Genomic DNA, 57,671 nt, shown 5'->3' with positions numbered 1-57,671 from the left:
CAATTGGTGTTCAGATTGGTTACTGTCAGGGTAAAGGCTTTAGGCCCGGTCGTCTGTAAGGTGGCCGTAGTAGGGTTGGTACTGGTGCTGCTCAGGCTGGCTCCGGCGGGTGCCGACCATTTATAACTCACATTATTGCTACCGGTTACTGTGCCCGACAAACTTACCGGCTGGTTGTTACAGACGAGGGTTGTGGAAGCAGTAACTGAAACAGCCACATTGCCCGGTGTACCCTGGAATTCATAAGCACCCATATCAACCCGGCCGCTGAAGATGCGGGGCTGACCGGCCAAGTCAGTCTGGGGCAGCGCCGTGACACTGTACGGTCCACTTACGGCCGTAGCACTGGAGGGATCAGCGGCATTTATGGCTACCGAGCAGTTGGGGACCAGTTGCAGATTGGATGAACTGACAAAAGGAGAAATGATGCTGGTGAGGTTATTAGAGCCGGTGTATTCTGTTACATCCGGATCAAACAGAGAATATTTTGCTGTGGTAGAGCCGCTACCCCACGTATGAATACTCCTATTGCCGTTATTCCCCCAGACAATACAATTTATCATGCTTGAACTGGCTCCATCATACGTATACAGTGCCCCACCATGATTTGGAGTTGTATTGGCGCTAAAGCTACAGTTAATAAGCGAAGCAGTACTGAAATTAAATAGTGCCCCGCCATCTCTGTTAACCGAATTGCCGCTAAAGCTACAATTAGTCAAAACAATGCTACCATAGTTTAATATAGCACCACCATACCCATTTAGCTTCACCACATTATTCTCCAGACCAGCGGTATTACCGGTAAAGTTGCAGTTGGTTAAAGCCATATTGGAGACATTAAACACCGCCCCACCTTGTTGAGAAGAATTGGCCGTAAACCTACAGTTGGTTATTTTCGGATTGCAATTGGGATCAAAATACATCGCTCCCCCAGCACCGTAATCATCAAGAGTAGGATTAGCATACAGATAAAAAGCCGAATTGGAGGTAAAGGTGCAGTTGGTTATTACCGGATTGCTTGACCCTCCAAAATACATTGCCCCGCCTAAACGATATGTACTATTTTTCGTAAAGCTACAGTTGGTGATCACCGGGCTGGAATTGTAGTTATACATGCCTCCACCATAACTCCCGTAATCATGCCCCTCAGTAATGACAAACCCATCCAGAATAGCTGTATTATTGAGAGCTATATTTTCAATAACATGAAGACTATTGTCGCTAGGATCACCTGCGGTACCAATATCCCCACTGAGCGTGGAAGACGAAGGGGTCGTCAGATTGATCAACGGCCGTTGGTTGCGGGCTGTTTCGTTACCTACAAAGCCCCCATAAATGGCTACGTTGTTTTTCATCTTGAAGCTGATGCCACGGTCGGTTGTGGTCGTTGGCTTGTAGGCACCAGCCGCCACCCACACCTCACCACCAGTCACATGGTCGGTAACAAAATTGATCATGGCCTGAATGTCAGCCGCAGCATTCGCCCAACTTGTGCCGTCACCTGTACCACTGGCTACTGGTTTTACATAACGAGTAAGGGGCGGTGGGCAACTACCCGGCGCTCCCTGGTATTCAAACGCTCCTATATCGACCCGGCCGCCGAAGATGCGGGGATTGCCTGCCAAATCGGTCTGGGGGAGCGTCGAGGCACTGTAAGGTCCGCTCAGAGCCGTAGTGCTGGAAGGATTCCCTGCATTGATCGCCATGGAGCAGGCCACGAGCTGCTGATTAGTAGAACTGACAAAAGGTGTACTGCTGCTGGTTAGATTGTTGGAACCAGTATAGCCGATTACTGAAGAGTCAAACAGAGAATATTGAGCATTAAAAGTATCTGTAGCGAAACCCCGATTAAATGAGTCGTCCCCGTTATTACCCCATACAATGGTGTTGATCAAACTTACAGTCGAATAATTAATAAATATAGCTCCACCAAAGATTGCCGTATTGCGCCTGAACGTACAGTTGATACTTACCAGATCCGCCCCACCATTACGTATGGCTCCTCCATATTCTTGAGCCGAGTTGTCGATGAAAAGCGAATTTACTAGTGTTGACGCCGAAGACGCCATGTACATTGCCCCTCCGCTTTTAGCAGAATTATTTGTAAAGATACAGTTGGTCAGACTCGGACTTGATATGCCGGAAGAAGCTATACTATATACCCCTCCACCCTCAACAGCAAAATTATTAGTGAAACTACAATTGGTCAGATTCGGGCTGGAGTTGTAGTTGTAAAGGCCTCCACCCTTATTAAAAGGGTCTGCCCCATTGGCATTTCCCGATTTAACAACAAAGCCATCCAGAATGGCGGTATTGTTGAGGCCGCTGTTGGCAATGATATGATAGCTATTGTCGGTATTGTTTCCCAAGGCACCAATGTCCCCGCTGAGGGTAGAAGATGAAGGGGTGGTCAGATTGATGGCAGGCCGCTGAGTGCGACTGGTTTCCGTTCCGGCAAAGCCGCCGTAGATGCGCACATTATTACGCATACTGAAGCTTATGGTACGATCGGTGGAAGTCGTAGGCTTGTAAGTACCGGCCGCTACCCACACCTCTCCACCTGTAGCAGTCAACGAGTTAATAGCTCCTTGAAGGTTAGCCGTGGCATTGGCCCAACTCGTGCCGTCACCTGTACCACTGGACGTGGGCTTTACATACCGGACCTGAGCCGATGCGGCTACTGCTAAACTGAGTAGCAAGCACAGCGGCAAGATCCTCTTCAGCAGGGATTGGATCTTGGAGCCGCTTATCGTGGAGTTTGGGTAAAAAGTTGAGTTTTGGTAAAAAGAGGTAAAGAGTCCATGCATGATATACGCCCTATTGGTTTTCGAGGAAATAATAGGGAAAGGTACGGGTAAACTTTCGGTAATGAGGTGGAGAATTGGCGAAAAAAGGTGGAGAAATAGCGCGAAAAGGTGGAGAATTGTTGCCAGTCTATATATCAATCAGCGACAACACCGCTGCCGGGCCCTTCCACCACAGCCCGGATGGCTTCCTGGGCCTGCTGCACAACCGTTTCCGGGGTCAGGCCGGCGGGTTCAATACCCGGCAGCGCCGTCCACGATAGCAGCGAGAACGACGTCAGCGGAAACAGCCCCTTTGGCGTGAACCGGCCCGTGCCGTCAATGGCAACCGGCACCACCAGAGCATTGGGCGCGCGTTTGAGCAGCGTTGCAACACCGCCCACGGCAAAAGGCTTCATGGGACCATGGGCCGTGCGGGTACCTTCGGGGAAAATCACGGCAGAATGGTTACGCTCCTTAATGAGCTTACCTAGTCGGGCGATCTCAACAATTGCCTGTTTTGCATCTTTGCGGTCGATGAGCGCAGCCCCGCTTTTTCGTAAGTTATACGAAATGCCGGGTATACCCCTGGCCAGTTCAACCTTTGAGATAAAGATGGGAGTGTACCGGCGCAGAAACCAGATAATGCCCGGAATGTCGAACATACTCTGGTGATTGGCTACGAAGATAATGGGCCGGTCGGTAGGCAGATCGGTCGCCTGCCGGAACCTTACCCGCGTGCCGGTGATCAGCCAGCCGTAGGTGATGAAAAAGTTGAATACATCCACGGATTTTTTGTGAGCCTGCTTGCCAAAACCATGGAAGCAGATCACCTGTATTACATGGAATACCACCAGTAATAACCCGAAATACAAGATATATATAACACTCAGAACGTAATCCAGCAGCTTCTTCATCCGGCAATTTTTCGGCAAAAATAAGGAAATGCATCGCTTGTTCGGTCAACTGCGAATAATCTGCTGATTTGCCGGTGGCCTGCCCCAATCAAAACCGGAACTAGCCAGGCAGGTAACCAATGAAAGAAATTTGTTTAGTCGTTAAACCAGATTACGCCCCAGCCGTTTATGAGGTAGGGCGTATTGTCATTTTAATTTGCGTATTTTGCGCCTTACTGATTGTAATACTATACCCAGTCTGAAAGACTCCATGATACTATCTGACGTACGTCTGGAAGTGATGCGCTATATAGAGGGAAAGCTGGATGACCTCCTGGCGGAATTCCTTAAACCCGTGGAAGCCCATTGGCAGCCGGCCGATCTGCTGCCCGATGCTACCCAGGAGAACTTCCTTGACGAAGTAAAACAACTCCGGGAATGCGCCCGCGACCTTCCCTACGATTACATGGCCGTGCTCGTTGGCGATACCATCACGGAAGAGGCCCTGCCCACTTACGAATCCTGGCTGATGGACGTCACCGGCGTCGATCAGCACGAGTCCAATGGCTGGTCGAAGTGGGTTCGGGGCTGGACCGCCGAAGAAAACCGGCACGGCGACCTGCTGAACAAATACCTGTACCTCTCGGGGCGGGTCAATATGCGGGCCATGGAGGTGTCGACGCAATACCTCATTGCCGATGGCTTCGACATCCAGACCGGCCGCGACCCATACCGGAATTTTGTGTATACCTCTTTCCAGGAACTGGCTACGAACATTTCGCACCGCCGGACAGCTACGCTGGCCAAGCAGGCCGGTAACGCGCAGCTTTCCAAAATCTGCGGGGTAATTGCCGCCGACGAAATGCGCCACGCCAGGGCCTATAAAGCCTTCGTCAGCCAGATTTTCCTAGCCGACCCATCTGGCATGATGCTGGCCTTTGAGGACATGATGCGGAAGAAAATTGTAATGCCGGCCCACTTCCTGCGCGAAACAGGGCTTAAGATCGGACAGACGTTCTCGCACTTCTCCGACGCAGCCCAGCGGCTGGGGGTATATACCACCTACGACTACATCAGCATCATGGAGTCGCTGCTGGACGAGTGGCAGATAGCGAAGGTGACAGACCTGAGCGATGCCGGCGAACGCGCCCGCGATTACGTTATGGCCCTGCCCGACCGTCTGCGCCGGATTGCTGACCGATCCAAAACTCCTACGCTGGAGTACCGCTTCAGCTGGATTGCGTAACGGAGCGGGCACACAACCTATGTAAACACCGCCTTTGCTATGACCGCGCTCATGAATGCCGTTAATAAAAACAACCCTGCTCTTGTTCAGCAGCTCATTCAGGACGGGGCCGATGTGAATGAGCTGGACGCCAGCCAGGATGCTCCGCTGGTCATGGCTGCGTATAAAGGCTATACGGCTATTGTAAAATTACTCCTGGAAGCGGGTGCCGATGTACGGGCCGTTGATCCGGGCATGAAGGCTACCGCGCTGCACGCAGCGGCCTACGCCGGCCGGGCAGAAGCGGCTAAGCTCCTGATTGACTACCATATCGACATCAATAAGCAGGGTCCATACAACGGCTATACCGCCCTGCATGACGCGATCTGGCAGAACAACATCGAGGTAGTCAACGTACTGTTAGCCGCTAATGCCGATTTACATCTTCGTTCAAACGAGGGCAAAACTCCGCTGGAATTTGCCAGAGCTAAAAATCGTAAGGAAATTATAGCCCTGCTGGAAGCCAAAGCAGGGAAGTAGCTGCCCTACCGTCAGCGTCTTTCTTACTCATGGTATACTGGTTTTTGATACGATCTTCCCTGCTTTTCGGGATGATAGCCCTGGCAACGGCTTTGGCCTTCTCCCAGGCCAGCGCTCCATCTGTTTTTTCCTGGAAACAGGCACCGGTTGTTAAACGGCCAAATTATGAGGAGCGAACCCTGATGCAGGGAACAACCAGCCATTTTTCTGACATCCGGATTCAGGCCATCACCCATTATACTAAAACCTCTCCGGAAGAGACCCAGCAACTCGATGAGGAGGCTTTGGTGATCATCAGGGAAGGGGAACTGACCCTGACTCTCGGCGGAAAACAGAAAACGCTGGGGCCGGGCAGCGTGGTGGTCCTCATGCCGGGGGATGCTTTCCGGTTAGACAATCAAACAGATCAGCCGCTTACGTATTATTTCATCCGGTATACCTCCAACGAAATGCCGGATCTGGATCTGTATCGCCTAACCGGAGATTCGTTCTGGGTCGACAGCCGGGACGTACCCTATACTCCTGACGACAAAGGGGGTATCCGACGACTGTTTGCCGCTGCCACCGTAATGAACCGTCGCTGCGAAATGAACATTATGACCCTCAATCCGGGCATATGGCGTAATCCGCCCCATACGCATCAGGCGGCCGAACTGCTGATCATACTGGAGAACACGGCTTTGGTCCACAGTGACGGTGAGCAGAAAAGGGCAGAGGCAGGTGATGTGATTTTTTGGGACGCCGGGGTCGCGCACGCTATTCAGAACACCATGCCGGAGAAATGTTCCTACATTGCCCTGCATTTTCAACCGTGAGGTTACCGGCGGCTAATGCTTACTTTTGTGTTCACTTATGTCTAAAGTTATTTTGATCACCGGTGCGTCTACCGGTCTGGGAGAATCCATGGCTATTTACTTAGCCCAGCGGGGATACAAGGTGTATGGTACATCGCGGCAGGCCGACGAAGCCGGCAAAACCTTTTCGATGTTATCCATGGATGTGACCAGCGCGGAGAGTATCGGGCAGGCTGTTGAGTACATTTGCGAACGTGAAGGGCGGCTGGATGTGCTGATTAACAACGCCGGTCTGGGAATTGCCGCCCCTGTTGAGCTGCTGCCCCTGGACGATGTGCAACGCGTGTTTGACACCAATGTGACCGGGGTGATCCGGATGGTCCAGGCTGTGCTGCCGATGATGCGTCAGCAGCGGTCGGGTTTGATCATCAACATCAGCTCCATTGCCGCCGAGGCCGGACTACCCTACCGGGGGGCCTACAGTGCCACCAAAGCGGCCGTGGAGCGGCTAACCGAGGCCCTTCGCTTAGAACTGGCTCCGTTTGGGGTTCAGGCCTGCTCCATTCAGCCGGGAGGGACCCGCACCGACATCAACAAAAACCGGCTGCGGGCCTCCATTCCCGCCGACAGCGTGTATAAAAAAACCTTTGACCGGACCTATGAACTGATCGACCAGAGTGTCAGTGGGGGTATTGATCCGGCGGTGTTTGGGCCTTTGGTCGACTCCATCATCAACTCGGCTCAGGTGAAGCGGCTTTATCGGGTTGGCAAGCCCCTGGAAAAAGTATCTGTGCTGCTGAAACGGGTGTTGCCTACCCGGATTTACGAACGAATGATCCGGAAGCATTACGATATGTAATGCTGCTTTTCTCTGCCGGCTGGCAGATAGAAGGCGCTGGATGCCAGATGGTTTGCTTATAGCCTGCCCACCTGATGGCGGCAGATGAAGCAGATTTTACCGGCAGCGTTTAACAGAGGGGGCGTTCGCTTAGTTAGTGTACTAAGTCAGGTAAGCTTGTCTGCCCGTAATGCAGACGGTATTCTCAACAGTCTGGCTCTACACCCTTTATGCTTCAGAAAAAACGCCCATTTTATATCATTGCACACCGCTCCAATACCATTGATGACGCCCGGAACGCGCTGGACCTGGGCGCTAATGCATTAGAGTTCGATATCTGCCATCACGAAGGAACATTTTATGTTTGCCATTCCGATCCGCTTATCTACGAGGATATCCCTACCGTGGCTGAATACCTGGACGGATTAAACACCCTCCTGACCCAGAACGACTACAACCTGGCCCTCGCCATTTTTGACCTGAAAGATAATGATTTCGACATCAACGAGTTGGTGTCGCTCATTAAACAATATATCTCCGGCAGTAAATGCGATGGGATGGCGATTCTGCTGACGCATGCCGATGATGTGTCGTTCATCACTACCTATACCGGCCAGTATCCCGATGTGGGAGTGGGGGTCGATGAATCCAATATACCTCCTGCTGAATTAGAAGGCATATTTAAAAAAGCGGGTCAGCAGCACTTCTCGTATGCCGATGGGATTACCACGTTTCTGTCTAAACCCGGCGTTTTTACCAACATCACAACGGCCCAGACGTGTGCATTCCAAAACGCCCCCGAAAGCTATAAACTCATTTACACCTGGGTGCTGACGCTGGAAGGTTCCATGTGTAAATACCTCGATACCTATATCGATGGCATTTTTGTGGATCCGCCGTATATCGAAAAACTGAAGGATCTGGTCACGTCGCATCCGTATAACGGAGTATATGAACTGGCCCGGCATGGGCATAATCCGTATACCGTACCCCGCATTCCGGCGTACAGGCTACGGATCAAGACCAGAGATACGTTTCTGGCCGGGTCCGCTGCGTTTTATGTATTCACGCTGAAAGGGTCGGCCGGTACGTTGCAGAGTCTTCCGTTCAACAGCCATATGGATGGCCGGTTGGACAGCGGTACACTCACGTATGTAGCCCTGGAAGGCTTGGATATCGGTGAGGTACAGAGCCTGACGGTGCAGGCCCTTACCAGCAATGTGACGTCTGACTGGCTGCCAGAGATCATAACCGTAGAAAGCAACTGCCTTGCCGAATCGGTTGACTTCATCTTTAACGATGATGTCTCGCCTAATGAATGGGTATCTGAGAAGACCGGGGCCGTAACCCGATCGCCGTTATCCTGATCAACTGCCGGGATTTTAGGGGGCCGATGAAAGGCGCATTAGGATAATGCCCCCTACAATCAGGCTGGCGGCCAGCAACCGGATGGTATTGACCGGCTCGCTCAGCACGACAATACCGACCACAAAGGCTCCAACGGCACCAATGCCGGTCCAGATGGTATAGGCCGACCCCAGCGGAAGTGTGCGCATGGCCAGCGACAGCAGGCCTACACTGGCGAGCATGGCCACTACCGTAACGAGCGTGGGACCTAAGCGGGTAAACCCCGCCGATTGCTTCATGGCGTAGGCCCAAACGACCTCCAGCAGACCCGCCAAAATCAGAAATATCCAGGCCATTGTATTGTTGCTTTTCCAGAATAAGCCGGCCCGGCCCGGATATGTTTCCCGCTACGGAAAAAGTTGCCTGTCATTTGCCACTGGCTCAGATGATCGCTATATTACTGTTGAAACCAACGTAGGGAGAGCGGTACGAAGCCCAGACCTTTTATCCAGAGCAGCTATGCGATTCGAAGAAGAAGTAGTACTCTACCAGTTCGGGCAGGGCGTGCGCCCGGTGGAGGATCTGGTTTTGATTTTCAGCCGGTTGAGTGAGGAGGAAAAACAAAATCAGTTTTATGACTTGTTTTCTCTGGTCTGGGGGACTAAACAGAAACTCTCCGATGTGGAGCAGGCCATTGACGATCAATTTGGAAACGAGCTAGATTCGACTGGTGCTGAGCTGAAAAATCATAGGTTTTGTGCTGCGCTTATTAACTATTGGTCGCATCCCGATCGACATCGCCAGATGATATGGCTTGGGGTACCCGACAGCCTGCCAGAGGGTAAGTATGAGAAGACGTACCGGTTATTACTCCGCTTGTTCAAAGCCTATTACCAACGGCGTAAAGCAATGAATATGGAAACTCCTGACAACTGGAGGTATTGGGATTTGTCGCAGCCTGAAACCGTCGAGGAACTGATAAAAGCCCATCAGAATCTGGTGGAAGATGTATACCGTAATCCGGAGTTTCGGAGCGACTTTCTCAGGTTGGCTAGGCTTGAGTATGATCACAAGCAGTCGGAACAGGCCAGGCGTCAGCAGCCTGTTCCGGCGCAGAAGACCCGGCACAGGTTTGCGACGTACGATGAAGTATTAACAGAATTCGTTAGAGCGTCTAACTATCAGGCAATTACCCGTTATCTGTTATACGATTCATTGCAGAAGGCGCTGCGGGAACGATACGGATTAACCGCCGACAAATCCATGAAAATACTCAAGGAGGTCGTTAACCGGCATATGCAGGAGACGGACACTACCTGATTTTAGGTGGACATTGTACTGCTCCTGCATATGCCGGTCCCGGGAAAAAAGCTTTTCCCGCGTATGGCTATTCCGCTATTGGCGGACCTACTATGGCAGAGTCATGCGCCTGATAGAGTTTTCCCATAGCTTTCAGGTCGGGCGCTCCTTTTTCGGGTAGGAGCTTGCCAAGCTGCCGGAAAAAGCTTTCCATGTCGCCGGCCGGCTGAACCGTAACCAGCAACTTGCCGGGCTGACTACTCACGCAGTCGAAGCCATGCGGCACGGTGCGGGCGACAAACATCGTGTCACCTGCTTTCAGCCGTGTTTTTTCGTTGCCGACCTGGAACAGAAATTCACCTTCGAGCACACAGAAAAATTCATCCATGTTCTGATGCACATGCAGTGGGGGACCGCTGCCCCTCCGGTTGTTTGAACTGACAAATACCGCCATATCACCGCCGGTATCTTCACTGAGTACCTTGAAGTCGAGGGGCGTTCCGGCCAGGACGATTTTTTCACTATTACGGGATTCTCCGTCTTTCAGGCTGATCCCTTTGGTAGGGCGGAGGGTTAGAGCTTCGGCTGGCAGGTCAATGGCAGACGTTGCCAGCAGTGAATGCTGAAGAAAGTGACGCCGTTTCATAAGGCTGATTTTTTTGGTTAACAGGTTAAAATTGCACCGGGTCATCCATTGGTTGGTGGTAAAAAATCAGCGAGTATCAGTTAACCAGTCTCAGCCACTTTTCGGGTGAATTGTCATTCTGATTAAGGAATAAGGGAGGGGTGGTGCCACCAAACTGTTTAAAGTCTTTAACCAGATGCTGGTAGTCGTAATAACCCGTTTGCAGCGCCACACTTAGCCAGTCGAGTTGAGGGTTAGTTTCTTTCAACCAGAATGCCCGGTCGAACCGGACGATACGGGCAAATAACTTAGGCGATACGCCCATCTGCTCCCGAAACTTCCGTTCAAACTGACTTATACTAAGGCAACAGTGGCCGGCCCACTGGTCGAGTGACCAGAGGTTGGTTTTCGCAAGCATATGCCGGCTGGCTTTCTCCAGCGGCAGGAGGTCGACCTGCAATCGCTGGATTCGTTTCCACAGGTAATTTTCCACAATAGCAACCATTTGTTCGTAGTGGCTGGCATGAGCCAGTTGATCGTTTACGAGCCGGATTTCGGCTCCGATTACCGATTCGGCATCAATATTCTGATCGACAAATTCGCTCAAGGGATTGCGCAGAAACCTGGCCAGCACGCCGGGCTGAAAACTTACGTCGAACATCAGGTATTCTTCCTGCGCCAATTGCAGCGTGATTCGATTGATATGCTGGCCAAAAACAACCGTCTGGGGCCGGCGTATCCCTGTGCCTGTTTCGGGATTGGGGTGGTGAGCTGTGAGATAGCCACGGGGATAAAACGTAATCCCCTGATTGGGTGAGGCCGGAAATGGTTTCAGAGGGATCGGGTCGTTGGGCGAAAACCGGAAGTGCAGCAGCATGTACCTCTTGATGTATTCCCGAAGGTGAGCGGATGGCTGTATGACGGAGAAAACCATAATAGAAGTTGGACTGAGCCAGGATTTACCCGTTTAAGTTAGCGGTTTCACGCTACTAAGTACTGGTAAAAAATCAGCATTTCAGGGTAGGACGACCAAAAAGACTTTCCTTAGTTTCAACCTGAGAAGAAAGAAACGCTACTTTTATCTGGTTAAACTTGTACGGTCAGAGCCTTTACCCTCATAGAGGTGCTTTACCTGAACTATCCTTTTTATATACCTGCTTATGCTTCGTTATGTACTTTTTGGCTGGCTGCTGCTCCCGACGTTGAGCTGGGCGCAGGTAAAACAACAGGCTCCTAAACCCTTGCCGAAACTTGCTGGTGCGGCCAGGCCCCGCAACGTGGTCTTTATCCTGTCCGATGATCACCGGTATGATTTCATGAGTTTCATGAAGCCGGCCATTGCACCCTGGCTGGAGACGCCGAACCTGGACCGCATCCGGCGCGAAGGAGCGCACTGCCCCAAAGCATTCGTAACAACGGCGCTCTGCTCGCCCAGCCGTGCCAGCATCCTGACCGGCCTTTTTTCGCACCAGCACACGGTGGTCGATAACGTAGCTCCTGAGCCACCTACGCTGACCTATTTTCCGCAGTATCTGCAGCAGGCCGGGTACCAGACCGCCTTCATTGGAAAGTGGCATATGGGTAACGATGACGACAAACCGCGTAAGGGTTTTAACCACTGGGTGAGCTTTGAGGGGCAGGGCGTATATTACAACCCGGTTCTGAACGTCGACGGTAAAAAGGTGGCGCACCGCGACAGCGCCTATACCACCGATGTGCTCACCGACTACGCCCTGAACTTCCTGAACGGGCGCAACAAAGACAAACCGTTTTTTGTGTACCTCTCCCACAAAGCGGTGCATCATGAGTTTAAACCTTCGCCCGCTGATCGGGGCCGGTTTGCGAACTCACCGATTCAGTACCCGGCCTCCTTCTACCAGACCGATCCGCGTAACCAGAATCCGGAGACCAAAGAAAGCCCTACGCCACTCTGGGTGAAGCGGCAGCGCTATAGCTGGCATGGTGTGGATTACCTCTACCACGGCTCCACCAGTTTTGACTCGTTTGTGCGCGACTATTGCGAGACGCTGCGCAGCATGGATACCAGCATCGGCCGGGTACTGAAATACCTCGACGACAATGGTCTGGCCGAGAATACGCTGGTCATTTACATGGGCGACAACGGCTTTATGTTCGGCGAACACGGTCTGATCGATAAGCGGACTGCCTATGAGGAGTCCATGCGGGTACCCTTTCTGGTGCGTTGTCCGGCCCTGATCAAAGCCGGAATTACTGTGCCCCAGATGGTGCAGAACGTTGATGTAGCGCCAACCATTCTGGAACTGGCCGGCTTACAGAAAGCTTCGCAGATGGTTGGCCGCTCCATCATGCCGCTGCTGCAGGGGAAACCGGTATCCGACTGGCGTGATAAGATCTTCTACGAATATTACTGGGAATACGACTTTCCGCATACACCCACGGTGCACGCCATCCGCACCGACCGTTACAAATATGTGCGCTACCATGGCATCTGGGACACCAACGAGTTCTTTGATCTGGAAAATGACCCTCAGGAAATGAAAAATCTCATCCGGGAGCCGCAGCACCAGGCCGCTATTAAGCAGATGGCCGGTCAGCTCTACGACTGGCTGGAAGATACCGGCGGCCTGCAAATACCGCTGAAGCGCATCAATCGCCCGCGCTTTGCCGACCACGAAAACAAAAACACGTTCTGACCTGTATGAAGCAATTGTCAACCATAGCGATGAACTGTGGTGTCGGCTTTGCCGTCCTGCTATCTTTTGTCAGCTTTAAAAGAGAAGGCCGTCATGCCCCTGATCCGAAGCGCCCCAACGTTGTAATAATCCTGACCGATGACCAGCGGTGGGATGCCTTGGGCGTTGCCGGAAATCCTTACCTGAAAACCCCCAACATTGATAAACTAGCTGCAGAGGGCGTATTTTTTAGAAACTATTTCTGCACAACCTCGCTTTGCTCGCCCAGTCGGGCATCTATTCTGAGCGGGAAATATGCGCACGCGCACGGGGTGGTTAATAATTTTACCGAGTACCCCGTCAACCTGCCCAGTATGCCAGGTGTATTGCAGTCGGCAGGTTACGAAACAGCTTACATCGGCAAGTGGCATATGGGTGAGGAGAACGATAAACCCCGGCCGGGTTTCGACTATTTTGTTACCCATAAGGGGCAGGGAAAGTATTGGGATACCGAGTTTAATATAAATGGACAGGGCAGCCGGGAGGTAAAAGGCTATTATACAACGGTAGTGACCCGAATGGCCGCTGACTGGCTGAAGAAGGACCGCTCCAAACCTTTCTTCCTGATGCTCGGGCATAAAGCTCCCCATAGTTTTTACATGCCGGAACCGAAATACGCCAAAGCCTTCGATGGGGTTCGGATCCGGTATCCCAAAAGCGCTTTTGAGTTAGGCGATAAACCGAAGTGGATTGCGCAGCGGCTGAATACCTGGCACGGCATTTATGGACCCTTGTTCGAGTGGCGGAAGAAGTTTCCGGACTCTTCGCCCGAAGCCGTTAAGGATTTTGAAAATATGGTTCATGCCTATTGGGGCACCATTCTGTCTGTCGATGACAGTGTCGGTGAGATCTACCGCATCCTGAAGGAAATGGGCGAACTGGAGAACACCATTTTTGTCTTCACGTCGGACAATGGTCTACTGAATGGGGAACACGGGATGGTCGATAAGCGGACCATGCACGAGCCCAGTATTCATATTCCGCTGGTTATCCGGTTTCCTGGTCTGACTCCCGTGACCAAACCCGTGGTGGTGACAAAGCAGGTCCTGACGCTGGATATTGCTCCTTCTATTCTGGATCTGTGCGGAGCACCCGCGTTGAAAAATATTCATGGCCAATCGTTCAGGCGGCTGGTGAAGGGCGATGCGGCTGCCTGGCGAAAGGCTTGGATGTATGAATACAACTACGAGAAGCAGTTCCCCTACACACCGAATGTGCGTGGCATCCGGACGGATGAGTGGAAGTACATCCATTATCCTACCGGCGACGGCACCCCCGATAAGCATATGGCAGAACTGTACCATTTAGCGGTTGACCCTGGTGAAGACCATAATCTGATAAATGACCGCAACTATGCCGGCAAGGTAAACGAGCTGAAACGGGAGTTAGCCGCGTTGCTCAAAAAAACAGGGGCAAATCCCGATAAAATGCCGTTGGATGAAGGCATAAAGTCTGAATTGCCCGAACAATCGATTCGGTAGTTCAGCATTGAAGTGTCTGAACCCAAACCGCCAGTTCAGACTACCTATGATTTTGTCGGTTTTACAGTCAGCCGGTCGCGGCTGCCAGCCATTCCGCACGTATGAAGCACCTAAACACCCGAATTTTACTAAGCTGCCTGCTTATTCTGATACCGGCTGTTGCCGGATTTGCCCAAAAGAAAACCGCAAAAAAATCAACCCTGGCCGCAGCGCCGGTTAGTGACCGCCAGTTCTGGCTGGCCGAAATGGACCGCATGGTGCGGCCGGTGCTCGCCAGCCTGGCCAACGATAGCCTGCTCATTGTTATGCCGAAGGTAGCCTCAATCCGGAGTGATAACCGGGAGAGTCGCATTCAGGTGCAGTACCTGGAGGTAGTCGGCCGGGTCTTATGCGGCATCGCGCCCTGGCTGCAGGGCGAAGGCGGTACCCCCGACGAAGTAGCCCTGCGGAACCAGTACCGGCAGTGGACGCTGAAGGGGCTGTCGAACGCGCTGGACTCCACGGCAAAAGATTATATGCGCTTTAATCTGGGCGGGCAGCAGCTTGTCGATGCCTCGTTCCTGGCTATTGCGATGGTGCGGGCACCCTGGCTGTGGGAGAACCTGAGTAAAACGGATCAGACGCGGTTCGTCAACGCGCTGAAACAGACCCGCCGGGTGAAGCCGAGCTTTTCCAACTGGCTGTTGTTCCCGGCTATGATCGAAGCTTTCTTTTGTAAATACGGCTACGAATGGGACCCCATGCGGGTTGATTATGCGTTGCAGCAACTGGAGCAGTGGTACGTGGGCGACGGTATGTATACCGACGGGGTCCATTACGCCTTCGATTACTACAACAGCTACGTCATTCATCCGTATCTGGCCGCCATTGTCGATGTAATCGGCAGGAAAACGAACGCCTACAATGCCATGATAACCAACATCCGGAAGCGCAATGAACGCTATGCCATCATTCAGGAGCGGCTGATCAACGCCGATGGGAGTTTTCCGGCCACAGGGCGTTCGCTGGTGTACCGGGGGGCTGCGTTTCACCACCTGGCCGATATGGCGTGGCGAAAGGCCCTTCCTGAACCACTGAAGCCGGCGCAGGTGCGTGGGGCACTGACGGCGGTTATCCGGAAAACGCTCGAAAGCTCGTCGACGTACCAGAATGGCTGGCTGACCATCGGCCTCTACGGTTCGCAACCCGACATTGCCGATGTGTATAACAATCAGGGTAGTGTGTATCTGGCGACGGCTATTTTTTTGCCGCTGGGCCTGCCGGCCTCAGACCCGTTCTGGGCCGATGCCCCGGTGAAATGGAGTGCTCAGCGGGTATGGAGTGGAGAGGATTTTCCGCACGACATCAAAATCAATTAATGACACCGATGGTCAGCCAGTTTCCTGCTGCCGGCCATCGATGCCATTACCTATTCGTGCTCTTCGCCACGGATTCGGAAAATAGCGCCTTCCAGTGACTCATCGACCCGGATCTGGCAGGCCAGCCGGCTGTCAAACCCGGCATCGGGCAGTGTGTCCAGCATATCGAGTTCGGCATCGGTCTGCGGGGGTAAGGCATCCAGGCCTTCTAGCACCTGCACGTGGCAGGTTGCGCAGAGGGCCATGCCGCCACAGGTCGCCAGGATATTGTACTCCGACGCTTTCAGCACTTCCATCAGGCTCAGGTTGATACCTTCGGGAATTTCTAGCGTCTGCCGGTCGCCGGTACGGTCTTCAACGGTGAATTGAATCATGTTGGATTAAAACGCGTGGACACCGTTGACGGTGGTATATTTAAAACTCAGCTTCTGGTTCGGGTATACGTACCTGAACGCACTCTGGCACATCAGCGCAGCCTCGTGGAAACCGCACAGAATCAGTTTCAACTTACCCGGATAGGTATTGATGTCGCCAATGGCGTAAATACGCTCCACATTGGTGCTGTAATCGACGGTATTCACGCTGATGGCTGATTTGTCAATGTTCAGCCCCCAGTCGGCGATGGGCCCTAATTTGGGGGTCAGGCCAAACAGCGGAATCAGGTGGTCGGCGGCCAGAATGCGCTGAGCCTTATCTTTGCCGGTGATGGTTACCTCTTTCAGATGGCCATTGCCGTTCACGCTGGTAATGTTGGATTGCAGTACCAGGTTGATTTTACCCTGCTTGGCCAGTTCATACACCTTCTCGGCGGAGTCAGGGGCTCCCCGGAAACTGTCGCTGCGGTGGATCAGCGTTACCTCTTTGGCTACTTCGGCCAGGAAGATGGTCCAGTCGAGCGCGGAGTCACCACCACCGGCCAGAATGACCCGGCGGTCGCGCAACTGTTCGGGGTTCTTCACCATGTACGAAACGCCTTTGCCTTCAAACTTCTCCAGCCCTTCGATCTCCGGCTTGCGGGGCTCAAAGCAACCCAAACCACCGGCGATCACCACCACCTGGCAGTGTACCTGCGTACCGTCGTTGGTGCCAATGATAAACGATCCATCTTCCTGCCGGTCGAGGGTATCGACCCGCTCGCCTAACGAGAAGGTTGGGTGGAACGGCTCAATCTGATCCATCAGGTTGTCGACCAGATCCTGGGCTTTTACTTCCGGATAGCCGGGGATGTCATAGATAGGCTTCTGGGGATATATTTCGGAAAGCTGACCACCCACCTGCGGTAACGCATCGATGAGGTGGCAGCGCATTTTTAATAATCCAGCTTCAAAAACGGCAAAAAGTCCTACCGGACCTGCGCCAATGATGCATATGTCGGTTGTAATCATGGTAGTGTGCTATTCTATCTGTATAACACCAGGCGGAGTGTACAGATTCCCTTTCGGCGTTGTTTATAGGGCAAAAGTAGACCAGCCGGCCCCACCAGACTAATTACTATTTCTTATCGGTCATTCCGATTAGTTATAGGTAGTGCTGGTCGAGCACGCCGGCGACCCGGTCCGTTTCACGGGCGAGCCTTCCGATGCCCCTGGTGGTGGCGATCGGCAAAGTTCAGAAAGGTTTCGGCCAGGCGCTCACTGGCTCCCTGTCGTTGAATAGTGTAGAAGTCGCGCTGAATGGATAGTCCCTTTACATCCAGCACCCGGAAGGTACCGGCCTGCAGTTCGTTTTCGACAGCGTAGATGGAGATGAAGGCCAGGCAGCGGGAGTGGGTCAGGTAAGATTTAATACTTTCGGTGCTGCCCAGGTACATCTCCACGGTAATGTCGCTGAGCTTAATGCCGATCTGCCGCAGGGCGTGTTCGATGACTTCCAGGGTGCCGGACCCCCGTTCGCGCAGTACCAGCGGCTGGCTTCTCAACTCGTCTACTGTAATCTCGTCGCGCTGGGCCAAGGGGTGAGCACTATGGCTGATCAGGACAATTTCATCCTTAACAAACGGCGTGTAGCGCAATTCGTGCAGGTGGGTGCGGCCTTCGACAATGCCTAGTTCAATGTCGTGGTTCAGCAGGGCCTGCTCAATCTGCTGCGTGTTGCCGCTCACCAGTGATATCTTCACATCGGCATGTCGTTCGTGGAAGCGGGCGAGTATGGGGGGAATGAGGTACTGCGCTACGGTCGTACTGGCGCCCAGCCGTAGGGTACCCGAATGCTGCCCTTTCAGCACACTCAGGTCATATTCCAGCTGGCGGTAATTGCCCAGAATGGTTTCGGCATGCCGCAGGGCAATTTCGCCAGCGGACGTTAAGCGGATCTGGTTGCCTAATCGTTCAAAGAGCGTAGTGCCAAACTGCTGCTCCAGTTCGTGAATATGTTTGGTAACGGCGGGCTGAGTAACAAAGAGTTCGGCTGCGGCTTTGGTAAAGCTAAGCCGTTTGGCTACTGTGTAAAAAACCTGCAGACGAAAATCGAGCATGGAAATAAGGACGGGATAAACGTAGAAAAGCAGCACGCGCTACTTTTGCAAAGAAAACAAGCATCTCCGCTCTAACCCAGGTCAATCCTGTTTTTAATTTGATGAATAAACGAAATGTGGCCGTTTGGGCTCGCAACGTACTTGGCGGTTTACTGCTTAGCGGAACAACGCTGGTCAACGGACAGTCTCTATCCGAAGCCATTCGGCTCAACCAGATCGGTTTTTATCCCAACGCGCCTAAAGTGGCCGTAGTGGTTGGGGCAGACGCCGGTACCTTTCAGCTGATGACGCCGGACCAGAAAAAGACGGTGTACACCGGCACCCTTGGCGAACAACGGCAGAATGCCATCTCCGGCAAAACAACCCGCCTGGCCGACTTCTCTGCTTTCAAAAAGAATGGCACCTATGTGCTGGTAATACCGGGCGTTGGCCATTCCTATCCCTTCGAGATACGCAGCAATGTGCACCGGGAGGCAGCCATCGGCTCGCTGAAAGGCTTTTATTACCAGCGGATGTCGACGGAGCTGCCGGCAAAATTTGCCGGGCAGTGGGCTCGTCTAGCCGGGCACCCGGATACACGCGTGCTGATTCACCCGTCGGCGGCTGACGATAAGCGCCCGGCCGGTTCGGTTATCTCGTCGCCCCGTGGCTGGTATGATGCCGGCGATTACAATAAGTATATTGTGAATTCAGGCATCACCGTAGGCACGCTTCTGTCGCTCTACGAAGATTTTCCGGCTTATTTTAAGACATTCGAAATTAATATTCCCGAGAGCGGCAACAACGTCCCCGACCTGCTGGACGAAACGCTGTGGAACCTGCGCTGGATGCTGACCATGCAGGACCCCAACGGTGGCGGTGTGTACCACAAACTGACCAACCCCAGTTTCGACGGTATGGTGATGCCCGACAAAGCCTTGAAGGACCGCTATGTGGTGCAGAAAAGCGTGACGGCGGCCCTGGACTTTGCGGCCGTGATGGCGCAGTCGGCCCGAGTCTTCAAACCATTCAACAAAGAGCTGCCTGGTTTGGCCGATTCATGTTTGACAGCCGCGGTGAAAGCGTGGGAGTGGGCGAAGAAGAACCCAGACAAGCTGTACCGGCAGGACGAAATGAATAAGCAGTTCGACCCGGACGTTAGCACCGGCACCTACGGCGACAACAATACCAGTGACGAATGGATCTGGGCAGCGGCCGAACTGTATGTGACCACAAAGAATGATGCCTACTATACCGCCATAAACCTGTTTCCGGACGATAAAACTCCGCTACCCTCGTGGAATCAGGTACGTACCCTCGGCTATTATACGCTGGCTCGGTTTGAGAAAAGTCTTACGGCAACCGGTAAAAAAGACCTGCCAGCGCTAAGGCAGATGCTCATTCGTAATGCGCATAACCTGATCCAGGGAGCCGACCAGCACGCTTATCGGATGGTGTTTGGGAAAGTTGCCAGCGATTACATCTGGGGAAGCAGCGCCGTTGCCGCCAATCAGGGGATTGCCCTGATTCAGGCGTATAAACTGACAAATGATAAGAAGTACCTGAACTATGCGTTGGCGAACCTGGATTACCTGCTGGGCCGGAACGCAACAGGCTATTCGTTCCTGACCGGTTATGGCGATAAGCCCGTGCTGAATCCGCACCATCGTTCGTCGGTTGCCGATGGCATTGATGCACCGGTTCCGGGGCTGCTGTCCGGCGGTCCCAACGGCAATGCGCCCCGTCAGGATAAATGCCCCGGCTACACGGCTACCTCCGCCGACGAGATGTTCATCGACGCCAGTTGCTCCTATGCATCCAACGAAATCGCCATTAACTGGAACGCGCCGATGGTGTATCTGGGTGCGGCCCTGGAGGCTTTGCAAAATGACGGTGGGTTTACAGCAGGGAGTAAATAACAATTTTTGCCATGCCGACGCAGGAGGCTTCTCGGGCTTTGTACCTCAGTAGTGTCAGGATGCCTCCTGCGTCGGCATGACAAAAGAAAAGCTTACTTCCGATAATCCAGCGCCGGCTTTCTCGGCCCCAACAGCGCTTCGTATTTAAAATTCTTACCCCGCAACTCTTCCCACTCCGCGCGGGCCTTGGTGATCAGCGTTGGGTCGTTAAACAGGTCCATGGCAGTGAGGGTAAGCGTTTTGGCGGCTACCATCATCCCTTTTACGCCGATGCTGGTACCCCCGGCCGCGACCGCCTGCCAGCTATGCGCTGCGGTACCCGGCACCCAGGTGGCGGCCCGCATACCTACCGTTGGTACGGCCCAGCTTACGTCGCCAACATCGGTAGAGCCCCCGCTGGTGGGGTCGTTGGTTGAAAACGTACCTACCCTGGCAGCCTCCTGTGGTTTTCGGATCGAACCGAAGGAAGCTCCAAACGTTTCGCCAATCTTCTCGGCAAACCGGGTTTCTTCGTCGGTGTAGGTAACTCCGCCTACCATACTCAGGTTCTTGTGCATCAGCCGTGACAGCGATTCAATGGGCAATACATTGTACACCCCACCGATAATCTCCACCTCCATCTTGGTATCGGTACCCAGTGCCGCGCCTTCGGCGGCTTTCACGATGCGCTTCCAGACGTCCTGCAAAATTTCCCGGTTCTTGTTCCGGGCGTAGTAGTACACTTCGGCAAAATCGGGTACCACGTTTGGCGCTTCACCTCCCTTGGTGATGACATAATGCACCCGCGTATCCGACGGAATATGTTCCCGCATCATGTTTACCATGTGGTTCATGGCTTCTACGCCGTCCAGGGCCGAGCGGCCGCGCTCGGGGGCTCCGGCTGCGTGGGCCGATATGCCCCGGAACCGGAATTTGGCGGATATATTCGCCAGGGAGGTAGACGGGTCAGCGCCGTTGCTGTCGCCGGGATGCCAGTGGAGCACCACATCGGTTCCGTTGAACAGGCCCTCGCGCACCATGTACACTTTGCCCGAGCCACCCTCTTCGGCCGGGGTTCCATACAGTTTTACCGTGCCGCTTTTGCCGCTTTTCTGCAGCCAGTTCTTTACTGCAATGGCTGAGGCCACCGAGCCCGTTCCGAACAGATGGTGGCCACAGGCATGACCGGCTTTTTTACCGTCGATGGGTTTACGCTCGGGTGTTGCTTCCTGCGCCAGGCCGGGCAGGGCATCATACTCGGCCAGAATGCCGATGACCGGCTTGCCGCTGCCGTACGTGGCCACAAAGGCGGTAGGGATACCCGCAACACTAGCCTGCACGGCAAATCCTTCCTTCTTCAATTCCTCCTGCAACAGGGCCGAGCTTTTTACCTCCTGATAGCCGACCTCGGCAAAGTCCCAGATTTGTTTGGCTACCGCGCCATAATGGGCCGTCTTACTCTCCAGACCAGTCAGTATGCTTTCCTGATCTTTAGGGGCTTTAGGCTGAGCGAAGGTCACTGGGCCAAGTAGCGTCAAGGCCAGCAGCCCTATCCATTGCGTGTTCAGTTTGTTCATTCCAGATTCTTTAGTCGGATTGTTTTTGTTGAACGACCACCAGGCCGGACATCCTCACAAATTAAACTTTTTCCATGAATGCCGCAACGATTTTCGCTGCGGCCCGTTGAAAAGCGGCTTTGTTAATTACGTTACCAGTCGGTTTCATCGACGCTCTTTGGTCATTCTTCGGCATAAAATGCCGTTTCGGCCATATATATTTAGAGGAGCGGGCAGGCAGGTTGTAGCTTTGTTTCATCAAGTACACGAGAAGCACGATCCACACCCATGAAAGCCATACTGAATCAATCGCTTATCGCAGCGGCCGTTTGTGCGGCAACCTTCGCGCAGGCACAAACGGCCGTTCGCCCTACCGCCGAACAGCTTTATCAGCAGGGAGCGCGGTTCAACAGCCCAGCCTGGGCGGTGCCGTACCGGGATACCCTCAGCCGGGAGCAGCGACTGGCCGGTCTGGCGCAGGTCTGGTCGGAGACGAAATACAACTTTGCCTACTTTGATAAAGTCCCCCACCTCGACTGGGATAGCCTCTATATCGCCTACATTCCAAAAGTTCTGAAAACGGCATCGACCGAACAGTACTACCAGACGCTGGAGGAAATGATGGCTCAGCTGAACGACGGCCATACCTGGGTGATTCCGCCCAGCGTAATTCGGGAGCGCCGGGGAAAACCGGGCATCCAGACTGCCCTGATTGAAGGCAAAGCGATGGTGGTCGGGTTGAAAGACCTGAACCTGACCAGACTGGGCATCCGGCCGGGTCTGGAGATCACAAAGGTCAACGGCGAAGACGTACATGCGTATGTCAACCGCGCCGTTCGTCCCTATATCAGCAGCTCGACCGAGCAGAACCGCCGGATGTTCAGCTACGATTATGCCTTTCTGCTGGGTAACAAAGCGGATTCTGTGCGACTCACTTTTGACGATGGCAGCGGCAAGTCCTTTACCCGTACACTGCCCAACCGGAATACCAGCCAGATGAACGAGACCTCCATGGGTAACCGACGCGATTTTGACTTCCGCTGGTACGGTGATCAGGTGGCTTACGTATCACTGACGTATTTCGATGACCGGAGTATCGTCACCAAATTCGACTCCATTTACCCGCAGTTGAAAAAAGCTAAAGCCGTCATCCTCGATGTTCGCCAAAATGGGGGCGGTAACAGCGCCAACGGCTGGGATATTCTGGCCCGGTTCACGAACAGAGACTTTCCGATGGGTAAATGGGAAACCCGCGAGTACAAACCGGCGCACCGGTCGTGGGGCCACGAGAAACTCGGCTGGACCGGCGATAAATACATATACAACATTACCCGGAAAGACAGTACTGACTTCATCAGCGTTCCGCTGGTGATACTGGCCGGTGCCAAGACCAACTCAGCTGCTGAGGACTTTCTGTCGGCCTTTGTGCAGATGCAGCGCGGCCTCATCGTTGGCGAGCCTACCTCCGGAAGCACCGGAAACCCGCTATTTGTGAACCTACCCGGTGGCGGAGCCGCCATCATCTGCACCAAACGCGATACCTTTTACAACGGTACCGAGTGGGTAGGCAAAGGCATTCAACCGAATATTCCGGTCAGCCAGACCATCAAAGACCTTCGATCGAATAAAGATACCGTGCTGGAACACGCACTACAGCTAGTAAAAAATCAACTTCGTGCTGCAAAGTAGAAGGTTGATTGTGTGTTGTGGGTGTATAAAGCAGGCTGATGTTATCGGCCTGCTTTTTTTAATGAACAATGAATAATGGCTTCGCAGGCTGACCTCTGTTCATCGTTCATTATTCATTAATCCTGTTTCCAATACTTCCCACTTCTGCCCGGTATGCTTTAGCAACGTAAGGGCATGGGCGGTAAAAGTTCGGTCGTAAGGTTGCTGGGAGAAATAAGCCCAGGCGTCACGGAAGACCTTCCGCTGGAGGTCTTTGAAAGCAACGGTCATGTGGGCGTGAAACGGGCGGGTGTCGGGTGTGATGCCGAGGTGCTGGTGAAAAACGTTTGCCGTGAGCTGGTAGCAGTTGACCAACGACTCGTCAGTTTTTACATCAACAAAAATAACCCGCTGGCCAAAATGATCGAAATTTTGCAGATGGATCGGAAACGGTGCCAGTTGAGACGCGGCCGCCGTCAAGGATTCCTGAATGACAGGCATCTCGTCGGCTGACCATTTAAACGGCGGGATGAGGGTAATATGCGGGGGTGACTTCAGGGCGTGGCGGCTGCCGAATTGCTCCGCAGCCGCCAGTTTAAACGCCGTCACTTCCTGCTGAATCTGTTCGTCCGGCAGTATCGCAACAAAAAAGAGTTGCGGGGTTTGACTGATCAAACCTTCTCGGTGACTCTCCATTCAAACTGAATTACCTGCTGCACATCAGGGTGGAGGGTGAGCGCTACCGGGCAGGTATGGGCGGCCTGTTCCAGTTCAGCTTTTTTCTCCGGTGACAATTCTTCGGGGGTCAGCATCGTTAGATTTATCTCAATGCGGGCGATTTTGCGCGGTCCTTCGGTGGTCATAATTTTGGTGATGTCCATCTCGCTACCGGTGAGTTCGATACCGTCGCGCCGGGCCCGGATGCCCATGATGGTCATCATACAGCTACCGAGAGCGCCGGCGACCAGGTCGGTAGGTGAGAAGGCTTCGCCCCGGCCGTTGTTGTCGGTGGGTGCGTCGGTGGTAATAACGGTGCCGGATTGCAGGTGCGTTGCTTCAGTGCGCAGACCGCCCTGGTAAACCGTGTGAATTGTTGCCATGAAATCAATGAATTATGTTCGCTAATTATTCAAACATAAAAATAACCAGTTAGTTAAGCCAGTAGGGTGGAGGTAAAGTCTTGATATTTGCTGGTAATTTTGTATTTTTAGTTCACGATCCTACATTCTGTCATGAAATCTCTACGTAAGGTAGTATGGGCCTCGGCCGGTCTTTGGCTGCTGGTATTCGGCAGTACCAAAGCACAGACAGCCGACTCGGACGAAGATAACTACACCTCGGTAACAACTTATGGGGTTACCACCAATACCAATTCGGGCATATTGGGTGGGTTTGCCTTCCGGCAGGCGAAGCTACTGCCCGGTACAATGTTTGGCAAAAAGCAGTTTCGGTACATCAGCGTCGAAGTCGTCAATGTAAAGCATCCTAAGGAAATCCAGCAGCAGACGTCTATCTCCGGCTCCCGGTATATTTACGGCAAACAGAATTTCCTGTTTGTCGTGCGACCGCAGTATGGCCGTGAACTGACCCTTTTCCGGCGCAATGCCGACGAAGGCGTCGCTATTAACGCCATCCTGGCAGCTGGCCCTTCGCTGGGTATCATTAAGCCATACTACGTTCAGGTTTCGTACGGTAACCAGACCCGTAACATTCCGTACCGGCCGGCGCTCGCCAACTCGCCAACCGAAAATATTATTGGTTCCGGCGGCTTTTTTCAGGGATTTGGGAAATCAGAACTGACGGTCGGGGTAAACGTGAAAGCTGCTGTTAGCTTCGAACTGAGTGCATTTCGCAACAATACCACCGGCATTGAAATCGGTGTTCTGGCCGAAGCGTTCCCCAAACAAATTGTTATCATTCCCAACACCACCAACCGCAACTTCTTTACCTCCGGCTACGCCACGCTGTTTTTTGGTACGAAGAAATAGGCAAGAGACGATAGACAAAAGACATTGGACCTTAGACTAACTGCTTAGCAAAGTCTACCGTCCAATGTCTTTTGTCTATCGTCTTTTTCCCGAACTTTACCGCCGTAAATTTCATTTTACAGGAAAGAGAACGAGTTTGTCATGATTGAACTCCCCGTAATACCCTCCGAAAAAGAACGTAGACCAAAACGGCCCGACTGGCTGCGGGTAAAGCTGCCCATCGGCCCGGAATACGCCAAAGTTCGTAAGCTGGTCGATACCTATAAACTACACACCATTTGCGAAAGCGGTAATTGCCCGAACATGGGTGAGTGCTGGGGAGCCGGCACGGCTACCTTTATGATCCTGGGTAATGTCTGCACGCGAAGCTGTACGTTCTGCGCCGTAGCCACCGGCCGGCCCAACGAATATGATACCGATGAGCCCCGGCGTGTAGCCGAAGCCATCGTGCTCATGAAAGTAAAACACGCGGTATTGACCTCGGTTAATCGGGATGAACTGAAAGACCGCGGTGCCGAAATCTGGTACCAGACGGTGCGGGCGATCAAGGAAGTATCGCCCGAAACAACCATCGAAACGCTGATCCCGGATGTAAAAGGCAACTGGGACGCGCTGATCCGCATGATTTCGGCCGGTCAGGAAGTGGTGTCGCACAATATGGAAACCGTGGAGCGGCTATACCGTCGGGTACGTCCGCAGGCTAAATACGAGCGAAGCCTGGAGCAGATTCAGCGGACCAGAGAGTTTGGGAAGCGCACCAAATCCGGTATTATGCTGGGACTGGGTGAAACCAAAGACGAAGTGCTGAAAGCCATCGACGACCTGGTCGCGCACGGCCTCGACATTCTGACGCTGGGTCAGTACCTGCAACCGACCAAAATGCACCACGAGGTGATCGAATGGATTCATCCGGAGACCTTTGCCCTGTATAAGGAAGAAGGCCTGCAGCGCGGTTTGAAATACGTAGAATCCGGTCCGCTGGTGCGGTCGTCGTACCATGCCGAGCGCCACGTCTTCTAATACATTTTGAACCACGGGGTTCCGGAAGCGGTTGACAGAGTGTCGGCCGCTTTTTTGTTTTAGCACCGGGCTCTTATCTTTGAGAAAACCACCTTCATGCGCCGATACGACTTCATCATTGCCGGGGGCGGAATGGCGGGCTTGAGTTTAGCGTACTACCTCAACCAGTCTGTTCTCCGGAATAAATCCATATTGATCATCGATAAAGAAGAAAAGAAAACCAACGACCGGACCTGGTGCTTTTGGGAGCGTGGCGAACGGAACCCGTTTGAGGCTATCGTTCACCGCAAATGGCAGGTGGTTGACTTCTATGAACCCACGTTTTCGGCGCAACTGAACCTCGGCGAGTACTGGTACAAAATGATCCGGGGCATCGACTTCTACACCTATGTGATGAACGACCTGCTCCAGAACGAGAATATTCAATTCGTAAACCAGACCATCCACCGGATTACCAATACCCCCCAAGGCGCTTTTGTAATCGCCGGTGACGAGGCCACCACCTACATCGCGGACTACGTATTCGACAGTACCTACGCGCTGAAGCTTACCGACCCGAACCGGCATAACCTGCTCCAGCATTTCAAAGGCTGGGAAATTGAAACCCAAAAGCCGGTATTTGATACGAACCGCGCTACGCTGATGGACTTCAGGGTATTTCAGGATAACGACTCCCGGTTCTTTTATATTCTGCCGTTGTCGACCACCAGAGCGCTGGTTGAATTTACCCTGTTTTCGGACAAACTGCTTCCGCCGGAAGAGTATGTCGGGCAGCTTAAACACTACATTCAGCACACCCTGGGCCTGGCGGAATATGAAATCCGCCACGAGGAATTCGGCGTGATTCCGATGAGCGACGAACGAACCCCCGAACGCATCGGCAAACGGATCATCCGCATCGGTACGGCAGGTGGGTATACAAAAGCCTCTACCGGCTACACCTTTGTGCGTACCCAGCGATATACCCAGGAAATTGTCAGTAACCTGCTCACCATCGGGAAGCCGTTGAAGAAACGAAGCTGGTTCCGGCGCCGGCACCGGCTGTACGATAGCATTTTGCTGAACGTGCTGGCCAACCACCGCTACCCCGGCAGCGAAGTCTTTGCCCGGCTCTTTCGCCGGAACGAGCCTGCTCAGGTACTGGCCTTCCTCGACGAAGACACGACCTTTCGGGAAGAGCTCAACATTATGTCTACCGTGCCGCTGGGCGAATTTACCGTAGCCGCACTCGATGTTTTTCGAAAACGGGTGCTGAGCCTGATCTGAACAGCATTGGGCAAACGGCATAGAAGGAGAATTTTGGGCCGGTGAGTAATGAACTTTGGCCTCTATCAAATATCCGTTAGCTTTGCGGTTCGAAACAAAGCAGAACTCAGTACCGATGCCGTACCTATTCACTTCCGAATCGGTTTCCGAAGGACACCCCGATAAAGTTGCCGATCAGATATCCGATGCGTTAATTGATCACTTTCTGGCGTATGATCCCACCAGTAAGGTAGCCTGCGAAACGCTGGTAACCACGGGTCAGGTTGTGCTGGCTGGTGAGGTAAAAACCAATACCTACCTGGATGTCCAGAAGATTGCCCGCGAAGTCATTCGCCGGATTGGCTACACCAAAAGCGAGTATATGTTTGAGGCTAATTCGTGCGGTATCCTGTCGGCCATCCACGAACAGTCGCCCGACATTAACCAGGGTGTTGAACGATCGAATCCCGAAGAGCAGGGAGCCGGTGACCAGGGGATGATGTTCGGTTACGCGACTAACGAGACCGAAAACTATATGCCGCTGCCGCTGGATCTGGCGCATAAGATCCTGCAGGAGTTATCGTATATCCGCAACCACGAAACGAACCTGATGACCTACCTGCGTCCCGACGCCAAGTCACAGGTGACCATTGAATACAGCGACGATCATAAGCCTATCCGGATTGATACCATTGTGGTGTCGACGCAGCACGACGATTTTGGCTCGGATGCCTCCATGCTGGAAACTATCCGGACCGATGTGATCAACATTGTGCTGCCCAGGGTCAAAGCCAAACTGAAGCCCGAACTGCAATCGCTCTTTACCGGCGATATTACTTATTATATCAACCCAACAGGTAAGTTTGTGATCGGTGGTCCGCACGGCGATACCGGTTTGACTGGTCGTAAGATCATTGTGGATACATACGGCGGTAAGGGCGCGCACGGTGGTGGCGCTTTCTCCGGCAAGGATCCTTCCAAGGTAGACCGTTCGGCTGCCTACGCTACGCGCCATATCGCTAAAAACATGGTGGCCGCCGGGCTGTGCGATCAGGTGCTGGTGCAGGTATCGTACGCCATTGGGGTTGCTAAACCCTGCGGGTTGTTTATTGATACCTACGGCTCGGCCCGGGTGGATATGAACGATGGTGAGATTGCCAAAAAGATCGAAGAGATCTTTGATATGCGCCCGTACGCCATTGAGCAGCGGCTGAAACTGCGTAATCCGATCTACTCCGAGACGGCCGCTTACGGACACATGGGCCGGCAGAATCAGGTGGTGAAGAAAGTATTCGGCACCAACGGCCAGACTAAAGAGGTCGAAGTGGAGCTGTTTACGTGGGAGAAACTAGACTATGTCGATCAGATCAAAGAAGCGTTTGGGTTGGCGTAAATTGCCGGTTCTGAGCGATAGACAGCAAAAAGCCGCTCCGGTGTCGGGGCGGCTTTTTGGTTCCAGGCCGGTAAGATTATAACTCTTCGGGTTCTACGGCTTCGGCGCGCATCTGGGCCCTGGCCTCCACGATTTCCTGGCGGGAATGTCCGTTTCGTTTTTGTTTAAAGCGTACGAGTTTATCTTTCAGTACGTCCACCAGGCGGTCGGTGGCGCCTTCAAAGGTTTTGTCTTGTTCGGATACAAAGATTTCTTTGCCGGGGATGCTCAGCCTCACTTCCACAACTTTGTCTTTTACCTTGTTGCTTGATGCACCATCCAGCATTAAAAACACTTCTGCGCCGGTAATCCGATCGTAGTACGTATCCAGCTTATCCAGTTTCCGCTGAACAAAGTCAAGGAGCTTCTGATCGGCCGAGAAGTGTACGGCATTAATCTGTAGTCTCATAGTGTCACACAGTTAAGTTGAAAAATTATGCCTATGGACTGCCTAAGTTTAGAAACAGATGGATACGTGTCAAGGATAACGCTCATTATTATTGAATAAATTTTCCCGCAGCCAGCCAGATCTCTGTAAGTGATTGTTTGCTAAGTGTTTGTCTTATCAAGGTAGGCAGGTTTAATCATTCTTCTATATGAACGAAAAGTCCCGGAACGCTCCGTCAGGACCGATCCGGGACTTTTCGTTCATTATTGGCTGCGCGGTTACGCGTTAATGATTTCGCCACCGTTGATGTGAATGACCTGGCCGGTAATGTAGGAAGCATCCTCACTGGCCAGAAAGACGTAGGCCGGTGCTACTTCGGCCGGCTGGCCGGGCCGCTTCAGCGGAGTATCCTGCCCAAAGCTTGCCACCCGCTCTTCATCAAAAGTAGCCGGGATTAGCGGAGTCCAGATCGGACCGGGCGCTACGCCGTTGACGCGGATCTTCTTCTCGGCCAGGTTGCCTGACAGCGAACGGGTAAAGGCCGTAATGGCTCCTTTCGTCGAGGAGTAGTCGACCAGGGTTTCACTGCCCCGGTAGGCCGTCACCGATGTTGTGTTGATGATGGAGTCATTTTCCTGCAGGTGGTTCATGGCCGCTTTGGTCACGCGGAACATGGCCAGAATATTGGTCTCAAACGTAGCCACCAGGTTTTCGTCGGCAATATCCTCAAAGCTTTCTTCGGGATACTGCACAGCTGCGTTGTTGACCAGGATGTTGAGCTTACCAAACTCCTTCACCGTATCGGCAACGATCTGGCTACAGAATTTTGGGTCACGCAGGTCGCCGGACAACAAAAGACAGCGCTTTCCTTCTTTCTCCACTTCGGCTTTGGTTTTTTGGGCATCTTCCTGCTCCTGTGGGGTATACACAATGGCTACGTCGGCACCTTCACGGGCAAAGTGAACGGCTACGGCCCGGCCAATACCGCTGTCACCTCCCGTGATGAGGGCTACTTTTCCTTTAAGTTTATCCGCCCCTTTATAGCTGTCGCGGATGTAGATCGGCCGGGGTGTCATTTCATGCTCCAGACCGGGTTGCTGTTCCTGGTGTTGAGGAGGGATTTTAGTTTCCATTTCCATACAATGCGTTGAGTTAAGTATTGCTTCATGGGGTAAAGCCCAAAGCTGGTCCGGTTGTTTATGAAAATCTATCAAATTGGTAGTTTATAGGCCGCCGGAGCCCTTTTTGATGGGCAGGAAAAAAGAAAGCCGGAATGGATCCGGCTCTTTGGGTTAGTCAAGCAGGCGGCTCAGATACCGCTGAAAAATCTGTTCATGGCCGGTGTACTCGCTATCGGAGTCAAATAATTCCTCCAGATACTCCATAATAGCTTCTTTGCCCCGTTCGCCGGGATAAAAGCGATCTTTTAACTGAAGAATAGCCTGTAATGTCTCGTAGTCGGAGTTACTTTCAAAGAAAGCATGGGCGGTTTTAAAATGGTCAAAGCCGATCTTGCGCTTCACGAGGTTTTGTTCTTCTTCCGTCACCGTCAGATCGGCGTTGGAGGCATATATCATAATCAGGGCCAGCAGGTCCCGTTTTGACCAGGATTCGAGTGTATCAATCATAACTGAGGTTATACAAAATGAATATTGACAGCTAAACGAAAAGACGGCCTGTCACCAGCAGAAATGTTATTGGAAGGGACAAGCCGTTGCAAACAAAAGCAGATTTTCGTTGATTCGTCCGCCCGACAAAACAACAAAATTCTGCTAAACAGGCTGCTATGGAAGAACTCAAATTCATCAAAAACCTTCAGATCAGGACCGCCGGCCCCCTGCTGATCCTGAACGCCCCCGCCGACTACCTGACGAAGATTCGCAGCCTGCCCCATGCCATCCATACCGAGCCGCAGGACACATCGTATGGCTTTATCCAGGCATTCGCCACCAGGCTGGATGAGGTAGAGCGCTACAGCCAGGTTGCGGTAGCGCTTCTGGCCGATGACGGGGGCCTTTGGATATCGTACCCCAAGGGTACCTCCAAACGCTACCAATGTGAGTTCAACCGCGATAGCGGCTGGGCCAGTCTGGGGCAGCATAACTTTGAACCCGTCCGGCAGATTTCTATTGACGAAGACTGGACGGCCCTGCGGTTCCGGCCGGTCGACAAGATACGGACCCTTACCCGCCGGGGAGCCATCAGCCCAAAAGCACAGGCGCGAATTGATGAGCGTAATAAAAAGCAGGAGTCATAACGGCTTCCTGTAATTAGAGCTAATCAAAGTCGGGCAAGTACCCGGCTTTTTGTTTTTGGTAGCCGAAAATAGCTCTTCCATTCAGCATTTTTAACCGGCGCTTTACCCCGCCGTTCAGGTCGTTCGGGTCCATTTCCATGCCGTTCGGCGCTTGAAAACCCCCACAGCATCGTTTTTAGGCCGAATTTTGTCCCGGTAAATTTCTATCCACACAAAAACGTCAAACACATGCAACGCAAAGTACTCGCTATGCTCATCCTTTGGGCAAGTATGGCCGCAGGGGTATCCAATGCGCAGGATGCGCCCGGTCCCCGTCGCCCGCTCTCCTCACCGATTACCGTATCGGTGTTCTCCGAATCCATCAGTTTACCTACATTCAAAGGTTTTTTTGAGAAGCCGAACGTAGGCGTACGCATTGGTACAGAACTGTACTATCGCAACCGGCCCGGTTCACAGCTTTTCCAGACGGTAAACCTCGGATATTACCATCACCGCGCTCTGCATCACGGCCTGTTTGTGAGTAGTGAATTTGGGTACCGGAAATTCATAGGGCCGCTCTACCTGGATGCTACCATCGGCGGTGGGTACCTCCACCTGATCCCGACGGTGCCGATGTACCGGTCAGCAGGCGGTGAATTCACCAGAGTCTCTCCGCACCTGCATAAGTTCATGCCTACGCTCGGGCTCGGTGCCGGCTACCGCATCAATCAGCGCACTTCGGTATTCTCCCGCTATGAAGTGTTTGGCGAGATGCCTGTTGTTCAGGACGTACCGGTATTGCCGCATAAAGCCCTGCACGTAGGTGCCCGCCTGAGTCTGAGCCGATAAAATTAGTAGTCACTATCCACACAAGAAAAACAACACCATGAAACAAGTACATGCATTCGTTGGGTACGCCCTGATTATGAGCAGCCTGCTGGCCTGCGATACCGACGTTCCTGCACCAGTGGCCCCGGCCGACAACCGGGCGGATTACAGTCTTCACCCTAAGCATTCGTTCTACCAGGGTGAACTGGAGAAATACCGGCAGCAACACGAGGCACCGGGTGCCATCATGCTGGTGAAAACCCCAACCCATGGCCTATGGATCGGAGCGACTGGCAAATCGAATCTGGAGCACCAGACCCCGATGCGTGGGGATGAACGGATACGCGTGGGCAGCATCACCAAAACCCTGGTGGCTACCCTGGTCCTGAAACTGACCGAACAGGGAAAACTGAAACTGGATGATAAGCTGAGCCAATGGCTGCCGCAAACGGCCGGTACCATCCCGCAAGCCGGACAAATAACCATCCGGCACCTGCTGACCCATACCAGCGGGGTTCTCAACACCGGTAGTGATAACATACCGTTTCAACTGGCGCTGATAAACCGGCCGCAGGACGCCGATATGACGCAGCCGGAGAAGATTCTGCAACGGTTCATCTACGAAAAGCCGCTCTACGGCGAGCCCGGGAATGTATACAGGTACAGCAATACCGGCTATCTGCTACTGGGGATGATTATCGAGAAAGCATCCGGCAAATCGCTGAAGGACTCTATGCAGGAAGGTATTCTGGCACCCGCCGGTATGACGGATTCTTACCTTGAAAAGCGCAACGACCCCCGCGTAGCCCGCAGCTATTTCGACCTGTACGGCGATGGCCGGCTGCTGGACGTCAGCGACTGGGAGCGGGCTTACGACGATGGCGGAGCCCCCGGTGGCCTGATTACCACCGTCTCTGACGTACTGAAGTTCTCCGACGCGCTGTTTGGGGGTAAACTACTCAGCGCAGCCTCGCTGGAGGAGATGAAGTCATCGGTCCGGCTGCCGTCCTGCCCGAATGGTGACTGTGAATACGGCTTCGGTATGGAAACCTGGAATCTTCCGTTGGCAACTGGCTATGGACATAACGGAGGTGTTATAGGTATAGACGCCAACTGGCTGTATTTCCCGGCGCGTCAAGCCACCGTCGTCCTCTTTATGAACAAAGGCATTCCGGCCAATAAGGGAATAATTGAGCGCGTACTTCAGTAGCCATATCGCAGCAGTCATAAAAATAGAGAGCTAAAAACCTGGGTAAAAGCAAAGCAAACGGATTGTCCTAAGGCGATCGGTTCGCTTTGCTTTTTACCGTTTACTAAAAAAGTTTACATTAGTGTTGTATTTATATGATATATCATAGAAATTTGAAATACGAACGCTTAACCTTATGCTGAACGAAGTTATTTTTTATTCACTCGAGAAGACCATAAAGCGCTACCGGCAGTTTGCGCAGGCACATATTGATCACGCTGGTATTGATATTACCATAGACCAGTGGCTGGTACTGAACGTCATCCGCGATTCGCCGGAACTGGGACAGGTGGAAATCGGTGAGCGGATATTCAAGGATCAGGCATCGGTGGCGCGCATTATCGAATTGCTGGTGAAGAAGAAGCTGATTGTACGGACGCCGAGCGCCAGCGACCGCCGGAAGCTGGATATGCAATTGACCGAATCCGGCCAGCGGCTGATGAACGTGGTAACGCCCATTGTGCATAACTACCGGCGTCTGGCGCTGGAAGGACTGAACGAAAAAGATATTGACCAACTAAAGATAATTCTCGACGTAATTTTTACCAATTGTCTATCCACACCACACAAACATGACACGATTCGCAAAACAAAGCTGGCTGGCCAGCCTGATGCTGCTGGCAGCTAATGCCCCGATGTTTGCCCAGTCAGACCTGACCAATCGCCTGGATGGGCTGATGCAGCGCTACGTCGACCAACGCTACTTCTCCGGCGTGGTTTTACTGGCAAAAGGAGACAGGGTACTCTATCATAAAGCCTTCGGTTTGGCCGACCGGGAGCGGCAGATCTCCATTAGGCCGACGACCAATTTTACTATTGCGTCGGTTGGCAAAGCGCTCACGGCAACGGTGCTGATGCAACTGGTGAAGGAGGGAAAGGTGGATTTACAAAGGCCGGTGAACGACTACCTGCCGGAATACCACATCCCGAACGGCAACAACATTAAGGTGTATCATCTGCTGTCCCATACCGGCAATACGGGTAACTACATGCTGCACCCGGATTACGACACAATTCGGGCAACAGCCAAATCGCACCACGACCTGATGCCGATGGTAGTAGCCAGGGTATCGGACAAAGACACAGTTGGGAAGCAGTTCCGGTACTCCAACTCGGGCTTTATTTTGCTGGGCCGGATTGTTGAAAAGGTAACGGGAAAAGACTTCGGCACCACTCTGCAGAACTACATATTCTCTAAAGCAGGTATGACCAATTCGTACCTGGTTCCGAAAGGTTTCAAAGCGCCCGAAGAGGCCATGCCCTACGAACTCCTGACCGATAAAGTCTACCAGGCCGTAGCCATCCGTCAGGATCCGGCAATGGGCGATGGCGGACTAATGGCCAATGCTGTCGATCTCTGGCGCTTTGGGCATTGGGTGCAAACCACTTTCCCAGCCGATCTGCGGCAGCAGATGTGGTCGCCCCGAATTGCGCAGCGGAAAGACTCAGACTACGGCTATGGCTGGGCTATTAGTCAGCAACATGGTAAAACGCAGGTATCACACGACGGCGGGTCGGCCGGGGCGTCGGCCGACCTGCGGTTGGTGCCGGAGGACGGCTACACTGTAGTTGTACTGATCAATCAGCATCTGAACCCCAAGGAGGTATCCCGAAAGATGCTGGATATTGTCTATACCGGTGAAACCGAAATGCCGAAACGCGAATTTGTCCGCTCCGTTATCAGCGATATTGACACAAAAGGCTTTGCCGATGTAAAAAGCCGCTTTTCTGAAATTCTGAAGACTGGCTACGAATACAAGCCCGGAACGGGCGACTACATCAATCTCTTCAATGGCCTGAATGATGTAAAACGCCACCAGCAGGCGCTGGAATTAGCCGAAATAGCGGCTCTGGAAAACCCCACCGCAGCCTGGCCATACGAAGCGCTGGGTGACGCTTATTTCGGCCTGAACGACAAAGAAAAAGCCAAAGCCGCTTTTGAACAGGCCCTGAAACTGGATGCCAATAATTATTGGGCGAAGCTGATGCTGGCGAAGATGGGAAGAGACTAAAAAGAATTACCTATACGCCCATCCACTGCCGGAATTCGGGAGCGCGTCGGCGGCTGACGGCCACCTCATCGTTACAGGAAGGCTGGAGTTGCAGTAGCAGGCGTCCGGAACCGTCGTTTTCGACTTTGCGGATGCACTGGCGGTTGGCAATAAACTGCCGGTTTATCCGGAAGAAATCCTCGGCCGGTAACTGCTCGGTTAGCTGCTCCAGCGTGGCATCTACGGTAAACGATTGGTTATCGGCCGTCTTGACAACGCTCATTTCGTTTGTGATAAAAATGTAGGCTACCTCCGATGTTGGCACCGGAACGAAGCCCCGGCCCTGGTTGACCAGCAGGGTTTTTTTTGCAGGACTACGGGCATCGGCCGGTTCGGTTCGCCTATCACTCTCCGTCTTCAGTGTATCAATCTGCCGTTGCAGTCCGGCTACCGTATGCCGGTGGTAAACAATTAGCCACCACAACGTGTAAAGCAGGTGCAGGATGGTGGTGAAGAGCAGACTGGTAGGGATATCGGTGACGAATACGACGCTGATATTGAACGGGGCCGGCCGGTCGATGATCAGGTCGTTATACACAAAACTGAGGGCCAGCACCAGCAGGCCGGTCAGGCTGTAGGCCATCAGGCCCTGAATCATCAGGCGCGGCAGGGTTTGCGTCGCCCAGGAGTACCGCTGGTCCAGTGTTCGGATAAGCCACCGGTTCAGTTCCCAAACCAGAAACATACCCAGGATGCACACGGCCAGATCGGCATAATAAACGGGATTTCGAAGGAGATCGATCAGCGGGGCCGGTTCACCGATGTGGCGGAAAATAAGCCCCCAAACCGGCACGCCAACGAGCCGGAGCCAGCGATCGGGATACTGTATCGGATGCATACGGGTAAACGAATGGTCGAATTTAACGAAAAGCTACCGGTATACCCTGGGTTTTCCTGTTAAAATGGCTTGTTTGCCGGGAGATTATCGTTACTTTTTCAGGCCTAACTACTTGTCCCGAAAGAACATAGTAGCCGGTTCCGGGTTTATTCAGCAAATGCTCTACCCATTGCCATTCATGACTATGAACCAAACTATACTACCTATGCGCCTGTTGATTGTCGAAGATGAAAAAGAAGTAGCTTCCTTTATCAAAAGTGGGTTGGAAGATTTCGGCTTACAGGCCGATATCGCCCCTGACGCCATGGTTGGGCAGCAGATGCTGGCGGCCAACGATTATTCAACCATCATTCTGGATATCAACCTGCCGATCGTCAACGGCTTTGAGTTCTGCAAAATTGTTCGAAACCGGCACCATGACCTGCCTATCCTGATGCTTACCGCCCTGGGCAGTACCGAAGACAAACTGACGGGATTTGATGCCGGTGCCGACGACTATCTGGTTAAGCCGTTTGAATTTCGGGAGCTGATGGCCCGGCTGCGGGCATTGAACCGCCGGTACGCGGCCATTCCGGCTGAGTCGGTGGTGCTCAAAATGGCCGACCTTGAACTGAACCTGAACAGCAAGGTAGTGAAACGGGACAGTCAGAAGATTAACCTGACGGCCCGGGAACTGGCGCTGCTGGAGTTTTTTATGAAGCATCCCAACAAAGCCCTGAGCCGCTCCGAAATTGCCCAGAATGTCTGGGATGTTACCTTCGATACCGGTACAAACGTGGTCGATGTCTATGTAAATTACCTGCGGAAGAAAATCGATAAAGACTTCTCGCCCAAGCTGATCCATACGCTCAGTGGCATAGGCTATATTATGAAGGACTCCGACGACTGATGAATGAACGTACGAACGAGACTTTCCATTAATTTTCTGTTGGTGGTGGCGGCCAACCTGATCCTGTTCACGATTGCCATCTACTTTACGTCAGCCTATTTCCGGCAGAAGGATTTTTATTCGCGGCTGGTGGACAAAGCCCGGTGGAACGCCCGAATGCTGATGCATTCTGAAGAACTTAACGCCCGGGTACTGCGGCTGTTCGACCGGCATAATCTGACGACACTGCCCGAGGAACAGATCACGGTGTACAACCCCCTGAACCAGCTGGTATATGCCAGCGACGACACGCCCGATGAACTGATACCAACGCCCAGGATACTGAACCAGATCAGGGAGGAGAAAGAAGTCAGGTTTGAGCACGATAGCAAAGAGATTATCGGAGTGGCATACAGCAATCAGGGGCATGAACTGGTGGTCATTGCGTCGGGGTACGATGAATTTGGCTTAACAGAATTGCGCCACCTGCGAACCATCCTGAGTATCGGACTGCTCTTCAGCCTGACGCTATTGGGCCTGACCGGCTGGTTCTATGCCGGCCGGGCGCTGCGGCCGATCTCCGAGGTGATTCGCCAGGTCGATTCCATCACCGTTTCCAACCTGAACCAGCGCGTCAAGGCGGGAAACGACCACGACGAGATTGCCCAACTGGCGTATACCTTTAATCAACTCCTCGGCCGCATCCAGACGGCTTTTGACCTGCAGCGGACATTTGTGGCCAATGCCTCCCACGAATTGCGAACTCCGTTGACCATCATTACCGGGCAGATTGAAGTAACGCTGATCAAACCGCGTACCGTTGAGGAGCACGAAGCCAAGTGGCGGACCGTAATGGATGCCATCCGGCAGATCAACCGCCTGGCCAACGACTTGCTGCAACTGGCGCAGGTGAGCGTCGACGAAGTCGCGATGGCCTGGCGGGAGGTAGCCCTTGACGAGGCCATTTACCAGGCTGCCAAAATGTTGAAAGAAAAGCAACCCGAGTATCAGGTGCTGTTTTCGTTTGATGAAAGTATGGAAATGGAACAGCCCTCGCTGCTGGTGAAAGGCGAAGAGTCCCTGCTGATCTCGGCTTTTCTGAACCTGATGGAAAATGCCTGTAAGTTTTCGGCCAACCACCAGGTGGAGGTGGTGCTGGGCATTGATCAAGAATGGGCTACCGTCCGGTTCTCAGACACGGGCATCGGCATCAGCGAAAAAGATATGCCGTATATCTACGAGCCTTTCTTCCGGGCCGAAAACGCCCGGCAGGTCAAGGGTTACGGCATTGGCCTGCCTTTGACGCGACGGATTGTGCTGCTGCACCACGGCCTGATCGAGGTAGAGTCAGATCTCGGTGTCGGTACCCGCATTACCGTCCGCCTGCCCACGACTTCCTGACGTTTCTAATCGGTTTTTCATCAAATTCTCACCAACTTTTCATCAGCCTTTAATTGTCCTCTCATCATCTTCTAACAGCTCTCTAACGGCCCCTTTAGCAGGTGTCTGTAGTTTTGTACAGTCAAATAAATTGTACCAGATACTTTGCTTTTATGAAAACGAACAGAAGTGGTAATCGGTTAGGAGTCAGAAGTATAGTGAATTGGGGGACAGTTTGGGGGTTGATCTTTGCCATGATCGCTCTGAATATTTACACTGGTTTTGAGAAGCAGAAAGCTGATCGGGATGTGCGGCTTCAGATGACGACCCGGCAGGTGGATTCCCTCCGGGCAGTGCAGCGTCAACTGGATCAGGAGTTGTCCGTCATGCGGACGTCGCTGAATCGATACCCGGCTAGTTCTCAAACCATAGACGCCGGCTCCGCAACCATGGCGAAGTCGCAATAACTGATCACATACTGGTAGTACCCGACGGGCCAGCAGGCCCTTACTTTTTTTCAGATCGATGAAAGCAACAGCAAAACCTTGGGGAGCCATTGATATCAACACCATTGCGGGTGATTTCAGGGGGGGCTTTGTCTCTTTTCTGGTGGCGGTACCGCTTTGCCTGGGAATTGCCCTGGCTTCGGGAGCGCCCCTGTTTTCCGGAATCATTGCGGGGGTAGTGGGCGGTCTGGTCGTTGGACTGAGCAGCCGGTCTGCACTCAGTATATCGGGCCCCGAAGCCGGCCTGATCATGGTAGTACTGAGTGCAATGGAAGCGCTCGGATCGTTTCAGGCGGTGTTGCTGGCAACCTGTCTGGCCGGGATTATCCAGTTTGGCCTTGGCTTCGCGCGGGCTGGTATCATCAGCAACTTCTTTCCGACGTCGGTCATCAAAGGTATGCTGGCCGGTATCGGAATCATCCTGATCATTAAGCAGTTGCCACACCTGGTTGGCTACGATGTCGACTCGGCAGAAGCGTTTGTGCTGTTTCCGACCGACGGAGCCGACATCATCGAACAGTTTGGGTTAGCCCTGGGGCAGGTAAGCGTGGGGGCTATACTGATCGCGCTGGTATCACTGGCGGTACTGATCCTCTGGGAGCGTCCTGTTTTTAAAACACACCCGTTGCTGAAAAGCGTACCTGCTGCCCTAATTGTAGTGGTGCTGGGGATTACCATGAACGAACTGTTCAAAGGCGCTTTTCCGCAGTGGGTTCTTCGCGATGGGCATCTGGTGCAGTTGCCGGTTCCCGAAGATGTTGCTGGCTTCCTGGGCCTGGTAACGTTCCCGGACTTCGGGCAGCTAACCAATCCGCAGGTATATCTGTCGGCGCTGGCTATTGCGCTGGTTGCCAGTCTGGAGGCCCTGCTGGCGATAGAAGCTACCGACGAACTTGACCCGCTGAAGCGGAAGACGCCGACCAACAGGGAACTCAAGGCACAGGGCATCGGCAACCTGGCCAGCGGGCTGGTGGGTGGTATCCCCATTACGTCGATCATCGTCCGGAGTTCCATCAGTATCAACGCCGGGGCCCGTACCAAACGGGCGGCTCTGATTCACGGCAGCCTGCTGCTGGTCTGTGTGATTACCCTGCCGAGCGTATTGAATCGGATTCCCTGGGCTGCGCTGGCATCAATTCTGCTGATAACCGGCTACAAGCTGGCAAGAGTCAGTGTGTTCAGGCAACTGTACCAGCAGGGAAAAACCAAATTTCTGCCTTTTGTGACAACCGTGCTGGCAATTCTGGTAACCGATCTGCTGACCGGTATTTTCGTCGGCATGCTGGTTGGTATATTCTTTATCTTGCTCGATAGTTACCAGCATGGCTACCAGGTGCATACTTACACTGAGAAAGGAGTAGAGCGATTCAGGATCCTGCTGGGCAACCACGTTACGTTCCTGCACAAGGCCGGACTGGTTCAGGTGCTGCGTGACCTGCCCGATAACGCCATTGCTGAGATCGACGGCACGCATTCAGCGTATATCGACAGCGATGTTATTGCCGCTATTGATAGTTACCGACAGTCGGCCCAGATGCGTAATATCCGGCTGCTGTTCGTTCAGGAGTTTCGGGAAGACGACCCACAGCCGGCACACCGGCATAATGGGCAGCGGAGCAAACTCATCCCATCAATGAATAAGTGAATCCAAAAGGTGTACCTGAATTAGGTCGGCTCGTATCATGAAGCCGGCCTATTTTTTTGCCCCGGCCTCAGGCGGGACGAATAGCGTCGGCCAGTTGATCAATCAGCGCGTCGGCCTGGGCGAGGTAGTCTTCTTCGGAGAGTTTGCCCTGCTGGTAGAGGGAGAGCACGTAATCCAACTCCTGCTCAATAAGATCGCGGTTGGTAGGCGGCTTGGGCAGCAGATAGTCGGCCCATTCGGTAGGTTGCGGAAACAGGACCGGCTGCTCGGGCTCCTGGGTCAGCGGCAACAGTGGTGCACTGGCGCTGCCTTTGTGAAAGGATGGTGTATTCCGGGGAAGGAAAACGTCTGATTCTGAAGCATCATGATTCTGCATCTGCTGCCCCCAGGCCAGACCAATCAGGAAGCTGATGATGCCTACTGCCAGAACCCCTAAAAGTGCTACCATAACCATGGCCTAAAGGTACTGATTTGTACTTCTTTAGTAAAGTCAATCCCTAAGATTTATTACTTATACCAGTAAAGGTAGGACGAGAGGTTTATTATTCGGTTCGCGCTGGTCCGGCAAGTGCGCCTGGGCATCGGTGTAATGTCCACCGCCGGCCCGGACCTGAAGCCCCTGTCAGTACTTAATACGATTTACAAGCCTTTGATTATCAGTACCTAATTGGCTACTAATTCCGTTCCGTTCATCAGGTCCGGCGGCCTTCTATTGGATCTTTTTTCTGCTTATCCTGATAAATGTTGTACTATACGGCTTTTTACGCCAAATTTCCTTCATTAATCACCTGTTTACTACCTTCCGAACTATGTTTTACGTATTCTTAACCATTGCGATTCTGGCGCTGCTGTTTGTTTTTATGACTGTTAAGGTGGTGCCGCAGCAAACGGCCTACGTTGCCGAGCGCCTGGGAAAATTTTACGCCGTGCTGCAGCCAGGTATCAATTTCATCATTCCCTTCTTCGACCGGGTAGCGTACAAACACAGCCTGAAAGAAGCGGCTCTGGATATACCCGAACAGATCTGTATTACCCGTGATAACGTGCAGGTGCGGGTCGACGGCGTTATCTTTATTCAGGTGGTTGATCCGCAGAAAGCCTCTTATGGGATCGCTGATTACCGCTTTGCCGTAAGTCAGCTGTCGCAGACGACCATGCGGAGTGAGATTGGTAAAATTGAGCTTGATAAAACGTTTGAGGAGCGCATGACCATCAACCGGGCCGTTGTTCAGTCGATCGACGAAGCGGCCATCAGCTGGGGGGTAAAGGTACTGCGCTACGAAATCAAGAATATTACGCCCCCGCAGACGGTACTGAACGCAATGGAAAAGCAGATGCAGGCCGAGCGCGAGAAGCGGGCCGTCATTCTGCAATCGGAAGGGGAGAAGCAATCGGCTATTAACCTGGCCGAAGGGCAGAAGCAGAAAGTCGTGCTGGAATCGGAAGGGATCCGGCTCCGGCAGATCAACGAAGCTGCCGGTGAAGCGGAGGCCATTATCACGGTAGCCGATGCTACCGCCGAAAGCATCCGGAAGGTAGCCGAAGCCATTCAGCAGCGGGGCGGTCTGGACGCCGTGCAGCTTCGGGTGGCCGAGCAACTGGTCGATCAGTTTGGTAAACTGGCGAAGACCAACAACACGCTGATTCTGCCGGCAAACTTCGGCGATTTAGCGTCCATCATCACATCAGCCATGACAGTGGTAAAACATCAGGAAAAAGCGCAGTAACAATATGGATTTTCTAACCTTACCCGAATTCTGGGCCGTCATGGGCCTGGTCTTTCTGATCATCGAACTGCTGACGGTCTCCTTCTTCTTCGCTTTTCTGGGCACCGCAGCGCTGATAACCGCTTTGGCTTCCTGGATGGGGCTGACCCCGGAACTGAACAGCCAGTTGCTCTGCTTTTCTATCATCTCGATCGTGACGCTGGTGGCTTTCCGCCAGTCGGCCCGGCGCTGGTTCGATGGCCGCAAACGGTCAACGGATTACGTGGAGTACATAGGCGACAGAGCCAAAGTGACGCTGACGATTCCGGCTAACGGCGAAGGCCGGATTTTTTACCGGGGAGCTGAGTGGATTGCCCGCTCCCGTACCGGCCAGACCATTGCCGAGGGCGCGTCGGTTATCATCCGGCAACTGGACGGCATCCGGCTCATCGTCGATGCTGACTTATAAAGTGTAGCCGGTTTACCGACCCATATAAATAGTAAATACCACCTGCTTTACGCTTTATCAGGTAAAGCCTTACTAATCACAGCTATTTAATGGCGGTTTCTAGAGCAGAACGTAAGAAGCAATTGGCACACGCCCTGGCTGGTTTTATTATTATAGCCAAAGGCGTCGATAAAATTGATCATCACCACCTCACGATGGGCTATATCATCCTGCTCATTGGGGTGGTGGTGCTTCTGATTACCATTTTTCATCACCGGCTAGCCCGTTATTTCCGGAGTTTCGACTCCTTTGTTTTCTTCGCCGAATTTGTGGTGCTGGCGATTATTAGTGGCCTGTATTTCTCAGATGGCAAAAAAGCCTTACCGCTGGCCTATGCGCTGGCCTCGCTTGGGTATCTGGTGGGGTCCGTTTTGCACTACCGGCGGGCGGGCAGAACAACGGTCCCTCATTAAGCCGGTAAGCAGGACTGGCTCAACGGCAACCGTCTTACAGAAAGTAAAGCGAACCCTGTTCTCCCGATAAATAGTTCCAGCCAACCGGGTAAGGCTAACCCTTTAACTTCTTTTATTGTAAAAAGCAGCCAAACATACCATGACTCCGGACGACCCGCACCGGAGACGCATCCGTTCGTAACCTTCTATGAGATCAAAACGTAGACTATTCCTGCAGCAGGCTTCGGGTTTACTTGGTGTAACCAGTCTGCTGGGACTCGCCAAAGCTGCCGCCCTGGCCAATCCAAGTCCGTCGGCCCAGCGTAAAGCCGAAAAGCCGCTGGTGGTTTTTGTCACCGGCGACCATGAATACAGCAGTGAGCTGACCATGCCCCTGTTTGCCGCCGAATTGGAGAAGAACTACGGCATGCGGACCAAAGTGCTGAAATCTACCCCCGACCACAACGGGGAAAAAGACATTCCTGGTCTGGAAGCGCTGCGCGAGGCCGACCTGGCGGTCTTTTTTCTGCGCTGGCGGCTGCTGCCCAAAGAGCAGTTGCAATACATTGAAGATTATCTGAAATCCGGTAAGCCCGCAATGGGTTTCCGAACCACCACCCACGCCTTCAACTACCCGGAAGGAGACGAACGCCGGCGCTGGAATGCATTCGGCGAATTTGCCTTTGGAAGTCCGCCGGGCTGGGGCGGTCCTGCCAAACATACCCACTACGGGCACAAAAGCACCACCGACGTGTCGGTCATTCCGCAAGCGGCTAAACACCCGATTTTGACGGGGGTCACCCCCGCTTTTCATGTGCCCTCGTGGCTGTACCATGTCCTGCCCAATTACCCGCCTAAAGGAGCCGTTCCGCTGCTGATGGGCAAGGCCGTTAACCCGGACAAAGCAGCTGTGGATAACCCGGTGGCCTGGACCTGGCAGAACGAGTGGGGCGGTAAAACGTTTCTGACCACGTTGGGGCATCCCGAAGATTTTAAGGTCGAAGCCGTGCAGCGACTGGTCATCAACGCTATTCACTGGGAACTTGGCAAGCCTGTACCCAAAAAGTGGAAGGGGAATGTAGGCATTGATATTAAATACGATCAGCACGAAAAAGCCTGAGCCCTATGAAATCCTTTTTTCGTGGAAAGAGCAGCCTCCGATGGCTGCTTATCGTAATTATCCTTCTTCCGGTTTGTTTTAGCGCCTTTCGAACGAATGGGGTTCAGTCACTGACACCCGATAAGGGTGCCCGTATCATGCTGGTCGGCAACAACCTGGGCTCCCGCATGATGAACTATGGGCATTTTGAGACCGAGCTGCAGGTGCGGTATCCGGAGCATATGCTTTATATCCGCAATATGTGCGACGGGGGCGATACGCCCGGCTTCCGGCCCCACGCCAGCCGGTTCTCACCCTGGGCGTTTCCCGGAGCCGAAAAATTTCAGACGGAACTGGCCACCAACTCCGACAGCGAGGGTCATTTTGAAACACCCGACCAGTGGCTTACCCGACTTAAGGCCGATGTTATTCTGGCCTTTTTCGGCTATAACGAGTCATTTCAGGGTAAGGCCGGACTCGATAACTATAAGGCTGAACTGGAAGCCTTTGTCAAACACACGCTGAGCCAGACCTACAACGGCAGCAAACCTCCCCAACTGGCCCTGATCTCACCAATTGCGTTTGAAGACCTGTCGGATCGCTATGACCTGCCGAACGGTAAAAAAGAAAACGAGAACCTGGCTTTGTATACGAAGGCTATGAAGGAAGTGGCCGACAAAAACAAAGTGTTGTTTGTCGATGCATTCACCCCTTCTCAGCAGTGGTATGCCGCCAGTAAGGAATTGCTGACCATAGACGGCTTTCAGCTCACAGACGAAGGCTACCGGAAACTGGGCGTGTTGCTGGCCGATCAGGTATTTGGCAAGGTGCCCGCCAAAGCGCAGAAGAACCGGAAGCTGGTACAGGAAGCTGTGCTGGAGAAGAACTGGATGTGGCACAACGACTATAAAATTCCGAATGGCGTACACGCGTATGGCCGCCGGTACAACCCGTTTGGGCCGGACAACTACCCGGCCGAAATTGAGAAAATCCGTCAATTAACGGCCATTCGGGATACGGCCATCTGGCTGGCCGCATCCAAAGGGCAGAAGATGGACCTGGCGGCTGCCGATCTGCGGACCCGGCCGTTGCCCGAGGTAAAAACCAACTTTAACCCCCAGAAAAATGGCAGCCTGACCTATCTTTATGGACAGGACGCCCTTGATAAATTTACCGTAGCGCCGGGCTATAAAATTGAGCTGTTTGCGTCTGAGCGGGAGTTTACGGACCTGGCTAACCCGGTGCAGATGTCCTTTGACAACAGGGGCCGGCTGTGGGTGGCCGTTATGCCCAGTTACCCGCACTATAAACCGGGTGATGCCCGGCCCAACGACAAAATCCTGATTCTGGAAGACACGAATGGTGATGGGAAGGCTGATAAACAAACGGTATTTGTGGAGGGCCTGCATTTGCCGTTGGGCTTTGAGCTTGCCCCCGAAGGTGTTTATGTTTCCCAGGGCACAAACCTCAAGCTCTTCACGGATACCGACGGCGATGATCGGGCCGACAAAAGCGAAATTCTGCTGAGCGGCTTCGACGACCACGATACCCACCACAACAGTAGTGCGTTTACCGCCGATCCGTCCGGCGCAATCTACACCGGTGAAGGCGTTTTCCTGCATACCAACGTAGAAACCCCTTACGGGCCAGTGCGGGCGACCAACGGCGGCTTTTACCGCTATAGCCCACAACTCCGAAAACTGGAGCGGACAGCGCAACTGGCTATCCCGAACCCCTGGGGAATCATGGTGGATGAGTGGGGGCAGCCCTTCTTTGCCGAAACATCCAGCCCCGATTTTCGCTGGATGCTGCCCGGCTCGGTACTGCCACGCTACGGCGAATCGACGCATAAGTCGAAGCAACTGATTGAAGACGCTCACCGCGTACGGCCAACGTCGGGCCTGGAAGTTGTTTCCAGCCGCCACTTTCCGGATGAGGTACAGGGCGATTTTCTGATTAATAATACCATCGGGTTCCTGGGTACCAAAATGCATACCTTAACCGATGAGGGAACGGGCTATACCAGTAAGCACCGCATGGATCTGGTCGTGAGCGATGACCGCAACTTCCGGCCGGTAGACATGGAATTTGCCCCGGACGGTTCGCTATACCTCATTGACTGGCATAATATTCTGATTGGCCATATGCAGCACAACGCACGTGACCCACTGCGTGACCATGTTCACGGGCGGATATACCGGATTACCTACCCGTCGCGGCCGCTGGTGACACCGGCTAAGATTGACGGTGCCCCTATCGAACAACTGCTGGACAACCTGAAACTGCCGGAATACCGGACCCGCTACCGCACCCGGCGTGAACTTCGGGGGCGGAATGCCAACGAGGTGCTGTCGAAGCTGACTACCTGGGTGACGAAGCTGGATAAAAATGACCCGCGCTACGAGCATCATCTGCTGGAAGGCTTGTGGGTGAGCTGGGGCCTGAACAAAGTGGATCAGAAACTGCTGCGGCAATTGCTGAAGGCTCAGGATTACCGGGTGCGGGCGGCTGCTGCGCAGGTGGTGCGGTATACCGGCCATCAGGTAGCCGACCAAGCCGATCTGCTCATGCAGGCCGTACGGGACGACCACGGCCGGGTCCGGTTGGCCGCTGTTGTAGCTGCTTCCTGGATTGGTAAAGAAAAGGGATTGCCTATTCTGGCTGAGGCCCGGAAAAAGCCGCTGGATGAGTGGATGATTCACGCGTACGAAGCCGCCGAAGCACACCTGAAAGGGGAGCCGGTGAAGAAGGTGAAGGAGGTAGCCGTTACGTCGAATTTGAAAGGAGCCGAACTGGAGCTCCATACACTGGGCCGGGAGATTTTTGCCAAAGAAGGCTACTGCATCACCTGTCACCAGCCCGATGGACGGGGCTTGTCGGCTTCCGGCTTTCCGCCCCTTACCGGGACTAAATGGGTGCAGGGTAACGAAGAACGATTAATCAAAATCGTTCTGAAAGGGCTGCTGGGCCCCATTGAAGTCAATGGTGTAACTTATCCGGGGCAGGTGCCGATGACGCCTTACGGGGGGCTGCTCAACGACAAAGAGGTAGCTGCAGTGTTGACCTACGTACGGAATTCCTTCGGTAACCAGGCCCCGGCGATTTTGCCCGAGCAAGTCAAAAAAGTAAGAGCCGAGGTAGAGAGCAAGAAAGACTTTTACTCACCGGAGCAGTTGCTGAAAGAGCATCCGATGGAAAAGTAAATGAATTACTGTTAAATGAAAAAGGCCGGTACTTGCCGGCCTTTTTCATTTAACAGCAGGGAGATAGATCAGCAGGGTTTTGTGTGTTCTGCTCACAACTTCAGCTTAATACCCGTATTCCAGACAAATCCGTCGAGGGGTGCCCATACTTCGGTAAACTGGGGCGTATTGTACGGTGCTGACCGCAGACTCTCGTACCGGGTCTGGCGAACATCGCCAAAGTTTTCGAAGTTGACGAACAAGACAAAGTTCCGGATTGTCCGTTCGACCACTAAGCCGCTGGTGAACAGGGGACGGACCCGCCGGCCGGAAGAGAGGAGTTGTGAACTCTTCAGTTCGTAATCCCAGCCAATGCGCCACTTATCCGGCAGGGCAAACAACAGGTCACCTTTCACGCTGTGCCGGGGCGTGAGCGGTACTTCTTCCCGGCTTGCGCCGGTGAGCAGATTCGCCCGGGTGAACGTATAACCCACAAACCAGGTGAAACTGCCGACGAATAGCTTCATCTGGGTTTCGAAGCCACGGCTTTCGATATACCCGTTCCTGTTCTGGAACTGCAACGTACCCGTTGCGGGAAGGGCCATTAGCTGCAGGGGATTCTGAATCCGGTTGTAAAAGAATAGCTGATTAATGTTGAGAATGACGGTCTCGCTAAAGGGGTGCCGGAAGGTAACATCTACGTTGCCGCCGACCGACCGCTCTGCTTTCGCTGACGAGTAATCGACGGGCAGCACGTTTTGATAGCCCAGCAGTTCGGCCTCCTGGTTGAATACCGTAGGCTGACGATATCCGAAGCCCCCGCCAAGCCGGCTGCTGAACTTTGACGACAGTTTGAAAAGAGCATTTAGCCTGGGGAGAGTCAGCCACTCAGGATTGCCTTTGCCCAGAGCCGAACGATTTTGATTGTGGTCTACCCGTAAGCCACTCTCCAGGGATAGCCAGCGGGCCGCATCCCACAAGTGGTTGACAAACAGGCCGGCTGTATAATGATATTCGTTACGGGGACGACTATGTCTGACCGGATTTTCGCGAAAGGAGTCGGTGATGTAATTAAGACCAACAATCAGATTGTGCCGTTCAGGCCGGTACGTGTATGACAACTCCGTAAAAGAGGCAACTTGCCGGCCGCTAAAAGAGGCCCTGTCAAGGTCCGGGTTCTGAATAATAGCCAGTGACCGGTCGAAAAAATTAAGGCTGTTTTTCACCGTCAGCCACTGCTGCTGGCCAAGCCGCCTGTCAAACTTGAATTGGGTAGTTGACCGGGTCGATTCGTTCGTTTCACGGTAGAAATGCCCGGAGGTTAGTTCATCGGCCTTTAAGACGGCCCGGTCGCCACCCTGGCGGGTTTCGCGGGTAAACGTACCACCCAGGTAGATCGTGGTGGATGCGTCGGGATAAAAGAACAACCGCGGATTGAAGTTGAACTTCTCGAGCTTTGGCAAATCAGTGTAGCCATCGTTGTCGGCGTCGAACGGATTGTGCAGGTTGAAGTTTGTCAGCACCGTAACGCCCCATTTCCCAAAGCGACGGGATAAGAAAGCATTGGCATCCCGGGCACCCACGTTACTGTAGTTGAGGTGAACGAGGGTTTCTTCCTGATTCGGAGTTTTGGAGAGAAGGTTAATCAATCCCCCAATGGCTCCCCCACCGTACAGGGTAGAGGCAGATCCTTTAATGTATTCCACCTGCCGGAGGTCGAGGGGAGGAATCTGCATAATACTCAGACTGCCCGAAAAACCGCCGTAGAGCGGAAAACCATCTTTCAAAATCTGGGTGTAGCGCCCATCGAGGCCCTGAATCCGCACATTAGCGGTATTGGACGTGGCCGAGGTTTGCTGGACCTGGATACCAGTGCTGTGGGTCAGCAGATGCGCAATCTTGGCCGGGTCCATGGTTGATGCCTCGTCAATTTCTTCCGTCAGGGCTTCAATGCGGGTTGGTAACTCGGCGATACTTCGGTTAGCGCGGGTAGCCTCAACGATTACTTCTTCCAGTTCTGTATTCTCCGTCTGAAGCAAAATAACGCGTTCTTCTGTCATTGGAAGCGAAACCGTATCCCGTAAAGGAGCATAGCCTACGGATGTAAAAAGAATGATGTGTGAGCCTTCAGGGAGGTTAAAAGTTAGGCGACCTTCTGCATCGCTGGTTGCTCCTGACGTTGAGTTGAGCACACGGGCACTGGTACCTGGCACTGGTTGGCCGGTCTGCCGGTCCCTCACCACTGCTCTGTACAACGATTGTGCAACTGACTTAGTCCAGCCAAACAGAAATAGAAATAGCAAAAGTAGTCTTACCATACCAGGTGAATAGAAGCGGCAAATGTATAGGAATAAAAAGAAAGCTGGGCTCCAAATTATCAGGTTAGTCTGGATAAGGAGGTAGCTATATTACTTTTATAGCAAGATTTATAAACTTTTCTGGTTTTGTTATTTTTTGTCTTATCTCGTTTGGCGAATTCATTTTTATAACAAAGATTTACAGCCACAAAGCCAGGCAAAGCACCTGGCTCTGTTTTTTAGTAAATAAACCTATTAAATCTATAGAGTATATGTATTTTAAGGTGTTTACCTTCCTGACGCTTACATCTATAATATTTGCGTCTCATGCCGCCCTGGCTCAGGATCAACTAGTGCTGCTGTCGGGTAAAGTTGACGACACCGAAACCCACCAGCCTATTCCGGGCGTGGGTGTGCTGATCAAAAACACGGTATCTGGTACCGTAACCAATGAACAGGGTGAGTTTGCGCTTCGGACAAAAGTAAAATTTCCATTTACCCTCGTCTTCCAGGTACTCGGTTACGCTCCGAAAGAACTGGTGGTCGAGGGCCCCGGCGACAAAATTTCCGTTTCGCTGAACACCCAGGCCATTCTGGGTAAAGAGGTGGTGGTAACGGCTTCGCGGATTGAGGAGGACGTGCTGAAATCGCCGGTGGCTATTGAAAAGCTTAATATGCGCGTGCTGAAAGAAAGCCCCGCACCCAGTTTTTACGACGCTCTCGAAAACGTAAAGGGCGTGCAGATGACTACTTCGAGTCTGACGTTTAAAGTGCCGAATACGCGGGGCTTTAACATCCCGAATAATTTTCGTTTTATGCAGTTAGTCGATGGGGTAGATATGCAGGCGGCTACGCTGGGGGTACCCTTAGGCAATGCCATCGGGCCGACAGAACTGGATATCGAAAGCGTGGAAATTACACCAGGAGCGGCCTCAGCGTTGTACGGGATGAACGCCATCAACGGGATGGCCAACCTGCAAACCAAGAGTCCGTTCCGCTACCAGGGCATTAGCCTCTACCAGAAAACGGGTATCAACCACATCGATGGTATCGACCGCAACCCGTCGCTGCTGACCGAGTCAGCTATTCGGATCGCCAAAGCCTTCAATAATAAATTCGCCTTTAAAGTAAACGTCAGCTACCTGCAGGGCACCGATTGGGTTGCCAATACGCAAATCGACCAGAACCCGCAGGACCTGGCCGGCGCTAATCCCCGCTTCCCGGAACTGTCAGGGGCCATAAACCCGGCCGCTGATTTGTGGAACCGCTACGGCGACGACCGGAGTTCACGCTCGTCCATTGCCATTCAGTACAGGGGTAAGACAGAGACCTTCAACGTCAGCCGCACCGGCTACTACGAGCGGGATCTGATCAGCCCGACCGTCCGCAACCTCAAGGTCGACGGCAGCCTGCACTACCGCATCAACGACAACGTGGAGCTGGCATACGGCTACCGCTTTGGGCTGATGGATGGTATTTTCCAGCGGGGTAACAAGATTCAGTTGAAAGACGTAACCGTCCAGAACCACAAGCTCGAACTCAGGAGTACCAACGTAATTGCCAGGGTGTACGCCCTGGTCGAGAATACCGGCAACTCCTATAACCTGAACCCGCTAGCGTATAACCTCGACCTGACGCATGCGTCCAACAGCGTCTGGGCCGGCAAATTCAGAACCGAACTGCAAAATCAGGTAAACAGCGGTGTCGATCTGCCCACCGCTATGCAACTGGCCCGGCAGGTAGCCGATCAGGGGCGAGTTGTACCGGGTACCGCTGGGTTCAACACGTTAAAGAACACCATCACCCACATCAATAACTGGGATCATGGCTCTGTCATCTCCAGTGCCCCGGCTACGGGTGGTGCGGCCCTCTGGCAGCGCAGTAACACGTATCATGCCGATGTTCAGTATAACCTGACCAGTCGGGTCAAATTTGCCGAGGTGCTGGTTGGCGCTGATTATCGTCGCTATGAGGTAATTCCGGACGGCAACAACTTCGTGGATTTTTCCAAACCCATCGACCAGCGGACTACCCCCGGCGGTACTAATCAGATCTATCAAAAGTACGGTGCCTTTGCGCTGGTGACGAAGAAGTTTTTTGACGAGAAGCTTAAAATTTCGACCTCTCTACGGGTCGATAATAATCCGGAATTTACGCCCAAATTCAATCCCCGGATTGCGCTGGTATACACGGCATCCGAAAAGCACAACATCCGGTTCTCGTACCAGAACGGCTATCGTTTTCCGGCCTTATTCGAAGCGCTGTCGTTTGTCAACAACACCAACGTACGCCGGGTAGGTGGACTGGCCCGCGTGAACGAAGGCCTGGGCTTCCTGGAAAACTCGAATACGCTGACCTCGCTCGATCAGTTTCTGGCGGCCGTCAATGCTGATGTAGCCGCTGGCCTGAGCCGGACCGATGCCGCCTTGAAGAACCGGGACAAACTGGCCATTGCCAATCTGGCTCCCGAACAACCTGAGCACATCAACTCATTTGAAGCTGGTTACAAGAGCGTGCTGGCCAATAACAGGGTGGCTATCGACGGCGAGGTTTATTACAACATCTACCAGGGTTTTCTGGGTCAGGTTGAGGTGGCGGTACCGACATCCGGTCGGGTCGGCACGGAAGCTTCTGTACTGGACATGCTGAACCGGGCCAATCAGGTGCGCTACCGGGTATTCACCAATGCCCGGAATGCTTACCACAGTTACGGTGCCGCCCTGGGTCTGACCTACAACTTTTTCCAAAAATACGTGCTGACTGGTAACCTGAATTACAATACTATCGTGGGTAACGCAAATCCTGATGTATTTGTAACCGGCTTCAACACGCCAAAGTGGGTCACCAACATCAGCCTGGGTAACCGCGAACTGGTGAAGACAGCTGGCGGCAACAGCGTAGGCTTCAATGCTGTATGGCGCTGGCAGGACCGTTTCTTATGGGAGAGTCCGCTGGCTAATGGGGTAGTGCCGGCTTACCAGACAGTTGACGCACAGGTGACCTACCGGGCCACGTTTGGCAAGGCACAGAATCCACAACTTACCTTTAAACTGGGTGGTGCCAACCTGTTCAACAACCGGTATATCCAGTATGCAGCCGGCCCGACGATCGGCGGTTTGTACTACCTGGCAATCACCTGGGATGTGACTAAATTCTGAGTGTTATGAACCCGGATATACAAGTTCCGTCGATGACGCGGCCGTATACGCTGAAGCAGTTAGCAACCTATTTTTTGCGGTTGGGTGCCACCGGTTTTGGCGGTCCGCCGGCGCTGATCGGTTATATGCACCGCGATCTGGTGCAGCAGAACCAGTGGATCAGCGAGGAGGATTACCGGGAGGGCCTGGCGCTTGCGCAGCTGGCTCCAGGGCCATTGGCTGCACAGTTAGGAATTTACTTGGGTTACGTGCATTACGGCGTTCTGGGCGCTACGCTGACCGGATTGGCGTTTGTCCTGCCCTCGTTTCTGATGGTAGTAGCGCTGGGCTGGGCGTATATCTACTTCGGAGGATTGCCCTGGATGCAGGCCGCTTTCTACGGGGTGGGCTCAGCCGTTATCGGTATTATCGCCATCGGTACGTACCGGCTAACTCTGAAAACGGTAGGGAAGGAGCCGCTGCTGTTGGGTCTGTTTGCCTTATCGGCATTGGCAACATTTATGGCAGAGTCGGAGCTGTTGTGGCTGGTGCTGCTATCCGGGGTAGTGGTTTGGCTGGTGAAAGCGCCACCGGCAGGGGTACGGCTGGGCAGTCTGTCACCTTTCCTGCTGGAAGTGTTCCCGGCCATAGACTCCACGCTCTGGCAATTAGCCCTGTTCTTTACCAAAGCCGGAGCGTTTGTGTTCGGTAGCGGGCTGGCCATTGTTCCGTTTCTGTACGGTGGTGTCGTAAAGGAGTTTGGCTGGCTCAACGAGCAGCAATTTCTGGATGCTGTTGCGGTAGCCATGATTACACCGGGGCCGGTGGTGATCACGGTGGGTTTTATTGGCTATCTGGTAGCTGGTTTTTCCGGCGCCTGCGTAGCCGCTACCGCTACGTTCCTGCCCTGTTACCTGTTTACTATTCTACCCGCCCCCTATTTTAAAAAATACGGCAAACGACCCGACATCAAAGCCTTCGTTGATGGCGTAACCGTCTCGGCGGTGGGTGCCATTGCCGGAGCCGTCATCGTGCTGGGTAAGCGGCAGTTGACCGACTGGCCGGCCGTGGTGCTGGCCCTGATAGCGTTTGGCTTACTATATCGGTACAAAAAGCTGCCCGAGCTGGTTCTCATCGGGGCTGCCGCCGTGGTTGGTTTACTGCTACGTTATGTTTAGAATGTCTTAGGTAGATTCCTCGCCAAATGTTGTTGGTAGTATTCAGCGGAACAGGGCTTTTTTGCTATGTCTGCATGAGTTACGGCAAAATTTCGTTTCTTTAAGGGATTGTTCATAGCCAACTAGATCCTCTAAGAACATGTAGGCCGCTCTTTGCAGGTGGCAAACCTTCGAAACGATAGCATGGAAAACATTGTCAATTCCGTTAATGACATCATCTGGAGTAATGCGCTAATTTTTCTTTGCCTGGGCGCCGGTATCTATTTCTCCATCATCACCCGCTTTCTACAGGTTCGTTACCTGAAAGACATGGTCCGGCTGCTGTTCGGCGGCAAATCTTCAGCCAAAGGAGTGAGTTCGTTTCAAGCGTTTGCCATTGCCATTTCAGGACGCGTCGGTACTGGCAACATAGCCGGGGTGGCAACCGCAATTGCCATGGGGGGACCGGGCGCGGTTTTCTGGATGTGGGCCATTGCGTTCCTGGGAGCATCGTCGGCGTTCATTGAGGCTACCCTGGGCCAGATCTACAAACAGGTAAAAGATGGTCAGTACCGTGGTGGTCCTGCGTTTTATATTGAAAAGGGGCTGGGGGTTAAATGGTATGCCGTTGTGTTTGCCGTGGCAACGGTACTGAGCACGGCGTTCTTTCTGCCCGGTGTTCAAAGCAACAGCATTGCCCTCGGAGTAAAGAATGCGTTTGACATCCCGGTCGCGGTCACCGGTGGTGCCGTTACACTGTTGATTGCCCTGATCATCTTTGGGGGAGTAAAGCGCATTGGGAGGGTAGCCGAGATTGTGGTGCCGTTTATGGCCGGCGCTTACATTCTGATGGCCGTTACCATTATTCTGCTGAACATTACGCAGGTGCCGTCGGTCCTCTCCCTCATTATCCGGTCTGCTTTCAATCTGGAGCCTGCCTTTGCCGGTGTATTTGGCATGGCTGTGGCCTGGGGCGTCAAGCGCGGAATCTACTCTAATGAAGCCGGACAGGGAACCGCCCCGCACCCGGCTGCTGCGGCCGAAACGAGCCATCCGGCCAAGCAGGGGCTAGTCCAGGCCTTTTCCGTGTATGTTGATACGCTGTTCGTGTGTACCGCTACCGCGTTTATGATCCTGTTTACGGGAAAATACAACGTAAAAAATCCCGACGGTGGTTTCCTGGTCGAGAATATACCGGGTGCGGCCATTGGTGGCGAGTATACCCAGCAGGCTGTGAATACGCACTTTCCGGCATTAGGCGGTGGTTTCGTCGCCATATCGCTGTTCTTCTTCGCCTTCACTACCATTATGGCTTATTATTATATAGCGGAAACAAACCTCAGCTACCTGACGCAGAAGGGAACGCCGAAATGGATGGTATGGGGCCTGCGTTTACTAATTCTCGGCTCTACCTTTTACGGGTCGGTAAAAACGGCGGCTATGGCCTGGACACTCGGTGATATCGGCGTAGGCATGATGGCCTGGCTGAACATTATCGCTATCCTGCTCCTTAGGAAGCCGGCGCTACTGGCGCTCAGGGACTACAGCGCACAGAAGAAAGCCGGTAAAGACCCGGTCTTCAATCCCAAAGAACTGGGTATCAAGAATGCCGATGAGTGGGAGAGAGCCTGGGCGGACAAAGAATCGGTTAGCCGCATATAATACAATCGATTGGTTGCAGGGCGGTAAATCAGATAGGTTTGCGCCTTATAAACACAAGCTCTTTCTAAAGGAGAAGTCTCTGCTACCACTGCTGAACACATACAATAATGGTATCATCATTCACGGGCCTGTTGCCGTCCAAACTGCCTGCCGTTGGCACGACTATATTCACCGTCATGTCGAAGCTGGCCGCCGATACGGGGGCGTTGAACCTGTCTCAGGGTTTTCCAAATTTCAATACCGACGCCAGATTACTCGACCTCGTCGATAAGGCCATGCGACAGGGGCATAACCAGTATGCCCCCATGCCCGGTGTGCCGGTCCTGCGGGAGGCCATCGCCCGCAAAACCAGTGAGGTGTACGGCGTCGACTACCATCCTGATTTTGAGGTAACCGTCACCACCGGAGCCACCGAAGCGATTTTTGCCGCCATTACCACCGTGGTGCGGCCCGGCGATGAGGTAATTATCTTTGAGCCGGCTTACGATAGCTACGTACCGGCCATTGAACTGAACGGCGGGACTCCGGTTTATGTAACCATGACGCCACCGGACTATGCACCGGACTGGACGCAGGTACGGGAAAAGATTACCGACCGTACCAGACTGGTGATCGTCAATACCCCTCAGAACCCGACCGGCCGCGTCTGGACCGCCGATGATCTGACGCAGTTGGCCGATCTGGTCCGCGACCGAGACATCTACCTGGTGGCTGATGAGGTGTACGAGCATATCGTCTTTGATGGACGGGCCTACCACTCGCTGATGTCGCACCCAACGTTGCAGGAGCGCACATTTATCTGCGGCTCATTCGGCAAGACGTTCCACACCACCGGTTGGAAGATCGGCTACTGCCTGGCGCCAAAGGAACTGACGGCGGAGTTTCGCAAAATTCACCAGTTTGTGACTTTCAGCGTGATGACGCCGATGCAGGTGGCCCTGGCGGAGTACCTGCAGGAACCGGAGCACTACCTGTCGTTGTCGGCCTTCTACCAGCGAAAGCGCGACCTGTTTGCTGAAATTTTAGCAGCCTCCCGATTCCGCTTTAAACTCGCCGAAGGAACCTTTTTCCAGACCGTTTCCTACGCGGCCATTACCGACGAGCCTGATTACGATCTGGCCATCCGGTTGACGCATGAGATTGGCGTAGCCTCCATTCCGGTATCGGTGTTTTATCACAACCTCGATGATTACCGCATCCTGCGTTTCTGTTTCGCCAAGGACGACGAGATGCTGCTCCGTGCCGGCGAGCGACTTATTAAGTTATAGGCTTGTCATCCCGACGCAGCCGGGCGGATTTCTATGATCTATGCAAGAGTTGAGGCATAAAATTTGTCATATTTTTTGCCCCGCTTTACTACGGCATAGATTCGATGAATTAGCT

Annotated in this window: 49 protein-coding genes and 1 pseudogene (1 of these 50 running past the window's edge); 33 read left to right on the top strand and 17 right to left on the bottom strand. The window is 53.1% G+C overall.

All coding sequences use genetic code 11. The features are described 5' to 3' along the window. The coding region annotated (locus tag ABD949_RS20200) for a beta strand repeat-containing protein (protein WP_345246363.1) crosses the window boundary (this coding region is incomplete at its 3' end): on the bottom strand, nucleotides 1-2,807 show 2,807 of its 4,098 nt. Its footprint begins 1,291 nt before the window's first position. Between the two features lie 134 nt (nucleotides 2,808-2,941). Next, nucleotides 2,942-3,700, bottom strand: a complete 759-nt coding sequence (locus ABD949_RS20195) for a lysophospholipid acyltransferase family protein (protein WP_345246361.1) — start codon at nucleotides 3,698-3,700, stop codon at nucleotides 2,942-2,944. Between the two features lie 250 nt (nucleotides 3,701-3,950). Between ABD949_RS20195 and ABD949_RS20190 the strand changes: the two genes are divergently transcribed. The 5 genes and pseudogenes from ABD949_RS20190 (at nucleotide 3,951) to ABD949_RS20170 (ending at nucleotide 8,443) form a co-directional block, all read left to right on the top strand. Further along, nucleotides 3,951-4,925 carry an acyl-ACP desaturase gene (locus tag ABD949_RS20190; RefSeq protein ID WP_345246359.1) on the top strand — a complete coding sequence of 325 codons (975 nt, stop codon included), beginning with the start codon at nucleotides 3,951-3,953 and terminating at the stop codon, nucleotides 4,923-4,925. Nucleotides 4,926-4,958: 33 nt separating this feature from the next. Then, nucleotides 4,959-5,444: pseudogene (locus ABD949_RS20185) on the top strand (ankyrin repeat domain-containing protein); the annotation flags it as partial. 44 nt (nucleotides 5,445-5,488) lie between these two features. Continuing rightward, the gene (locus tag ABD949_RS20180; protein WP_345246357.1) at nucleotides 5,489-6,259 is read left to right on the top strand and encodes a cupin domain-containing protein; all 771 of its coding nucleotides are present in this window, start codon (nucleotides 5,489-5,491) and stop codon (nucleotides 6,257-6,259) included. 37 nt (nucleotides 6,260-6,296) lie between these two features. Next, a complete protein-coding gene (locus tag ABD949_RS20175; protein ID WP_345246355.1) occupies nucleotides 6,297-7,097 on the top strand; it encodes an SDR family oxidoreductase in 801 nt (266 codons plus the stop codon). Between the two features lie 209 nt (nucleotides 7,098-7,306). Then, nucleotides 7,307-8,443, top strand: a complete 1,137-nt coding sequence (locus ABD949_RS20170) for a hypothetical protein (protein ID WP_345246353.1) — start codon at nucleotides 7,307-7,309, stop codon at nucleotides 8,441-8,443. 15 nt (nucleotides 8,444-8,458) lie between these two features. Here ABD949_RS20170 and ABD949_RS20165 read toward each other — a convergent pair whose 3' ends face one another. Beyond that, entirely contained in the window at nucleotides 8,459-8,779 is a 321-nt protein-coding gene (locus ABD949_RS20165) for a DMT family transporter (protein ID WP_345246351.1), read from the bottom strand. A 163-nt stretch (nucleotides 8,780-8,942) separates the two neighbouring features. Between ABD949_RS20165 and ABD949_RS20160 the strand changes: the two genes are divergently transcribed. Further along, the gene (locus ABD949_RS20160) at nucleotides 8,943-9,743 is read left to right on the top strand and encodes a DUF5958 family protein (protein WP_345246349.1); all 801 of its coding nucleotides are present in this window, start codon (nucleotides 8,943-8,945) and stop codon (nucleotides 9,741-9,743) included. A gap of 67 nt (nucleotides 9,744-9,810) precedes the next feature. Here ABD949_RS20160 and ABD949_RS20155 read toward each other — a convergent pair whose 3' ends face one another. Together ABD949_RS20155 and ABD949_RS20150 are read right to left on the bottom strand one after the other, a co-directional pair. Further along, on the bottom strand, nucleotides 9,811-10,368 hold the full coding sequence (locus ABD949_RS20155; RefSeq protein WP_345246347.1) for a cupin domain-containing protein: 558 nt from the start codon (nucleotides 10,366-10,368) through the stop codon (nucleotides 9,811-9,813). Between the two features lie 76 nt (nucleotides 10,369-10,444). Next, nucleotides 10,445-11,281, bottom strand: coding sequence for a helix-turn-helix domain-containing protein (locus tag ABD949_RS20150; protein ID WP_345246345.1), 837 nt, complete (start codon nucleotides 11,279-11,281; stop codon nucleotides 10,445-10,447). A gap of 226 nt (nucleotides 11,282-11,507) precedes the next feature. On the opposite strand from ABD949_RS20150, the gene ABD949_RS20145 reads away from it, so the two are divergent. The 3 genes from ABD949_RS20145 (at nucleotide 11,508) to ABD949_RS20135 (ending at nucleotide 15,900) form a co-directional block, all read left to right on the top strand. Further along, on the top strand, nucleotides 11,508-13,022 hold the full coding sequence (locus tag ABD949_RS20145; RefSeq protein ID WP_345246342.1) for a sulfatase family protein: 1,515 nt from the start codon (nucleotides 11,508-11,510) through the stop codon (nucleotides 13,020-13,022). 5 nt (nucleotides 13,023-13,027) lie between these two features. Next, nucleotides 13,028-14,542 carry a sulfatase family protein gene (locus ABD949_RS20140; RefSeq protein WP_345246340.1) on the top strand — a complete coding sequence of 505 codons (1,515 nt, stop codon included), beginning with the start codon at nucleotides 13,028-13,030 and terminating at the stop codon, nucleotides 14,540-14,542. Between the two features lie 101 nt (nucleotides 14,543-14,643). Beyond that, nucleotides 14,644-15,900 carry a DUF2264 domain-containing protein gene (locus tag ABD949_RS20135; RefSeq protein WP_345246338.1) on the top strand — a complete coding sequence of 419 codons (1,257 nt, stop codon included), beginning with the start codon at nucleotides 14,644-14,646 and terminating at the stop codon, nucleotides 15,898-15,900. 50 nt (nucleotides 15,901-15,950) lie between these two features. On the opposite strand, the gene ABD949_RS20130 is transcribed toward ABD949_RS20135, so the two are convergent. The 3 genes from ABD949_RS20130 to ABD949_RS20120 form a co-directional block, all read right to left on the bottom strand. Further along, nucleotides 15,951-16,274, bottom strand: coding sequence for a 2Fe-2S iron-sulfur cluster-binding protein (locus ABD949_RS20130; RefSeq protein ID WP_345246336.1), 324 nt, complete (start codon nucleotides 16,272-16,274; stop codon nucleotides 15,951-15,953). Nucleotides 16,275-16,280: 6 nt separating this feature from the next. Beyond that, the gene (locus tag ABD949_RS20125; RefSeq protein ID WP_345246334.1) at nucleotides 16,281-17,285 is read right to left on the bottom strand and encodes an NAD(P)/FAD-dependent oxidoreductase; all 1,005 of its coding nucleotides are present in this window, start codon (nucleotides 17,283-17,285) and stop codon (nucleotides 16,281-16,283) included. 176 nt (nucleotides 17,286-17,461) lie between these two features. After that, nucleotides 17,462-18,373: a LysR family transcriptional regulator gene (locus ABD949_RS20120; protein ID WP_345246332.1), complete on the bottom strand. Its 912-nt coding sequence runs from the start codon at nucleotides 18,371-18,373 to the stop codon at nucleotides 17,462-17,464. Between the two features lie 101 nt (nucleotides 18,374-18,474). Between ABD949_RS20120 and ABD949_RS20115 the strand changes: the two genes are divergently transcribed. Then, a complete protein-coding gene (locus ABD949_RS20115) occupies nucleotides 18,475-20,271 on the top strand; it encodes a glycoside hydrolase family 9 protein (protein ID WP_345246330.1) in 1,797 nt (598 codons plus the stop codon). Nucleotides 20,272-20,363: 92 nt separating this feature from the next. On the opposite strand, the gene ABD949_RS20110 is transcribed toward ABD949_RS20115, so the two are convergent. Then, entirely contained in the window at nucleotides 20,364-21,827 is a 1,464-nt protein-coding gene (locus tag ABD949_RS20110) for an amidohydrolase (RefSeq protein WP_345246328.1), read from the bottom strand. A gap of 267 nt (nucleotides 21,828-22,094) precedes the next feature. Between ABD949_RS20110 and ABD949_RS20105 the strand changes: the two genes are divergently transcribed. Continuing rightward, nucleotides 22,095-23,495 (top strand): S41 family peptidase, encoded by a 1,401-nt coding sequence (locus ABD949_RS20105; protein ID WP_345246326.1) that lies wholly within the window; start codon nucleotides 22,095-22,097, stop codon nucleotides 23,493-23,495. Between the two features lie 99 nt (nucleotides 23,496-23,594). Here the strand turns inward: ABD949_RS20105 and ABD949_RS20100 are convergent, their stop codons facing one another. Together ABD949_RS20100 and ABD949_RS20095 are read right to left on the bottom strand one after the other, a co-directional pair. Continuing rightward, complete coding sequence (locus ABD949_RS20100) at nucleotides 23,595-24,170, bottom strand: 2'-5' RNA ligase family protein (protein WP_345246324.1); 576 nt, start codon at nucleotides 24,168-24,170, stop codon at nucleotides 23,595-23,597. Next, nucleotides 24,146-24,574: an OsmC family protein gene (locus tag ABD949_RS20095; protein WP_345246322.1), complete on the bottom strand. Its 429-nt coding sequence runs from the start codon at nucleotides 24,572-24,574 to the stop codon at nucleotides 24,146-24,148. Before ABD949_RS20095 ends, ABD949_RS20100 begins: the two co-directional genes overlap by 25 nt. A gap of 132 nt (nucleotides 24,575-24,706) precedes the next feature. Here ABD949_RS20095 and ABD949_RS20090 point away from each other — a divergent pair, with 132 nt between their 5' ends. From ABD949_RS20090 to metK, 4 genes are all read left to right on the top strand, one after another. After that, a complete protein-coding gene (locus tag ABD949_RS20090; protein ID WP_345246320.1) occupies nucleotides 24,707-25,462 on the top strand; it encodes a hypothetical protein in 756 nt (251 codons plus the stop codon). A gap of 141 nt (nucleotides 25,463-25,603) precedes the next feature. Then, nucleotides 25,604-26,482, top strand: coding sequence for a lipoyl synthase (lipA, locus tag ABD949_RS20085; RefSeq protein ID WP_345246318.1), 879 nt, complete (start codon nucleotides 25,604-25,606; stop codon nucleotides 26,480-26,482). 96 nt (nucleotides 26,483-26,578) lie between these two features. After that, on the top strand, nucleotides 26,579-27,748 hold the full coding sequence (locus ABD949_RS20080) for a lycopene cyclase family protein (RefSeq protein ID WP_345246316.1): 1,170 nt from the start codon (nucleotides 26,579-26,581) through the stop codon (nucleotides 27,746-27,748). A 115-nt stretch (nucleotides 27,749-27,863) separates the two neighbouring features. Beyond that, the gene (metK, locus tag ABD949_RS20075; RefSeq protein ID WP_345246314.1) at nucleotides 27,864-29,120 is read left to right on the top strand and encodes a methionine adenosyltransferase; all 1,257 of its coding nucleotides are present in this window, start codon (nucleotides 27,864-27,866) and stop codon (nucleotides 29,118-29,120) included. Nucleotides 29,121-29,196: 76 nt separating this feature from the next. On the opposite strand, the gene hpf is transcribed toward metK, so the two are convergent. The 3 genes from hpf to ABD949_RS20060 all read right to left on the bottom strand — a co-directional run bounded on the left by hpf (nucleotide 29,197) and on the right by ABD949_RS20060 (nucleotide 31,175). Next, nucleotides 29,197-29,568: a ribosome hibernation-promoting factor, HPF/YfiA family gene (gene hpf, locus ABD949_RS20070; protein ID WP_345246312.1), complete on the bottom strand. Its 372-nt coding sequence runs from the start codon at nucleotides 29,566-29,568 to the stop codon at nucleotides 29,197-29,199. A 257-nt stretch (nucleotides 29,569-29,825) separates the two neighbouring features. Further along, nucleotides 29,826-30,680, bottom strand: coding sequence for an SDR family oxidoreductase (locus ABD949_RS20065; protein ID WP_345246310.1), 855 nt, complete (start codon nucleotides 30,678-30,680; stop codon nucleotides 29,826-29,828). Nucleotides 30,681-30,839: 159 nt separating this feature from the next. Further along, nucleotides 30,840-31,175 carry a hypothetical protein gene (locus ABD949_RS20060; protein ID WP_345246308.1) on the bottom strand — a complete coding sequence of 112 codons (336 nt, stop codon included), beginning with the start codon at nucleotides 31,173-31,175 and terminating at the stop codon, nucleotides 30,840-30,842. A gap of 158 nt (nucleotides 31,176-31,333) precedes the next feature. Between ABD949_RS20060 and ABD949_RS20055 the strand changes: the two genes are divergently transcribed. From ABD949_RS20055 to ABD949_RS20035, 5 genes are all read left to right on the top strand, one after another. Next, entirely contained in the window at nucleotides 31,334-31,804 is a 471-nt protein-coding gene (locus ABD949_RS20055; protein ID WP_345246306.1) for a hypothetical protein, read from the top strand. A 228-nt stretch (nucleotides 31,805-32,032) separates the two neighbouring features. Continuing rightward, nucleotides 32,033-32,632, top strand: coding sequence for a hypothetical protein (locus ABD949_RS20050; protein WP_345246304.1), 600 nt, complete (start codon nucleotides 32,033-32,035; stop codon nucleotides 32,630-32,632). A gap of 37 nt (nucleotides 32,633-32,669) precedes the next feature. Beyond that, the gene (locus tag ABD949_RS20045) at nucleotides 32,670-33,821 is read left to right on the top strand and encodes a serine hydrolase domain-containing protein (protein ID WP_345246302.1); all 1,152 of its coding nucleotides are present in this window, start codon (nucleotides 32,670-32,672) and stop codon (nucleotides 33,819-33,821) included. Between the two features lie 175 nt (nucleotides 33,822-33,996). After that, nucleotides 33,997-34,488, top strand: a complete 492-nt coding sequence (locus tag ABD949_RS20040) for a MarR family winged helix-turn-helix transcriptional regulator (protein WP_345246300.1) — start codon at nucleotides 33,997-33,999, stop codon at nucleotides 34,486-34,488. Further along, nucleotides 34,433-35,872 (top strand): serine hydrolase domain-containing protein, encoded by a 1,440-nt coding sequence (locus ABD949_RS20035; protein WP_345246298.1) that lies wholly within the window; start codon nucleotides 34,433-34,435, stop codon nucleotides 35,870-35,872. The genes ABD949_RS20040 and ABD949_RS20035 overlap by 56 nt, the downstream gene beginning before the upstream one ends. A 10-nt stretch (nucleotides 35,873-35,882) precedes the next feature. Here ABD949_RS20035 and ABD949_RS20030 read toward each other — a convergent pair whose 3' ends face one another. After that, nucleotides 35,883-36,749 (bottom strand): LytR/AlgR family response regulator transcription factor, encoded by an 867-nt coding sequence (locus ABD949_RS20030; protein ID WP_345246295.1) that lies wholly within the window; start codon nucleotides 36,747-36,749, stop codon nucleotides 35,883-35,885. Between the two features lie 205 nt (nucleotides 36,750-36,954). On the opposite strand from ABD949_RS20030, the gene ABD949_RS20025 reads away from it, so the two are divergent. The 4 genes from ABD949_RS20025 to ABD949_RS20010 all read left to right on the top strand — a co-directional run bounded on the left by ABD949_RS20025 (nucleotide 36,955) and on the right by ABD949_RS20010 (nucleotide 41,148). Then, nucleotides 36,955-37,638, top strand: a complete 684-nt coding sequence (locus ABD949_RS20025; RefSeq protein ID WP_345246365.1) for a response regulator — start codon at nucleotides 36,955-36,957, stop codon at nucleotides 37,636-37,638. A 3-nt stretch (nucleotides 37,639-37,641) separates the two neighbouring features. Beyond that, complete coding sequence (locus ABD949_RS20020) at nucleotides 37,642-39,018, top strand: sensor histidine kinase (RefSeq protein WP_345246293.1); 1,377 nt, start codon at nucleotides 37,642-37,644, stop codon at nucleotides 39,016-39,018. A 152-nt stretch (nucleotides 39,019-39,170) separates the two neighbouring features. Next, nucleotides 39,171-39,464 (top strand): hypothetical protein, encoded by a 294-nt coding sequence (locus ABD949_RS20015; RefSeq protein ID WP_345246291.1) that lies wholly within the window; start codon nucleotides 39,171-39,173, stop codon nucleotides 39,462-39,464. Nucleotides 39,465-39,522: 58 nt separating this feature from the next. Continuing rightward, nucleotides 39,523-41,148 carry a SulP family inorganic anion transporter gene (locus ABD949_RS20010; RefSeq protein WP_345246289.1) on the top strand — a complete coding sequence of 542 codons (1,626 nt, stop codon included), beginning with the start codon at nucleotides 39,523-39,525 and terminating at the stop codon, nucleotides 41,146-41,148. Between the two features lie 67 nt (nucleotides 41,149-41,215). Here the strand turns inward: ABD949_RS20010 and ABD949_RS20005 are convergent, their stop codons facing one another. After that, a complete protein-coding gene (locus ABD949_RS20005) occupies nucleotides 41,216-41,596 on the bottom strand; it encodes a hypothetical protein (RefSeq protein ID WP_345246287.1) in 381 nt (126 codons plus the stop codon). Nucleotides 41,597-41,957: 361 nt separating this feature from the next. On the opposite strand from ABD949_RS20005, the gene ABD949_RS20000 reads away from it, so the two are divergent. The 5 genes from ABD949_RS20000 (at nucleotide 41,958) to ABD949_RS19980 (ending at nucleotide 48,056) form a co-directional block, all read left to right on the top strand. Then, nucleotides 41,958-42,875: an SPFH domain-containing protein gene (locus ABD949_RS20000; protein ID WP_345246285.1), complete on the top strand. Its 918-nt coding sequence runs from the start codon at nucleotides 41,958-41,960 to the stop codon at nucleotides 42,873-42,875. A 4-nt stretch (nucleotides 42,876-42,879) separates the two neighbouring features. Then, the gene (locus tag ABD949_RS19995; protein ID WP_345246283.1) at nucleotides 42,880-43,323 is read left to right on the top strand and encodes an NfeD family protein; all 444 of its coding nucleotides are present in this window, start codon (nucleotides 42,880-42,882) and stop codon (nucleotides 43,321-43,323) included. Nucleotides 43,324-43,412: 89 nt separating this feature from the next. Continuing rightward, nucleotides 43,413-43,775, top strand: a complete 363-nt coding sequence (locus ABD949_RS19990) for a hypothetical protein (RefSeq protein ID WP_345246281.1) — start codon at nucleotides 43,413-43,415, stop codon at nucleotides 43,773-43,775. A gap of 187 nt (nucleotides 43,776-43,962) precedes the next feature. Beyond that, nucleotides 43,963-44,874 carry a ThuA domain-containing protein gene (locus ABD949_RS19985; RefSeq protein ID WP_345246279.1) on the top strand — a complete coding sequence of 304 codons (912 nt, stop codon included), beginning with the start codon at nucleotides 43,963-43,965 and terminating at the stop codon, nucleotides 44,872-44,874. A gap of 5 nt (nucleotides 44,875-44,879) precedes the next feature. Beyond that, complete coding sequence (locus ABD949_RS19980; protein WP_345246277.1) at nucleotides 44,880-48,056, top strand: PVC-type heme-binding CxxCH protein; 3,177 nt, start codon at nucleotides 44,880-44,882, stop codon at nucleotides 48,054-48,056. Between the two features lie 92 nt (nucleotides 48,057-48,148). Here the strand turns inward: ABD949_RS19980 and ABD949_RS19975 are convergent, their stop codons facing one another. Then, on the bottom strand, nucleotides 48,149-50,353 hold the full coding sequence (locus ABD949_RS19975) for a TonB-dependent receptor (protein ID WP_345246275.1): 2,205 nt from the start codon (nucleotides 50,351-50,353) through the stop codon (nucleotides 48,149-48,151). A gap of 251 nt (nucleotides 50,354-50,604) precedes the next feature. Here ABD949_RS19975 and ABD949_RS19970 point away from each other — a divergent pair, with 251 nt between their 5' ends. The 4 genes from ABD949_RS19970 to ABD949_RS19955 all read left to right on the top strand — a co-directional run bounded on the left by ABD949_RS19970 (nucleotide 50,605) and on the right by ABD949_RS19955 (nucleotide 57,556). Further along, a complete protein-coding gene (locus ABD949_RS19970) occupies nucleotides 50,605-53,490 on the top strand; it encodes a TonB-dependent receptor (RefSeq protein ID WP_345246273.1) in 2,886 nt (961 codons plus the stop codon). Between the two features lie 5 nt (nucleotides 53,491-53,495). Beyond that, nucleotides 53,496-54,647 (top strand): chromate transporter, encoded by a 1,152-nt coding sequence (locus ABD949_RS19965; protein ID WP_345246271.1) that lies wholly within the window; start codon nucleotides 53,496-53,498, stop codon nucleotides 54,645-54,647. Between the two features lie 183 nt (nucleotides 54,648-54,830). Next, on the top strand, nucleotides 54,831-56,288 hold the full coding sequence (locus tag ABD949_RS19960; RefSeq protein WP_345246269.1) for an alanine/glycine:cation symporter family protein: 1,458 nt from the start codon (nucleotides 54,831-54,833) through the stop codon (nucleotides 56,286-56,288). A gap of 107 nt (nucleotides 56,289-56,395) precedes the next feature. Then, on the top strand, nucleotides 56,396-57,556 hold the full coding sequence (locus ABD949_RS19955; protein ID WP_345246267.1) for a methionine aminotransferase: 1,161 nt from the start codon (nucleotides 56,396-56,398) through the stop codon (nucleotides 57,554-57,556). Nucleotides 57,557-57,671 lie beyond the last annotated feature (115 nt).

Origin of the sequence: Nibrella saemangeumensis, assembly GCF_039541915.1 — a bacterium.
In the GTDB taxonomy this organism is placed as follows: Bacteria; Bacteroidota; Bacteroidia; order Cytophagales; family Spirosomataceae; genus Nibrella; species Nibrella saemangeumensis.
This window is presented reverse-complemented; position numbering and strand designations above follow the sequence as displayed.

What these genes read in the sequence shown, in the direction of transcription:
- ABD949_RS20055 (WP_345246306.1), top strand. Translation starts at nt 31,334, where the DNA reads ATGGAAGAACTCAAATTCATCAAAAACCTTCAGATCAGGACCGCCGGC.
- ABD949_RS19970 (WP_345246273.1), top strand. Translation starts at nt 50,605, where the DNA reads ATGTATTTTAAGGTGTTTACCTTCCTGACGCTTACATCTATAATATTT.
- ABD949_RS20065 (WP_345246310.1), bottom strand. Translation starts at nt 30,680, where the DNA reads ATGGAAACTAAAATCCCTCCTCAACACCAGGAACAGCAACCCGGTCTG.
- ABD949_RS20005 (WP_345246287.1), bottom strand. Translation starts at nt 41,596, where the DNA reads ATGGTAGCACTTTTAGGGGTTCTGGCAGTAGGCATCATCAGCTTCCTG.
- ABD949_RS20015 (WP_345246291.1), top strand. Translation starts at nt 39,171, where the DNA reads ATGAAAACGAACAGAAGTGGTAATCGGTTAGGAGTCAGAAGTATAGTG.
- ABD949_RS20145 (WP_345246342.1), top strand. Translation starts at nt 11,508, where the DNA reads ATGCTTCGTTATGTACTTTTTGGCTGGCTGCTGCTCCCGACGTTGAGC.
- ABD949_RS20030 (WP_345246295.1), bottom strand. Translation starts at nt 36,749, where the DNA reads ATGCATCCGATACAGTATCCCGATCGCTGGCTCCGGCTCGTTGGCGTG.
- lipA (WP_345246318.1), top strand. Translation starts at nt 25,604, where the DNA reads ATGATTGAACTCCCCGTAATACCCTCCGAAAAAGAACGTAGACCAAAA.
- ABD949_RS20040 (WP_345246300.1), top strand. Translation starts at nt 33,997, where the DNA reads ATGCTGAACGAAGTTATTTTTTATTCACTCGAGAAGACCATAAAGCGC.
- ABD949_RS20110 (WP_345246328.1), bottom strand. Translation starts at nt 21,827, where the DNA reads ATGAACAAACTGAACACGCAATGGATAGGGCTGCTGGCCTTGACGCTA.
- ABD949_RS20020 (WP_345246293.1), top strand. Translation starts at nt 37,642, where the DNA reads ATGAACGTACGAACGAGACTTTCCATTAATTTTCTGTTGGTGGTGGCG.
- metK (WP_345246314.1), top strand. Translation starts at nt 27,864, where the DNA reads ATGCCGTACCTATTCACTTCCGAATCGGTTTCCGAAGGACACCCCGAT.
- ABD949_RS19975 (WP_345246275.1), bottom strand. Translation starts at nt 50,353, where the DNA reads ATGGTAAGACTACTTTTGCTATTTCTATTTCTGTTTGGCTGGACTAAG.
- ABD949_RS20050 (WP_345246304.1), top strand. Translation starts at nt 32,033, where the DNA reads ATGCAACGCAAAGTACTCGCTATGCTCATCCTTTGGGCAAGTATGGCC.
- ABD949_RS20170 (WP_345246353.1), top strand. Translation starts at nt 7,307, where the DNA reads ATGCTTCAGAAAAAACGCCCATTTTATATCATTGCACACCGCTCCAAT.
- ABD949_RS20105 (WP_345246326.1), top strand. Translation starts at nt 22,095, where the DNA reads ATGAAAGCCATACTGAATCAATCGCTTATCGCAGCGGCCGTTTGTGCG.
- ABD949_RS19960 (WP_345246269.1), top strand. Translation starts at nt 54,831, where the DNA reads ATGGAAAACATTGTCAATTCCGTTAATGACATCATCTGGAGTAATGCG.
- ABD949_RS20045 (WP_345246302.1), top strand. Translation starts at nt 32,670, where the DNA reads ATGAAACAAGTACATGCATTCGTTGGGTACGCCCTGATTATGAGCAGC.
- ABD949_RS20010 (WP_345246289.1), top strand. Translation starts at nt 39,523, where the DNA reads ATGAAAGCAACAGCAAAACCTTGGGGAGCCATTGATATCAACACCATT.
- ABD949_RS19990 (WP_345246281.1), top strand. Translation starts at nt 43,413, where the DNA reads ATGGCGGTTTCTAGAGCAGAACGTAAGAAGCAATTGGCACACGCCCTG.
- ABD949_RS20165 (WP_345246351.1), bottom strand. Translation starts at nt 8,779, where the DNA reads ATGGCCTGGATATTTCTGATTTTGGCGGGTCTGCTGGAGGTCGTTTGG.
- ABD949_RS20150 (WP_345246345.1), bottom strand. Translation starts at nt 11,281, where the DNA reads ATGGTTTTCTCCGTCATACAGCCATCCGCTCACCTTCGGGAATACATC.
- ABD949_RS19955 (WP_345246267.1), top strand. Translation starts at nt 56,396, where the DNA reads ATGGTATCATCATTCACGGGCCTGTTGCCGTCCAAACTGCCTGCCGTT.
- ABD949_RS20000 (WP_345246285.1), top strand. Translation starts at nt 41,958, where the DNA reads ATGTTTTACGTATTCTTAACCATTGCGATTCTGGCGCTGCTGTTTGTT.
- ABD949_RS20100 (WP_345246324.1), bottom strand. Translation starts at nt 24,170, where the DNA reads ATGGAGAGTCACCGAGAAGGTTTGATCAGTCAAACCCCGCAACTCTTT.
- ABD949_RS20025 (WP_345246365.1), top strand. Translation starts at nt 36,955, where the DNA reads ATGCGCCTGTTGATTGTCGAAGATGAAAAAGAAGTAGCTTCCTTTATC.
- ABD949_RS20155 (WP_345246347.1), bottom strand. Translation starts at nt 10,368, where the DNA reads ATGAAACGGCGTCACTTTCTTCAGCATTCACTGCTGGCAACGTCTGCC.
- ABD949_RS20135 (WP_345246338.1), top strand. Translation starts at nt 14,644, where the DNA reads ATGAAGCACCTAAACACCCGAATTTTACTAAGCTGCCTGCTTATTCTG.
- hpf (WP_345246312.1), bottom strand. Translation starts at nt 29,568, where the DNA reads ATGAGACTACAGATTAATGCCGTACACTTCTCGGCCGATCAGAAGCTC.
- ABD949_RS20125 (WP_345246334.1), bottom strand. Translation starts at nt 17,285, where the DNA reads ATGATTACAACCGACATATGCATCATTGGCGCAGGTCCGGTAGGACTT.
- ABD949_RS19965 (WP_345246271.1), top strand. Translation starts at nt 53,496, where the DNA reads ATGAACCCGGATATACAAGTTCCGTCGATGACGCGGCCGTATACGCTG.
- ABD949_RS19980 (WP_345246277.1), top strand. Translation starts at nt 44,880, where the DNA reads ATGAAATCCTTTTTTCGTGGAAAGAGCAGCCTCCGATGGCTGCTTATC.
- ABD949_RS20175 (WP_345246355.1), top strand. Translation starts at nt 6,297, where the DNA reads ATGTCTAAAGTTATTTTGATCACCGGTGCGTCTACCGGTCTGGGAGAA.
- ABD949_RS20160 (WP_345246349.1), top strand. Translation starts at nt 8,943, where the DNA reads ATGCGATTCGAAGAAGAAGTAGTACTCTACCAGTTCGGGCAGGGCGTG.
- ABD949_RS19995 (WP_345246283.1), top strand. Translation starts at nt 42,880, where the DNA reads ATGGATTTTCTAACCTTACCCGAATTCTGGGCCGTCATGGGCCTGGTC.
- ABD949_RS20090 (WP_345246320.1), top strand. Translation starts at nt 24,707, where the DNA reads ATGAAATCTCTACGTAAGGTAGTATGGGCCTCGGCCGGTCTTTGGCTG.
- ABD949_RS20095 (WP_345246322.1), bottom strand. Translation starts at nt 24,574, where the DNA reads ATGGCAACAATTCACACGGTTTACCAGGGCGGTCTGCGCACTGAAGCA.
- ABD949_RS20140 (WP_345246340.1), top strand. Translation starts at nt 13,028, where the DNA reads ATGAAGCAATTGTCAACCATAGCGATGAACTGTGGTGTCGGCTTTGCC.
- ABD949_RS20130 (WP_345246336.1), bottom strand. Translation starts at nt 16,274, where the DNA reads ATGATTCAATTCACCGTTGAAGACCGTACCGGCGACCGGCAGACGCTA.
- ABD949_RS20060 (WP_345246308.1), bottom strand. Translation starts at nt 31,175, where the DNA reads ATGATTGATACACTCGAATCCTGGTCAAAACGGGACCTGCTGGCCCTG.
- ABD949_RS20190 (WP_345246359.1), top strand. Translation starts at nt 3,951, where the DNA reads ATGATACTATCTGACGTACGTCTGGAAGTGATGCGCTATATAGAGGGA.
- ABD949_RS20120 (WP_345246332.1), bottom strand. Translation starts at nt 18,373, where the DNA reads ATGCTCGATTTTCGTCTGCAGGTTTTTTACACAGTAGCCAAACGGCTT.
- ABD949_RS20035 (WP_345246298.1), top strand. Translation starts at nt 34,433, where the DNA reads ATGACACGATTCGCAAAACAAAGCTGGCTGGCCAGCCTGATGCTGCTG.
- ABD949_RS20115 (WP_345246330.1), top strand. Translation starts at nt 18,475, where the DNA reads ATGAATAAACGAAATGTGGCCGTTTGGGCTCGCAACGTACTTGGCGGT.
- ABD949_RS20195 (WP_345246361.1), bottom strand. Translation starts at nt 3,700, where the DNA reads ATGAAGAAGCTGCTGGATTACGTTCTGAGTGTTATATATATCTTGTAT.
- ABD949_RS19985 (WP_345246279.1), top strand. Translation starts at nt 43,963, where the DNA reads ATGAGATCAAAACGTAGACTATTCCTGCAGCAGGCTTCGGGTTTACTT.
- ABD949_RS20080 (WP_345246316.1), top strand. Translation starts at nt 26,579, where the DNA reads ATGCGCCGATACGACTTCATCATTGCCGGGGGCGGAATGGCGGGCTTG.